Raw genomic sequence first — 57,671 nt, 5'->3', positions numbered from 1 at the left:
CAGGGTGATCATCTGGTCGCGGACCTCGGCGTCGGTCAGCTCACCACCGCCGGCGGTCAGCAGCCGGGACAGCACGTCGTCGCGGCCGGCGAGGTCGTCGGCGGTGCGCCGGTCGGCGATCTCGGCGAACAGCAGGCGGTTCACCTGCTCCAGGTTCTCCCGGTTGCGCCGCCACGGGCCGACGCGGGTCAGCCTCGGGTAGGTCCAGCCGAGGATGGTCAGCGGGCCGATGTCGGAGATCCCGCGCAGCCGGGGACGCAGCTCCGACAGCCGCGCGCCGTCGCCGAGACCGAACACCACCCGCAGGATGATCTCGAGAGTGACCGCGTTCATCCTCGGGTGCACCGCGAACGGGCGACCGATCGGCCAGGACTCGACGTCCTCGGTGGCCAGCGCGGCCATCAGCTGCCCGTAGCCGCGCAGCGCGGCGCCGTTGAACGCGGGCATCAGCAGCTTGCGGGTACGCAGGTGCTCGTCGCCGTCGGTGATCAGCACCGAGTGCTCGCCCATGACCGGCGCGAGCAGCGCGTTGCCCTCACCGGCGTGGAACACCGACGGCGAGCCGGCGAAGACCTCCCGGATGTGTTCCGGGCGGCCGAGGGTGACCACGTTCCGGGGGCCGGCGACCCTGGTGGTGAACACGTCGCCGTAGCGGCGGTGCAGGCGGATGTGCAGCTGGCGCCTGGCCAGGATGTACATCGCCGTCTGCACGATCGCGGGAAGCCGCGAACCGGGGGGCAGGGTGGGCGTGTTCGCCGCGGGCGTCGCCATGACCAGTTTTATACGCTCGTATAGATGGCCGCACAAGGTACCGTCAGCTCGTGGGCCACCGGGAACAGCTGCTCGCCGCGGCACGGCGGTTACTCGAGGACAAGGGCTACGCGCACATCACCGCACGTGACCTCGTCGCCGCGTCGGGGACCAACCTGGCCTCGATCGGGTACCACTTCGGCTCCAAGGCCGGCCTGCTCAACGCCGCCCTGGGGTCGGTCTTCGAGGAGTGGACGACCCAACTGGTCACCGCCGTGATGGCCGACCCGAACGCCACCCCGATCGAACGCGCCCACCTGACCTGGGCGGCGTGGCTGGACTCGCTGACCGGCAGGCGCGCGCTGCTGGTGTCGTTCGTCGAGGCGCTCGCCCAGGCCGACCGCGACCCCGACCTGCGCGAACAGCTCGCCGCGATGTACCGCCATGTCCGCCGCCGGGTGGCCACGTTGGTCGCCACCGAGCTCGGTGGCGACGTGCCGCCGGAGGACCCCCGCTGCACCGCGGTGGCCAGCTGGGTGATGGCCGTGTGCGACGGCCTGTCCGTGCAGTGGCTGCTCGACCCGGCCAGCAGCCCCAGCGGCGCGCAGCTCACCATCGGCCTCGCCGACCTGCGCGCCATCTCCCGGTAGTGCCTCAGCGCAGGTCCATGCCCAGGTCCAGCGCCGGGGCGGAGTGCGTCAGCGCGCCGACGGCCAGGTAGTCCACGCCGGTCTCGGCGTAGCGGCGGGCGTCGGCCAGGGTCAGGCCACCGCTGGCCTCCAGCCTGGTCGCCGCGCCCCGGTCGGCCACCCGGCGCACGGCCTCCGCGCACCGCTCGACGGTGAAGTTGTCCAGCAGCACCAGCTCGGCGCCCTCGGCCACGGCCTCGTCGAGCTGGTCGAGGGTGTCGACCTCCACCTCGCACGGCAGCGTCGGCGCGGTCGCCCTGGCGGCCGCGAGCGCCGCGGTCACCGAACCGGCGGCCAGCACGTGGTTGTCCTTGATCAGCACGGCGTCGCCGAGGCCGAGCCGGTGGTTGACCCCGCCGCCGCAGCGCACCGCGTACTTCTCCAGCAGGCGCAGGCCGGGCAGGGTCTTGCGGGAGTCGCGGACCACCGCGCCGGTGCCGGCGATCGCGTCCACCCAGGCGGCGGTCGCGGTGGCCACGCCGGACAGGTGGCACACCAGGTTCAGCGCGGTGCGTTCGGCGGTCAGCAGGCCGCGGGTCCGGCCGCGCACCACCAGGACCGGTTCGCCGCGGCGAACCCGGGCGCCGTCCTGCTGGCGGTCGAGCACCGTGACCTCGTCGAGGACCGACTCGAACACGGCCAGCGCGGCGGGGATCCCGGCCACGGTGCCGGCCGCGCGCGGCGTCAGCTCCGCGACCGCCACCGCGTCGGCCGGCACGGTCGCGGCGGAGGTGGCGTCGGGGCCGTAGCGCAGGTCCTCGGCCAACGCGGTGGCGACCACCCGGTCGAGAGCTTCGGTTTCCTCTGGACTGAACGTCGGGCTCATGCGGCGCCTCGGGTGAGTAGGGCCCGGCGGTCCAGCATGGGTTGGCCGGACGGGGTGAGGCGGACGGTCAGGCCGTTGGCAAGGCCGGGGTCCACGTCGGGGAAGTCGGTGCGCACGTGGCAGCCTCTGGACTCCGTCCTGGCGGTCGCCGAGGCAAGCAACGCCCGCGCGGCCAGCGTGAGCGCGGCGTCCTCGACCAGCTCCCGCGTCTCCAGTGGACTGTCCACAGCGGACACATCGAGCACCGAGCCGACCACGGCGAGCCCCTCGGCGTCCCGGCCGATGCCGGCGTAGCGGCTCATCACCCGCTGCAGCGTGTCGCGCGCGGCGACCGGGCGCACCGGCACCGGCTGGCACGCGGCCAGCCTGCGGTCGGCGAGCACGCCGACCGCCAGGTCCGCCGCCACCGCCTCGGCCGCCCGCGAGCCGACCACCAGACCCTCGAGCAAACTGTTGGACGCCAGGCGGTTCGCACCGTGCAGACCGGTCCTGGCGACCTCGCCGGCCGCGTACAGGCCACGCACCGGCGTCCTACCGTCCACAGTGGACACCACGCCGCCACAGGCGAAGTGCGCCGCCGGGGACACCGGGATCGGCGACACCACCGGGTCGACGCCGGCCGCCAGGCACGCGGCGAGCACCGTCGGGAACCGGCGCTGGAAGGTCGGCCGGTCCAGGTGGGTCGCGTCCAGGAACACGTGGTCCTCGCCCAGCTCGGCGACCCGCCTGCTGATCGCGGCCGACACCACGTCCCGGGGCGCCAGGTCGCCGAGCGGGTGCACGCCGGCCATCACCCGCGCGCCCCGCGAGTCCACCAGCACCGCGCCCTCCCCGCGCACCGCCTCGGTCACCAGCGGACACCGGCCGCGCGCACCGGCGCCGGTGTAGAGCACGGTCGGGTGGAACTGCACGAACTCCAGGTCCATCACCGGCGCCCCGGCCCGCAACGCGATCGCCACCCCGTCGGCGGTGGCCACCGCCGGGTTCGACGTCGCCTGGAACAGCTGACCCAACCCCCCGGTGGCCAGCAGCACGGCGGGCGCGGTCAGCATCCCCGGCACGCCGTCGGCGTCGAGCACGAGCAGCCCGGCGACCTCACCGGCCGGCGTGCGCAGCGTGTCCACCGCGACGTGGTGCTCCAGCATCGGCACCCGGCCGTCCCGCGAGGCCGCCAGCAGCGCGCGCTCCACCTCCGCCCCAGTGGCGTCCCCGCCGGCGTGCACGACGCGGAAGGCCGTGTGCCCGCCCTCGCGGGTCCGCGCCAGGCGGCCGTCGGTCTCGTCGAAGGACGCGCCCCTGGCCCGCAGCCGCGCCACCGCGGCCGGGCCGTCGGCGACGATCCTGGCGGTGACCTCCTCGTCGCACAGGCCGCCGCCGGCGCTCAGCGTGTCGGCGACGTGCCGCTCGATCGAGTCGTCCGGGGTGTCGCCGAGCACCACCGCGACCCCGCCCTGCGCCCACCGGGTGTTGCCGCCGTCGGCCGCGCCCTTGGTGACCACCAGCACCCGCAGTCCGAGCTCCCGCGCCCGCAGCGCCGCGGTCAGCCCGGCCACCCCGCTGCCGACGATCACCAGATCAGCCCGCGCCTCCCAGGGCTGTTCCGCCTCCCCGGAATTAAAAGTTGGGGTCACGTTGGGTTGATATCTGCCGGTCTTGTACGTGTCGGTGGCTGGATCGCGTTCCGTTCCCCTTAGGTGCGGTTGACAGCCACGGGGCTCAGGCTGATGGTTCACTCGGCGCCGCCCGGCTTGCCGATCTCGATCATGCGGCGGACCGCGCCCCGGGCGCGCTCGGCGATCAGCGGGTCGACGTGTACCTCGTCGGCGCCCTCGCGCAGCGAGCGCAGCAGCGCCGCCGGCGTGATCATCTTCATGTACCGGCAGGACGCCCGGTCGTTCACCGCGCGGAAGTCGATCTCCGGTGCGGCCCGCCGTAACTGGTGCAGCATGCCGATCTCGGTCGCCACCAGCACCGACTTGGCCTTGGTCGACCGCGCCTCGGTCACCATGTCGCCGGTGGACAGGATCTTGACCTGGGTCGAGGGCACCACGCCCTCCCCCGCCAGGTACAGCGCCGAGGTCGCGCAGCCGCACTCCGGGTGCACGAACAGGTCCGCGTCCGGGTTGGCCGCGGCGCGCGCGGCGAGCTCCGGGCCGTTGATCCCCGCGTGCACGTGGCACTCGCCCGCCCACACGTGCAGGTTGTCCCGCCCGGTCTCCCGCCGCACGTGCGCGCCGAGGAACTGGTCGGGCAGGAACAGCACCTCCCGGTCGGCCGGGATCGAGCGCACCACGTCCACCGCGTTCGACGACGTGCAGCAGATGTCGGTCTCCGCCTTGACCTCGGCGGTGGTGTTCACGTAGGCCACCACCACGGCACCGGGGTGCTCGGCCTTCCAGGCGCGCAGCTGGTCGGCGTCGATGGAGTCGGCCAGCGAGCAGCCCGCCCGCGCGTCCGGGATCAGCACGGTCTTGTGCGGGCTGAGGATCTTCGCGGTCTCGGCCATGAAGTGCACGCCGCAGAACACGATCGTCGACGCCTCGCTGGCGGCCGCGATCCGGCTCAGTGCCAGGGAGTCACCGGTGTGGTCGGCGATGTCCTGGATCTCCGGCAGTTGGTAGTTGTGCGCGAGCAGCACGGCGTCGCGCTCCTTGGCCAGCCTGCGCACCTCGGCTCGCCAGGCGGCGTCGGCCTCGACGCCGCCGTAGGGCGTCAGATCCTCGGTCAGGTCGCGCTCGGCGGTCACGGCCATGTCGTCCTCCTCGAGTTGGCACCGCTGCCGATTTCCCATCCAGAGGTTTTCGCCTTAGGATCGAAAACATGGCCGATGCTACCACCGCCTATGTGCCAACAGCCCATGAAGTGCTGGCCGCGGTGCTCCAGGTGCGAGCAGGCTCACTCCAGGTCCTGCTGTGGGAACGCGCACGGGAACCACACGCGCACCGCTGGTCACTGCCCGGTGGCCGCCTCGGCCCGACCGAGGACGTCGAGACCTCGATCAAGCGCCAGCTCGCGGAGAAGGTCGACGTCCGGCAGTTGTCGCACGTCGAACAACTCGCGGTGTTCAGCGCGCCGCGCCGGGTCCCCGGCGAGCGGGTGGTGGCCACCGCGTTCCTCGGCCTGGTGCCCTCCGACGTGGACCCCGACCTGCCGGCCGACACCCGCTGGCAGCGGATCGACGACCTGCCGGCCACCGCGTTCGATCACGACTCGATCGTGCTGCGAGCCAGGCACCGGCTGCGCTCCAAGCTGTCCTACACCAACATCGGCTTCGCGCTCGCCCCACCGGAGTTCACGATCTCCGCGCTGCGCGGGCTCTACTCGGCCGCCCTCGGCTACACCGTCTCGGCGACCAACCTCCAGCGCGTGCTCGCCCGCCGCGGCCTGCTGGTGGCCACCGGCCAGACCGCGCCGCCCGGCCGCGCAGGCGGCCGGCCGGCCGCGCTGTTCCGGTTCGCCGAGACCAGCATGTCGGTGACCGACCCGTTCGCGGTGCTCAGACCACCGAACCAAGCGCGCACCGGCGTGCCGACGTAGGTTGGGACGGTGCCTGAGACACTTCCGCTCTTCCCGCTACAGACGGTCTTGTTGCCGGGCACCACGCTGCCGCTGCACATCTTCGAGCCGCGCTACCGGCAGCTCACCGTCGACCTGATCACCGGCGCGTTACCGGACAAGCGGTTCGGCGTGGTCGCGATGACCCCGTCCCACGAGTCCGAGGTGACCTCCCGCGAGCAACTGTGCGAGATCGGCTGCGCGGCCCTGCTGCGCCAGGCCGAGCGGCTGCCCGACGGCCGGTTCGACATCGTCACCGCGGGCGAGCAGCGGTTCCGGCTGCTGGCGGTGGACGCGACCAGCGCGCCGTACCTGATGGGCGCGGTGGAATGGGTGCCCGACACCCCCGCGGTGATTCCCGGCCAGCGCGACGCGGCGGCCACGATCGCCTCACTGATCAACGCGGCCCGCTCGGCCTACCGCCGGTACTGCCAGGCCGCCTGGCAGCAGGGCGACTGGAACGAGCCGGCCGAGGACGTGGCGATCGAGGTGCTGTCCCACCTGCTGGCCACCGACTGCCTGCTACCGATCGAGGACCGGCAGCGGCTGTTGGAGGAGACCAGGCCGTTGCACCGGCTGCGGCTGGCCGGCCGGCTGCTCAACCGGGAGGCCGGCATCCTGGCCGCACTGCGCGCGGTCCCCGCCCCGCCGGCCGAACTCCGCCGGCACGCCAGCAAGAACTAGCACTGCCCTGAATGCCCCATTCAGGACGTTGAACGTCGCCAATGCCCCATTCAGGGCATCCGCTAGCCGAGGCGGCGGCCGAGGTCGTCCATGCCGTTCCAGGCCGCCATCACGCCGTAGGTCAGTGCCGTGGTGAGCGGCCAGGCGAGCAGCACCCAGATGTTGTCCACCACGGGCGCCATCTCGATCACGTCGAGCACCTCGACCTCGGTCGGCAGCGGGAACCGGCCCGCCGCCCAACTCTCCCCGAGCAGGGTCGCCAGCCAGCCACCGAGCGCCGAGCCGAGCACGGCGGCGATCATGATCACCGGGCCGCGGCGAGCGCGTAGGAACCAGACCGCGAGACCGGTACACAGCCCGGCGGCCAGCCCGAGCAGGATGAAGATCACCAGCGCGTCCGCCCGGTGGTAGCTCTCCGCCTGGTTCGCGGTCAGCGCCGACAGCGGCACCGGCTCGCCCTCGTTGCCGATCACCATGCGCTGCGCGGGCGCGAGCACCGACCACAGCCAGGCGAGCGCGAACCCGAGTACCGACACCGCCGACAGCACGCTGACCGCCGGCACCAGATCGGCCCTGACCACGACCTTCGGCCGCGGCGGCCGCCACTGGTAGGCGAAGTACTCCGGGTACCCGGCCGGCTCGACCGGCTGCGGCACCACGGCGTCACCGGCGGTGTTCTCCTGCCGGAGGGGCGCCGGGCCCTGCGCTCCGACCGGTTGTTCCGCCACGCCGACCTCCGCTCGACTACACCAACAGTCTGTGAGGCGAAAGACTAGTCGGTCGCTGTCGCGGCGTTCGACGAAGAGCGCTCACCGTGCCGGCTGCACCTGGCCGACCACCCGGACGGAGTCACCTGGACCACCATCCGCCGGGCGCAGTCCGGACAGAAGCGCGGCGGGTCGATCGACCCGCGCGCGCCGACACATCGGGTGTGCTCGCCCTCGCCCGGCGGTTTTCCGCAGTGCACGCAGAACATGTCAGAGGGTGTCGCTCAGCGCCTTGACCGGCATGTTCAGCTCGGTCAGCATGTCGAGGTCCTGCTGGGCCGGGCGGCCGAGGTTGGTCAGGTAGTTGCCGACGATGATCGCGTTGATGCCGCCGAGCATGCCCTGCTCCGCGCCCAGATCACCCAGCGTCAGCTCCCGGCCGCCGGCGAAGCGCAGCATCGTGCGCGGCATGGCCAGGCGGAACGCGGCGATCGTGCGCAGCGCGTCCTTGCCCTCGACGATCTCGAAGTCCTCGTACGGCGTGCCCGGCTGCGGGATGAGGAAGTTCATCGGCACCTCGTGCGGGTCCAACTCGGCGAGCTGGACGGCGAACTCGGCGCGCTGCTCGACCGACTCCCCCATGCCGATGATGCCGCCGCAGCAGACCTCCATGCCCGCGTCGTGCACCATCCGCAGGGTCTCCCAGCGCTCCTCCCACGTGTGCGTGGTGACCACCGAGGGGAAGTGCGACCTGGCCGTCTCCAGGTTGTGGTTGTACCGGTGCACGCCCATCGCGACCAGCTCGTCGACCTGCGCGGGCGTGAGCATGCCCAGCGAGCAGGCGATCTGGATGTCGTTGCCGTCCTCGCGGATCGCCGTGATGCCGTCGCGCACCTGGGACATCAGCCGCTTGTCCGGGCCGCGCACCGCGGCCACGATGCAGAACTCGCTCGCGCCGGCCGCCAGGGTCTCGCGGGCGGCCCGGACCAGGCCGGGGATGTCCAGCCACGCCGAGCGCACCGGCGAGGGGAACTGGCCGGACTGCGAACAGAAGTGACAGTCCTCCGGGCAGCCACCGGTCTTGACGCTGACGATGCCCTCGACCTCGACCTCCGGACCGCACCAGCGCATCCGCACCTGGTGGGCCAGCTCCAGCAGCTCGGGCATCCGGTCGTCGGGCAGCCGCAGGATCTCCAGCACCCGTGCCTGGTCGAGGCCGGCGCCCCGCTCGAGCACCTGCTCGCGCGCCACGGCGAGCACGTCCGCCGAGGCGTGGTTGGCGTCGGTCCGTTCGGCGGCAGCGGTCACGGATGCCTCCTCGCTCGTGATGATCGGCCTGCAGGTCAGTTTGCCGCACCAGGCCTCCCGGCGTACGCGATGTTTCTCACGCGCTACCGGGCTTCGAGCGGGATGTCATCACGCAACGTGCGCGGCGGCGAACCCGGTCGCGTCGAACTCGCCACCCAGTGCGGGCGCGAGCGCCGACCTGGCCACCGCGAGGAACCGGTCCCGGCGCAGCGTGCCGGCGTGCTCGGGGACGGCGCCGAGCAGGGGCGCGTCGGCGACCACCGGCAGGTCGTCGAGGTTGCAGCGGGCCGCGAGGTCCGGGTCGGCCGGCCACGAGCCGACGACCACGCCGAGGCACTCGACGCCCCGGCGACGCAGCACCTCCGCGGTCAGCGCGGTCGCGTTGAGGGTGCCCAGGCCGGCGTCGGCGACGATCAGCACCGGCGCGCCGATCGACCAGGCGACGTCGGCCAGCGTGCCGCCGTTGTCGTCCATCGGGACCAGCAGGCCGCCAGCGCCCTCGATCAGCACCTGGTCGTGGCCGCGGGACAGTTCGACAGCGGCGGCGGCCGCCTGGGAGGGGGTGACCGGGAGGATGCCCGCCCGGCGCGCGGCGGTGCCCGGGGCCAGCGGTTCGGTGAACCGGGCCAGCTCCCAGGTGGTGACGTCGTCGCCGACCAGCCGGCTGACGTCGTCCACGTCGCCCGGTTCGCCTGGACCGAGGCCGGTCTGCGCCGGTTTCAGCACCGCCACGCTGCGCCGTCGATCGAGCGCGAGTGCGGCGACGGCGGCCGTGACCACCGTCTTCCCGACTCCGGTTCCGGTTCCAGTGAGCACGATGACACTCACGAGGCGTGAGGCTAGTCCCACCCGTCGAAGGCGATCGCACCCGCCCCGGGGCTTTGCGTCAGCCGGCGGCGGCCGCGGCGACCACGGCGGCGGTGATCGTCGCGAGGTCCGCCGGCTCGCTGACGTAGGGCGGCATGGTGTAGATCAGGTCCCGGAACGGGCGCAGCCAGGCGCCGTGGGCGACCGCGGCGCTGGTGGCCGCCGCGAGGTCGACCTCGTGGTCGAGCTGCACCACGCCGATCGCGCCGAGCACCCGCACCTCCCGCACGCCGGGCAGGTCCCGCGCCGGGGCCAGCCCGTCGGCCAGCTCGCCCTCGATGCGTTTCACCCGCCGGCGCCAGTCCTGGCCGCGCAGCAGGTCGATCGAGGCCGAGGCGACCGCGCAGGACAGCGGGTTGCCCATGAACGTCGGGCCGTGGGCGAGCACCGGCACCTCGCCACCGGAGATCCCGGCGGCGACCCCGGCCGTGCACAGCGTGGCGGCCATGGTGAGGTATCCGCCGGTCAACGCCTTGCCGACACACAGCACGTCCGGGCTGACGCCGGCGTGGTCGGCGGCGAACATCTCCCCCGTGCGGCCGAAGCCGGTGGCGATCTCGTCGAAGATCAGCAGCACGTCGTTGGCGAGGGTCAGCTCGCGCAGGACGTGCAGGTAGCGCGGGTCGTGGAAGCGCATGCCGCCAGCGCCCTGCACGACCGGCTCCACGATCACCGCCGCCAGCTCGTCGGCGTTGGCCTCGATCAGCTCGGCGAGCTGGGCGACGTAGGCCTGGTCGAGCTCGGCCGGCGGCGGGCCGGCGAACAGCTGGTCGGGCAGCACACCGCGCCACAGGGTGTGCATGCCGCCGTCGGGGTCGCACACGCTCATCGGGTGAAAGGTGTCGCCGTGGTAACCGCCGCGCCAGGTCAGCATCCGCCGTTTGGCCGGGCGGCCGGCCGAGCGCCAGTACTGCAGGCACATCTTGATCGCGACCTCGACCGACACCGAGCCGGAGTCGCACAGGAACACGTGCCGCAGCGGGTCGGGGGTGATCTCGACCAGCGTCGTGGCCAGCCGCACGGCCGGCTCGTGGGTGAGGCCGCCGAACATGACGTGGCTCATCCGGCCGGCCTGCTCGACCAGCGCGGCGTCGAGCACCGGGTGGCGGTAGCCGTGGATGGCCGCCCACCAGGACGACATCCCGTCGACCAGTTCCCGCCCGTCGGCCAGCCGCAGCGTCACCCCGCTGGCCGACTCGACCACCAGCGGGTCCACGGTGCCCGGCATCGGGCCGTACGGGTGCCACACATGCGCCCGGTCGAGCGCGACCAGCTCAGCGACGTCCACGCCCGGAGGCTAGCGGTTGACCGACGCCCTGGTCAGGCGTCCACCGCGACGCCCGGGATGGCCTTGATCTCACCGAGGAAGGCCGGCGACACCTTGATCGGGTAGTCGTCGAGGGCCAGGGTGACGCCGTTCTCCTTGTGGGCGAACTTCAGGTGCACCGGGGTGTCGCCGCGATGGGCGGACAGGGTGTTCTTGAGCTCGCCGACGACCTCGTCGTTGAGCTTGACCGGGTTGCACAGCAGGACGAACGGGACCTCCTCGCCCGGCACGCCGAGGTCGGCGTCGGCGATGTCCAGCGGGATGAGGCCGGAGCCGAAGACCGACATCTTGTCCTCGCGCCAGTTGACCCGGCCCTTGACCGCGACCACCGAGTCCTCGATCAGGTCCTGGGACAGCACCGAGTACGACTTGGCGAAGAACAGCACCTCGATCGCCGCGTCCAGGTCCTCGATGGTGCAGATCGCCCACGGCTCGCCCTGCTTGTTCACCCGGCGCTCCATTGCGGAGATCATGCCGGCGAGCACGATCTCGCCCTCCTTGGGCGCGTCGCTGATGATCTCGGCGATCGGCTTCGGGGCCTGCTTGCGCAGCAGGCGTTCGGCGCCGTCGAGCGGGTGGGCGGAGACGTACAGGCCGAGCATCTCCCGCTCGTAGCTGAGCAGCTGCTTGCGCGGCCACTCCTCGGCGGTGAACTTCAGGTGCGCGAGCGGGCTCGCGTCCACCGCGGCCGGGGTGGTGTCGTCGCCGCCGAACAGGTCGAACTGGCCCATCGCCTCCTGGCGCTTGAGGCCGACCACGGCCTCCACGGCCTCCTCGTGCACCTGGACCAGCGACAGCCGGGTGTGCCCGAGGGAGTCGAACGCGCCGGCCTTGACCAGCGACTCGATCACCCGCTTGTTGCAGCACAACAGCTCTGCCTTGTCGAGGAAGTCGTTGAACGAGGTGTACGGGCTCTTCGCGCCCCGGGTCCTGATGATCGACTCGACGACGTTGGCGCCCACGTTGCGCACCGCGCCGAGCCCGAAGCGGATGTCGGTGCCGACCGCGGCGAAGCGCAGGCCGGACTCGTTGACATCCGGCGGCAGCACCTTGATCCCCGAGCGGCGGCACTCGGACAGGTACACCGCGGACTTGTCCTTGTTGTCGGCCACCGAGGTGAGCAGCGCGGCCATGTACTCGGCCGGGTAGTTCGCCTTGAGGTAGGCCGTCCAGTAGCCGACGAGGGCGTAACCGGCCGCGTGGGACTTGTTGAACGCGTACCCGGCGAACGGGAGCACGGTGTCCCACAGGGTCTTGATGGCCTCCGGCGAGTAGCCGTTGCCCCGCATGCCCTCCTCGAAGCCGGCGTACTCCTTCTCCAGGACGTCGGCCTTCTTCTTGCCCATGGCCTTGCGGAGCACGTCGGCTCGACCCATGGAGTACCCGGCCACCTTCTGAGCGATCTGCATGATCTGCTCCTGGTAGACGATCAGGCCGTAGGTCTCCGACAGGATGTCCTTGAGCGGCTCCTCCAGCTCCCGGTGGATCGGCACCATCCGCTGGCGCTTGTTCTTGCGGTCGGCGTAGTTGTTGTGGGTGTTCATCGCCATCGGGCCGGGGCGGTACAGCGCGTTCACGGCGGTGATGTCGTTGAACTCGGTCGGCTGCATGCGGCGCAACAGGTCGCGCATGGCGTTGCCGTCCAGTTGGAACACCCCGAGGCTGTCGCCGCGGCCGAGCAGCTGGAAGGTGGCCTTGTCGTCCAGCGGCAGGGTGTCCAGGTCGATGTCCTCGCCCCGGTTGGCCTTGATGTTGTCGATCGCGTCGCCGATGACCGTGAGGTTGCGCAGGCCGAGGAAGTCCATCTTCAGCAGGCCGATGGCCTCGCAGGACGGGTAGTCCCAGCCGGTGATGATCGAGCCGTCGTCGCGCCGCCACAGCGGGATCGACTGCATCAGCGGCTGGGAGGACAGGATCACCGCGCAGGCGTGCACGCCCGCGTTGCGGATCAGGCCCTCCAGGCCGCGCGCGGTCTCGAAGATCTTGCCGACCTCGGTGTCGGTCTCGATCAGCGTGCGGACCTCGGTGGCCTCGGCGTAGCGCTCGTGCTTGGGGTCGACGATGCCCGACAACGGGATGTCCTTGGCCATCACCGGCGGCGGCAGTGCCTTGGAGATCCGGTCGGCGATGGAGAAGCCGGGCTGGCCGTGCAGGACGCGGGCGGAGTCCTTGATCGCGGCCTTGGTCTTGATGGTGCCGAACGTGATGACCTGGGCGACCTTGTCCGCGCCGTACTTGTCGGTCGCGTAGGTGATCATCTCGCCGCGCCGGCGGTCGTCGAAGTCGATGTCGATGTCGGGCATGGCGGTGCGCTCGGGGTTGAGGAACCGCTCGAACAGCAGGCCGTGCGCGATCGGGTCGAGGTTGGTGATGCCCAGCGCGTAGGCGACCAGGGCGCCCGCGGCCGAGCCTCGGCCGGGGCCGACCCGGATGCCGACCTTGCGCGCGTAGGTCACCAGGTCGGCGACCACCAGGAAGTAGGCGGGGAAGCCCTTCTGGTTGATCACGTCGAGCTCGAACTCGGCCCGGTCGATGTAGTCCTGGGGGACGCCGTCGGGCAGCCGCCACTCGAGGCCGCGCATGACCTCCTTGTGCAACCAGCTCGGCTGGGTCTCGCCCGGCGGCACGTCGAACACCGGCATCCGGTCGACCGCGGACCAGATCTCCTCGTAGGACTCGACCCGTTCGGCGATCAGCAGCGTGGAGTCGGCGGCGCCGGGGACCTCCTTGTCCCAGTACTGCCGCATCTCCTCGGCCGACTTCAGGTAGTAGCCGTCGCCGTCGAACTTGAACCTGTTCGGGTCGGACAGGGTCTTGCCGGACTGCACGCACAGCAGGGCGGCGTGCGCCTCGGACTGGTCGCGGGTGACGTAGTGCGAGTCGTTGGTGGCCAGCGGCGGGAGCTCGAGCTTGCGGGCGATGTCGAGCAGGCCCTCGCGCACCGAGCGCTCGATCGGCAGCCCGTGGTCCATCAGCTCGAGGAAGAAGTTCTCCTTGCCGAAGATGTCCCGGTAGTCGGCCGCGGCCTGGATGGCCTCTGCCGGCTGGCCGAGCCGCAGCCTGGTCTGGACCTCCCCGGACGGACAGCCGGTGGTGGCGATGATCCCCTCGGCGAACTCGGAGATCAGCTCCCGGTCCATCCTCGGTTTTCTGTAGTAACCCTCGATGCTGGCGCGGGAGGAGAGCGTGAACAGGTTCCGCAGACCCGTCGCGTTGCCGGCGACCATGGTCATGTGGGTGTACGCGCCGCCACCGGAGATGTCGCCGCCCTCGCCGTGTTCGTCGCTGCTGCGCTGGCGGGCCTCGCCCCAGAAGATGGGTTTCTTGTGGTAGCGGCTCGCCGGCGCGACGTAGGCCTCGATGCCGATGATCGGCTTGATGCCGGTCTTCCTGGCGTTCTGGTAGAACTCGTCGGCGCCGTACATGTTGCCGTGGTCGGTCATGCCCACCGCTGGCATGCCCAACCTGGCCGCCTCGGCGAACAGCGGCGCGACCTTGGCGGCGCCGTCGAGCATCGAGTACTCGGTGTGCACATGAAGATGTACGAAGGAATCAGCCGCCACGAGGCATCACCCTACGACGCGATGAAGTCCGGACGAACTACCGGTTCGGCGAGTCGGCATGATCGGTTTCTACCGTGTGGCACCGACAATCTCGCGCGCCCTGGCATGATCGTGGGGTGCGTCTGCGGCCGGTCTCCCCCGACCTGCTGGTCGACGAGGTGGCCGAGCGGATCACCCGCCGGCCGGCACGGCGGTGGACCAGGGTCGCGGTCGACGGCGCCGGGCCCGCCGCGCCGGCGGAGTTCGCCGACGCGCTCGGTGAGGCGCTGCGGTTGCGCGGCCGGGCGGTGGTGCGCGTGGGCGCCGGGGACTTTCTTCGGCCGGCGTCGCTGCGGTTCGAGCGCGGGCACACCGACCCGGACGCCAGGTACGACGACTGGCTCGATCTCGGTGGGCTGACGCGCGAACTGCTCGCGCCGCTCGAACCGGGCGGCACCGGGCGGGTGCTGCCGTCGCTGTGGAACGCCGAGGCCGACCGGGCCAGCCGAGCTGCCTATGTCGAACTGCCGGCGGGTGGGGTGTTGGTGGTGGACGGCACGCTGCTGCTTGGCCGGGGGCTCGCGTTCGAGCACACCGTGCACCTGTGGATCTCCGCGCCCGCGCTGGCCAGGAGGATGCCGGCGGCGGACGCGTGGATGCTGCCGGCGTTCGCGCGCTATGACGCCGAGGTGCGGCCGCTGCTCGCGGCCGACACCGGGGTGCGGGTGGACGATGCCGCGCGGCCGGCGGTGTTGGACGACGCCGCGGTGTGAGGGTGTCATGCGGGGACTATATCGAACATGTGGTCGAGGCGCTGGTTGAGATCGGCACGGGAGCCGGTCGTGAGTCGACTGCGCGGCGGGGCAGCGGCGGGACACCGTGCGGGGCAGGATGGTGCACTGATCATTCCCACCCCGTTCGAGGAGGACCACACATGGCCACCACCCGCACCGCCAACGCCCACTGGGAGGGCGCGCTGCTCGACGGTTCCGGCACGGTGACGTTGGACTCGTCCGGCATCGGCACCTACCCGGTGTCCTGGCCGTCGCGCGCCGAGTCGGCCAACGGCAAGACCAGCCCGGAGGAGCTGATCGCGGCCGCGCACTCCACCTGCTACTCGATGGCGCTCTCGCACGGCCTCGCCGGTGCCGGCACCCCGCCCACCACCGTGGACACCACGGCCGACGTCACGTTCCAGCCGGGTGAGGGCATCACCGGCATCCACCTGACCGTGCGCGCGAGCATCCCCGGCATCTCCAAGGAGGACTTCGCCGCCGCCGCCGAGGACGCCAAGAAGAACTGCCCGGTGTCCCAGGCACTGGCCGGCACCACGATCACGTTGACCGCCGAGCTCCTCTGAGCCAGGCGAAAATCGCACGCCCCGGTCGGCCGGCACGGATTACGGTGCCGGCATGACCGAGGTGCTGCGGCTACGGCCGGTGACCGAGCAGGATCTGGATCCGCTCGACGGGATGTTCGCCGACCCCGACGCGATCGGCGAGTACAACTGGACCGGGTTCTCCGACCCGACCAAGTGGCGCCGGAAGTGGCAGGAGAACGGGCTGGTCGCCGACGAGCACACGGTGCTGATGATCGACCTCGGCGGCGAGCGGCTCGGGTTCGTGTCCTGGACCCAGCAGTCGCCCAGCCCACGGGCCTACGTCATCGAGTTCGGCATCAGCCTGTGGCCGCAGTGGCGGGGCAGGGGACATGGCACGGCGGCGCAGCGGTTGCTGGCGCGGTACCTGTTCGCGCACAGCCCGGTGAACCGCATCCAGGCGTGGACCGACACGGACAACGTGGCCGAGCAGCGGGCGCTGGAGCGGGCCGGCTTCGTACGGGAGGGCGTGCTGGCCGAGTTCAGCTTCCGCGACGGCAGGTGGTGCGACCAGGTGCTGTACCGGATGCTGCGCCGCGAACTGCCGGCCTGACGGGAGCGTTGGACTCGCGGGGGGTGGGTCAGCGGTCGGTGGCCAGGCGGAGGGCCAGGGTGGCGAAGATGGCGGCGGAGACGCGGTGGAGCCAGCGTTGGATGGCTGGGCGGCGGCGTAACAGGGCGGCGAGGGTGCCGGCGGCCAGGCCTACGGAACCGTCGACGGAGAAGCCGATCACGACCAGGATCGCGCCCATGACCAGGAACTGCACCGGGGTGGACCAGCCGTTCTCGGTGAGGAACTGGGGGAAGAACGCCAGGTAGAACAGGATGACCTTCGGGTTGGCCAGGTTGGTGAGCACGGCCATGGCGAAGGTGCGGCGCAGCGACCTCGGGCTGCCGCGTTCCGGGGCGGTGGGGGTGACCGCCCGGGCCGCGCGGATGGCCGAGATCGCCAGGTAGACCAGGAAGACCGCGCCGACGATCCGGATGGTGTCCAGGGCAACCGGGGCCGCGGCCAGCAGCGCGCCGAGGCCGAGCGCGGCGAGCACGGTGTGCACCGCGATCCCGGTCGACATGCCGACCGCGGCGACCACGCCGGCCGCCCGGCCGCGCGCGATCCCGTTGGCCACGATGAACATCATGTCCTGACCGGGCACGACGCTGATCACGAAGCAGGCGGCGGCGAAGGCGATCACCAGGGAGATGTCCACCCCGCCATCAGATCATCCGGTGCCAACCGAATTACCCGAGCGCCGCGCCCGTCTCGGCGTCGTAGACCAGCAGCCGGCCGGGCTGCGGTGCCACGGTCAGCTCCGCGCCGACGGCCGGCTCCTCGTGCTCGGGCACGGTCAGGCCGACCTGGATCTCACCGGGACACTCCAGGGTCACCAGCGAGGTCACCCCGAGGTTCTCCACGATGGACACCGTGCCGGTGATGCCCGCCGGCGCCACGCGCAGGTACTCGGGGCGGATGCCGACCGTGACCGGGGTGCCGTCGGCCACGGTGGCGGGGTGCGCCAGGCGCGCCCCGGCGACCTCGACCAGCGCGTCGACCGTCCGCCCTGGCAGCAGGTTCATCGGGGTCGAGCCGATGAAGTTGGCCACGAACGTGTCCGCCGGGCGCTGGAAGACCTCCTTGGGGCTGCCGAGCTGCCGGATCCGCCCGTCGGACATCACCGCGATCCGGTCGGCCATGGCCAGCGCCTCGGACTGGTCGTGGGTCACGAACACCGTCGTCATGCCGAGGTCGCGCTGCAGGCGCTTGAGGAACGTGCGCGCCTCCAGCCGCAACCGGGCGTCCAGGTTGGACAGCGGCTCGTCGAGCAGCAGCACCTTGGCCGACATCGCCATCGCCCTGGCCAGCGCCACCCGCTGCTGCTGGCCGCCGGACAGCTGCGCCGGCCGCCGGTCGAGCAGGCCGTCCAGGCCGAGCCCGCCCGCCGTCCGCGCGGCCACCTCGGCCTGCTCGGACTTCGGCGCCCGCCGGACCCGCAGCGGGTAGGCGATGTTCTGCGACACCGTCATGTGCGGGAACAGCGCGTAGTCCTGGAACACCATGGCCACCTGCCGCCGCCCCGGCTCGACCCCGGTGACCACGGCGTCCCCGATCGATACCGAGCCAGCCGACGCCCGCTCCAGGCCGGCGATCGTGCGCAGCAACGTCGTCTTCCCGCACCCCGACGGCCCGAGCAGCGCGAAGAACTCGCCGTCGGCGATGGTCAGGTCCAGGTCGTCCACCGCCCGCACCCCGTTCGGGTACACGGTGGACAGCCCAGCCAACTCGATCCCCGCCATCAGGCCTTGATCCCTCCGTGGAAGCGGAACCCGTACCGCTTGCTGACGAACAAGTACAGCGCCACCACCGGAATCGCGTACAGCAGCGAGAACACCGGGATCACCGTGAGGTTCGCGCTGCCGCCCTCGTCGCGCAACGTCCGCAGCAGCACCGCGGCCGGCTGCTGGGACACGTCCCGCAGCAGCAGGAACGGCAGCAGGAAGTTGCCCCACGCCTGGACGAACGACCACACCAGGATCGTCGCGATCCCCGGCCGCGCGACCGGCAGCACCACGTGCAGCAGCACCTGCGTCGGCGACGCGCCGAACACCCGCGCCGACTCCTCGTAGGACCTCGGCACCGAGTCGACGAAGTCCTTCAGGATGAAGATGGCCGCCGGCAGCAGCCCGCCCGCGATCACCAGGCCGGTCGCGTACTGCGAGTTGATCAGGCCGAGCTGGAACATCATCACGAAGATCGGCACCATCGCCGCGGTCCCGGTGACCACACTGGACAGCAGCAGCAACACGTACAGCAGCGCGTCCCGGCCCGGGATCCGCACCCGGGACAGCGCATACGCCGCGAGGGTGGCGAACACCGTGGTCACCGCGGTCGCCACCACGCACAGCACCAGCGAGTTCACCAGCGAGGACAGCGCGTAGGGGTGTTCGAAGGTGGTCTGCCAGTTGGCCAGCGTCCAGTCCGGCCATGCCAGCCCGAGGCCGGGATCGCTGTCGAAGGGCGCGGAGGCCAGCCACAGCATCGGCACCGCGAAGAACGCGAGCACCACCGCCATGAACGCGGTGTACCCGGTGCGCGCCAGCACCTGCCGGGCGGTCACGACCGCCGCCGCAACAACAGCAGGTACACCGCGGACACGACCAGGTTGACCAGCAACAGCAGCACCGAGATGGCCGCGGCGTAGCCGAGCCGGCCGCTGGCGATGGCCTGCTGGTAGATGAAGACCGGCAGGGTCTCCGACGCGTGGTTGGGCCCGCCGGCGGTGAGCAGGAACGGGGTGAAGTCGTTGGCCGTCCACAACGAGATCAGCAGCGTGTTGGTCAGCACGTGCCCCCGGATGTGCGGGAACACCACGTCCCGCACGGTCTGCCAGCCGCTCGCGCCCATGCCGCGCGCGGTCTCCAGCTGCGAGGGCGGCACCGCGGCCAGCGCCGAGCTGTACAACATCATCGAGAACGCGGTGCCCCGCCAGGTGTTGAACACCACCAGCGAGGCCATCGGGTACTCGACCAGCCACGCGGTCCCCGGCGAGCCGAGCAGCGCGCCGAGCGTGCCGCCGTCGCGGTCGAGCACCGCGATCCACAGGTAGGCCACCACGACGCTGGGCAGGATCCAGGACATCAGCACCAGGCCCTCGACCACCCGCCGCAGCGCCGGCCGGGCCCCGCGCATCAGCCAGGCGAGGGTGAAGCCGAGGACGTTCTGCCCGAGCACCGCGGAGCCGGCGACGAACACCAGCGTCAGCCACAGCGCGTTGCCGAACAGCGCGTCGTCGAGCGCTTCGAGGAAGTTGCCGAAGCCGACGATCCTCGGCGCCAGCGACGCGGTGCCGGTCAGCGCGTAGTCGGTGATCCCGATGTAGATCGTCCACAGCGCGGGGAAGACCAGGAACAGCCCGATCAGCAGCAGCGCGGGCGAGACGAACGCGACCGCGCGGGTGACGCCGATCCCGGCGGTGTCCCTGGTCCGCCTCGTTCGCCCCGCCGGCGCGGCCGGCGGGGCGTCAACCACCGCTGACCGCGTCCTCGCCGACGGCCTTGACCAGCGCCGTCCGGTACCCGGCGGCGGCATCGCGCGCGCTGGCGCCGGCGACGACGTCCGCGGTGGCCTGCTGCAACGCGATGGACACCTTCGGGTAGTCGGCCAGGCCGGGGCGGAACCGGGTGATCGGCAGCACCTCCTCGGCGACGAAGCTGAGCATCGGGTCGCCGCTGAGCACCTCGGCGTTGACGTCGTCGCGTTGGGTGATCTGGGCGGTGTCGCCAAGCCGCGCCGTGGTCGCCTCGGCGGAGTTCATGAACCGCAGCAGCTCCCAGGCCTGCTGGGGGTACTCGGTCCTGGGGTTGATCACCCGGATCGAGCCGCCGGACATGCTGACGAAGTCCTGGCCGTCGACCCCGGCCCCGGGCTCCCTGGCGGGGATCTTCGCCCAGCCGACGGCGGTGTCCCGGTCGGCCATCTTCGCCACACCGGTCGCCGGGTCGACCACCGAGCGCCAGAAGTAGTCGCTCTCCAGCAGCATGCCGATCTTGTTCTGCGCGAACAGCTCGAAGGACTTGTCCCGGCCCTTTGCCTCCTGCTGGAGCACCGGGTCACCCAGCCCGCCACGGAAGACCTGCTGGTAGAGGTCGAGCACGGCGGTCAGGTCCTCGGTGCCGCCCTGCCACTTGTCGTCGGCCCAGACCTCCGAGCCGGTGCCGGCCAGCAGCGGCAGCACGCCCTGCATGGTGGTCGCCTCGGTCATCGCGGTGCCGGCGTTGAGCTGGAGCGGGATGACGCCGGGCTGTGCCTTGAGCTTCTCGGCGGCGGCGATGATCTCCGCCCACGAAGTGGGCTGCCAGTCCTGGGGCAGGCCGGCCGCGGCGAACAGCTTCTTGTTGAAGAAGATCACCCGGCCGTCGGTGCCCAGGGGGATCCCGTAGCGCCGGCCGTCGAACTCGCCGAGCGCCTCGACCGCGTCGGGGATCTGCTCCCAGCCGTCCCAGGAGTCGACGTCCTCGCCGACCACGTCCGCGAGCGGGCGGACCTGGCCGCCCTGGGCGAACTCGCCGAGCCAGATGCCGTCGATCTCGACGATGTCGCCGCCGATGTCGGTGCCGAAGTCCAGCGCCACCTTGGCCTTGTAGTCCGCGTCGTCCACGCCGATGCCGTCGTGCTCGATGGAGACGTTGACGCCTTTTTCCTTCTGTTGCTTGGTGAACTCGGGGATGACCCAGTCCTCGATCCACCTGGCGTTGATCTCGTTCTTGCCGCCGGCGTCGGAGTTCGAGGTGATGGTGAGCGTGACGTCCTTCGCGTCGGCGTTGCGCCCGGCGTCGGACTCCTGCTCCTGGCCGAGGCAGCCGGTGAGCACCAGGGCCAGCGTCAGCGGAATGGCGCTGCGGGTGACCGCGCGTCGCATCATGTCTTCCACCTCTCGTCATCGAGCTGTGGCGAGGTTCTCACCAACCATGAACAGAACGTGTGGGAATCTTGTAGCACCCGCGGCCGGCTGACAAGGTCAGCCGCGCGCCGCCAGGGACAGCACGCTCCCGTCGTGGGCACCCAGCACCTGACCGCCCGCCGGCAGGGTGTCCAAATCGGACCTGACCGGACGCCGGTGGCCGTCGCCGAGCACCAGCGCGCCGGCCGCGCCGACGGCGACCACCTCCTCCCCCAGCGGCAGCAGCACCGGGCCGCCGCGCTCGCGGGAGACCGCCGTCGCGCCCGCCCGCAACCCGTCGAGCACCGCAGTGACCAGCTCGTCGGGCGTGTGCGCCGCCCGGTCCACCGCGACCCAGGTCGTCGGCGCGCCGAGGTCGACGCCGTGGCCGACCCGGTGCAGGTCGCTGCCGCCGACCGGGGTGGTGGCGCTGCCCCAGGCCTGCCACCAGGCCACCGGGCCGCCCCAGGCCGGCGCCAGCCAGCTGGAGTGCCAGACCTCCGCCAACGGCGGGCGCTCGGCCAGCGGCTGGCGCCAGGCGCAGTCGGCGGCCAGCGGATGGTTGATCGACAGCAGCCCGCCGCGCTCGGCGACCGTGCGCACCCAGGTGGTGGCCGGCGCGCGGAAGTCGACCCAGCCGATGTCGCCGAACGCGTTGGCGTGGCCAAGGTCGGTGGTCACCTCCTGGCCGGGGATCAGCGCGACGCCGTAGCGCCGGCCGACCGCGGCGAGCTCGGCGTGGTGGCTGACGGTGTTGTGGTCGGTGACCGCGAGCGCGTCCAGCCCGGCCGCGACGGCCAGCGCGGCCAGCTCGGCGATGGTCAGCTCGCCGTCGGAGTGCACGGTGTGCGCGTGCAGGTCGGCCGCCACCCACCGCAGGTCGGGCAGCGCCGGCAGCGCGCGCGGCGGCGGCCGGTCGGGCACGGGCGGTGCCGGGGGCGGTGTCGGGTGTGGTGGCTCGACGGTGCCGCCGGCGCGCACGGTCACCGTGTAGTCGACGCCCCGCGCCGGCACCCGGTGCAGCCCGAGGACCACGTGCCAGGTCCCCGGCTCCAGCTCGCCTGGCAGGTAGCCGGGCGTGGCGGCGGCCGGGGTGATCGTGTAGCGGGTGCGGGCGCCACCCGACCAGCCGCGCCAGCCCGCCGGCCCGGTACAGCCGAGGTCGATCACCGCGGCGGGATCACCGACCGCCAGTTCGACGGTGATGCCCGCGCACCCGGCCGGCACGTCGAACGGGAGCAGCGGCCACGGGTCGGCGGCGCGGTCGTCCCGGGTGAGGACACCGGTGTGGACGGTCTGCACGGCGCGATCCTGCCAGGAATGTGCCACCACGGGCGCGGCTGTGACACGGTGATCGTGGCGACCGGGTAGCGTGCGAGCCGTGACGGATCCGGTAGACGCCCGCCTGCTCGGCGCGGTCGCCGAGATGGGCAGAGCAGCCGTGCACGAGGTCGCCGCCAGGCTGGGGATGGACCCCCGGGAGGTGGCCTCGCGCCTGGTCGCGCTGTCGGCTGCCGGCCTGCCCCTGCTCGTCGGCGTCGAGTGCGACCCGGCGCGCCTGCGGGCCGTGCTCGGGGCGATGCCGCCCGTCGCCTACGGCTACCCCCCACAGCAGCCCCAGCACGTCGTGGCGCCGCCGTCCGGCCCGGTCCCGGTGCGTATGCAGTACGGCTACGCCGCGCCGGGCCAGCAACCAGGGCCGCACCAGGTTCCGTCCGGGCCCTACCAGGTGCCCTCCGGTCCCTATGCCGTCCCGTCCGGGCCGCAGCAGGTGCCGGCCGCCTACCAGCGGACCGGCCCGCCGAGCGCGCCGTTCCCCGCGCAGTCCGGGCCGCCGAGCGCGCCCGTGCCGCTGCCGCCGGTGGAGGGGTCGATCAGCACGTGGGGTCCGCCGCAGGTCGCCACCTGGGCGCGCGGGGACCAGCCGCCGCAGGACATGACCCAGCCGACCGTACGCACCGAGCGGCCGGACGCGAACGTGCGACAGGGCAAGGTCGGCACCATGCTGCAGACCGAGGGCCTGGAGGGCGAGCAGCTGGCCATCCAGCTGGTCGAGGTCGTCGACCCGGCCGACTACCTGTTCACCGCCGCCGGCTACCGGCTGCAGGAGGGCGAGCGGTCGGTGGTCGTGCACACCGAGCTGACCAACCGGGGCAAGATCGCGTTCCAGTCGCTGCCGGACATGTTCCTGGTGCTGGTGACCCCGGACGGGCAGACGATCAGCAAGGCACCGGTGTCGCTGTCCTCCCGGCCGCCGCACCGCATCGGCGTGCCGCCGGGCGAGACCGCCGGCGGGCACACCGTGTACGTGGTGCCCGAGCACACCGAGGTCAACCGCGTCCGTTGGAGCCCGCGCCCGGACGAGGAGTCCCGCACCCTGACCTGGACCGTCGAGAACTAACAGCCGCAATGCCCTGAATGAGGCATTGGCGACGCTCAACGTCCCGAATGAGGCATTCAGGGCAGGTGACTCGCGGTAGTGCTAGCTCTCCCTGGCGAGTTTGTCCAGGGCCGCGCGCAGGTCGTCGGGGTACTCGCTGACGAACTCGATCCGCCGGCCGTCGGCCGGGTGGTCGAACGCGAGCTGCCTGGCGTGCAGCCACTGGCGGGTCAGGCCGAGGCGCTTGGCGAGCACCGGGTCGGCGCCGTAGGTCAGGTCGCCGACGCACGGGTGGCGCAGCGCCGAGAAGTGCACCCGGATCTGGTGCGTGCGGCCGGTCTCCAGCCGGATGTCCACCAGGGACGCCGCGCGGAAGGCCTCGAGCACCTCGTAGTGGGTGATGCTCGGCCGGCCGCTGGCGACCACGGCGAACTTGTAGTCGTGCTTGGGGTGCCGGTCGATCGGCGCGTCGATGGTGCCCGAGGTCGGGTCGGGGTGGCCCTGCACGAGCGCGTGGTAGCCCTTGTCGACGGTGCGTTCCTTGAACGCCCGCTTCAGGACGGTGTAGGCGTGCTCGCTCTTGGCCACGACCATCACGCCGGTGGTGCCGACGTCCAGCCGGTGCACCACGCCCGTGCGCTCGGCCGCGCCGGAGGTGGACACCCGCACACCGGCGGCCGCGAGCCCGCCGACGACCGTCGGCCCGGTCCAGCCGGGGCTGGGGTGCGCGGCGACGCCGACCGGCTTGTCGACCGCGATCACGTCGTCGTCCTCGTAGAGGATCTTCATGCCGGCGACCGCGATCGGCTCGATCTCGATCGGGCGATCGGGGTCGGGCAGGGTGATCTCGAGCCAGGTGCCGGCGACGAGCCGGTCGGACTTGCCAGCCGGGCGCCCGTCCAGGCTGACCTCGCCGGACTCGGCGAGCGCGGCGACGGTCGTGCGGGACAGGCCGAGCAGCTTGGCCAGGCCGGCGTCGACCCGCATGCCGTCCAGACCGTCGGGAACCGGGAGGGTTCGCTCGGTCACGTGTCGTCCTTAGTCTTGTCGGTTGCCTTGTCGGTTGCTTTGTCTTTTGTGGACGTGCCGTCGTAGTCGCGACCGAGCAGGGCCATCAGCACGATGAGCGCGCCGCCGCAGACGATCGCGGAGTCGGCGACGTTGAAGACCGGGAAGAAGGACCCGTTGGGCTCCAGGACCGAGACGAAGTCCACCACGTGCCCACGCAACGGCCCCGGCTCGCGGAAGAACCGGTCGATGAGGTTGCCCAGCGCCCCGGCGAGCACCATCGCGAGCCCGACCGCCCAGCCGACCGACCGCAGCTTGGGCATGATCCAGATGATCGCGACCACGACCCCGAGCGCGACCAGGGTCAGCAGCCAGGTCATCCCGGTGGCCATGCCGAACGCGGCACCCGGGTTGCGCACGATCTGCAGGTAGACGAACCCGCCGAGCACCCGGACCGGCGGTTCCCCGTCGAGCGCCGAGACCGCCACGATCTTGGTGATCACGTCCGCGACCAGCAACACCGGCGCCACGACGGCGAACAGCCAGGCCCGGCGCGGGGGCCGGACGTCCGCCGGTGGCGGGGTGTCGCCTGGCCCGTCGCCGCCGGCGACCGGCGTGTTCTCGTCGGCATCCGGCACGCCGGTCTCGGCCTCGGTGCCGGTTCTGGGCTCGTCGCTCACCCGGCCATTGTCCACGTCCCCCGAACGGAGCTGTCCGGCACATCAACCACGGGTGACGAAACCGGCAACAGCGGCCACATACCGCCGGTAACCGTCCAGGGCGAGCGGCACCGCGGCGGCGACCTGCTCGACGTCGATCTCCAGGTACTCGTGCACGAGCAGGTTCCGCATCCCGACCGAGGAAGCCGCCAGGTCATCGAGCAGGTCCCGGATGCGCGCCAGTCCGGCGAACACGACGTTCGGGTCGACAGCTCGCGCACCGAACTCTCGGAACGACTCGGCGTCCAGCTCCCGGGTCTCGGTGTCACCCACCCCGATCATCCTACTGACCTGCCGGCGGCTCACCAGCCAGGAACGCGGGCAGGCCGCGCGGGTCGGGGGTCGGCGTCCAGCGGCCGTCGGCCAGCGCGTAGTCCCAGGCGGGGCCGTCGGCGACCAGGGTGTGCAGCGCCGACACCACCCGGTCGACGTGCTCGACCGTGCTGCCGAGCCCCAGGCTCGCCCGTAACGCCCGCCCGCCCGGCACACCGGCCCCCGCCAGCAGCCGTCGCGTCGCCACATGCGCGCAGAACGCCCCGTCGCGGACCCCGATGCCGTACTCGGCCGACAGCGCCGCGGCCAGCAGCCCGGGGTCGTGGCCATCGACCGCGAAGCTGACCACCGCCACCCGGTCCGCGTCGAACAGGCTCAGCTCCCGCAGGCCGGGCACTCCGGCGAGCCCGGCACGCAACCGGTCGAGCAACGCCCGCTCATGGCCGATGATCGACTCCCAGCCCCATGACTGGATCGTCCGGCACGCCACCGCGAGCGCGTGCGCGCCGACCACGTTGGGCGTGCCGGCCTCGTGCCGCTCCACCCCGGCCGACCAGGACACCGACAGGTCGTCGGCGACCAGGCTGGACGCGCCGCCGCCGGCCAGGTACGGGGCCGCCGCCCGCAGCCAGTCCGCGCGGCCGACCAGGGCACCGACGCCGAACGGCGCGTACAGCTTGTGGCCGGAGAGCACCACGTAGTCCACGTCCAGCGCGCGCACGTCCACCGGGCGGTGCGGCGCGAGCTGCGCGGCGTCGAGCACCACCCGAGCACCGTGCTCGCGCGCGGTCGCGACCACCGAGGACACCGGCCACAGCTCACCGGTCACGTTCGACGCCCCGGTCACCACCACCAGCCTCGGCCCGGTCGGACACGACCGCAACGCCTCCCCCAGCGCGGCCACCGACGAGATCCGGCGCACCAGCCGGCCGCGCCACGGCAGCAGCGCCGCGTGGTGATCGGTGTCGAACACCACCACCGACGTGCCCCGTGGCAACGTCCTGGCCAGCAGGTTCATCGCATCCGTCGTGTTGCGGGTGAACACCACCGAGTCCGTGCCACGCGCCCTGACGAACGAGCGCACCACCTCGCGGGCCTGCTCGTAGACCCTGGTCGACACCTGCGAGGCGAACCCGGCGCCCCGGTGCACGCTCGCGTACCAGGGCAGCAGCTCGTCGACCGCGTCCCGCACGGCCAGCAGGCACGGCGCGCTGGCCGCGTGGTCGAGGTTCGCGTAGGGCACCGCGCGCCCGTCGACCAGCGGCACCGTGAGCTGGGCGCCGGCCACCGGCGGCACCGCGTCGAGGACCGGTCGAGCGTGCGGAATGGCGAGGGTCATCGGAGTTCACTCCCGGGTCGGGGACCCCGCCCACGGGGACCCGCGCTTGCCCGCCCGCACCGCGCGGAGGGCCAGGTCCTCACCCGGGGCACCCCACCGCGGTTGGAGGGTTGCCGGTCAGCAAGCCGGGGCTTCGCGCTGACACTCATGACCTTCGAGGGACCAGAGTAGCCGACCGTCCTCGAGCATTGCCAGACTGACGGCATGAGTGAGCTTGCGAGCGACTACGACCTGCTGGTGCTCGGCTCGGGTCCCGGCGGGCAGAAGGCGGCCATCGCGGCCGCCAAGCTCGGCGCCAACGTCGGGCTGGTCGAGCGCCGCAACATGATCGGCGGCGTGTGCATCAACACCGGCACCATCCCGTCCAAGACCCTGCGTGAGGCCGTCCTCTACCTGACCGGCATGTCCCAGCGCGACCTGTACGGGCAGAGCTACCGGGTCAAGGACGAGATCACCATCGCCGACCTGACCGCCCGCACGAGCCACGTGGTCGGCCGCGAGGTCGACGTGATCCGCGCGCAGCTGGCCCGCAACGGCATCGACGTGCTGCCCGGCATGGGCCGGTTCCTCGACCGCAACACCGTGCAGGTCACCGACGGCACCGGGCAGGAACGCTCGGTCACCGCCACCAAGATCGTGATCGCCACCGGCACCACCCCCGCCCGACCGTCCACAGTGGACTTCGACGAGCAGACGATCATCGACTCCGACGGCATTCTCGGGCTCGACCGGATCCCGCGCTCGATGATCGTCGTCGGCGCCGGGGTGATCGGCATCGAGTACGCGTCGATGTTCGCCGCGCTGGGCACCAAGGTCACGGTGATCGAGCAGCGGATGCGGATGCTCGACTTCTGCGACACCGAGGTCGTCGAGGCGCTCAAGTACCAGCTGCGCGACCTCGCGGTCACCTTCCGGTTCGGTGAGACGGTCACCGCCGTCGAGCGCTACGCCAAGGGCACGGTCACCATCCTGGAGAGCGGCAAGAAGATCCCCGCCGACATGGTGATGTACTCGGCCGGCCGCCAGGGCATGACCGAGCACCTCGACCTGCCGGCCGCCGGCCTGCAGGCGGACAAGCGCGGCCGCATCGAGGTGGACGCCGAGTTCCGCACGCCGGTGGACAACATCTACGCGGTCGGCGACGTGATCGGCTTCCCCGCGCTGGCCGCGACCTCGATGGAGCAGGGCCGCCTGGCCGCCCACCACGCGTGCGGCGAACCGGCCCACCCCATGCACGAGCTGCAGCCGATCGGCATCTACACCATCCCCGAGATCAGCTACATCGGCCGCACCGAGGACGAGCTGACCGAGAAGCGCATCCCGTTCGAGGTCGGCGTCTCCCGCTACCGCGAGCTGGCACGGGGCCAGATCATCGGCGACTCCTACGGCGTGTTGAAACTGCTGGTGTCCCCAGTGGACCGGTCGCTGCTCGGGGTGCACGTCTTCGGCACCAACGCCACCGAGCTGGTCCACATCGGACAGGCGGTGATGGGCCTCGGCGGCACGGTGGACTACCTGGTGGACACCGTGTTCAACTACCCGACCCTGGCCGAGTCCTACAAGGTGGCCGCGCTGGACGCGACGAACAAGATGCGCCTGATCGACCAGCTGACCGACTGACGCTACTGCTCCTCGCCGGTCTCGCCCTTCCACTTGGCGAACCGGCCTGCCCGGTCGACCGCGCGGATCCGGTGCTCGGTGCGCGACCTGACCTGCTCGGTGGCCACCACCAGCAGCTGGTCCTCCTCCTGCAACCGCGTGGTCGAGTCCGGCGTGTGGCCGACGCCGGCGCGGACCAGCAGGCTGACCGTCGCGCCCTCCGGCAGCCGCAGCTCGCTCAGGTACACACCGTGCAGCTTGGACCCTGACGGGATCCGCACCTGCAACAGCACCGCGCCGAGCTCGTCGAGCGGCGCGGCGTCCACGGAGACCTCCATGGAATGCGCGCCACCACCGAGCCCGAGGAACTTGGCGAGCAGCTGCAACGTGCTGCCCTGGACCAGGGTGAGCACGATGACCAGCACGAACACCGCGTCGACCAGTTGTTGGGCGCCGGGCATCCCCTCGGTAAGCGGGATCATCGCGAGCACGATCGGCACCGCGCCACGCAGCCCGGCCCACGACAGGAACACCTGTTCTCGCCAGGGCATCCGGAACCCCGCCACCGACAGGCTCACCGAGATCGGCCGGGCGACCAACGTCACCACCGCGCCGGCGACCAACCCCGGCACGACCGCGTGCAGCACCCGGTCGGGTGACATGAACAGCCCGAGCAACACGAACAGGCCGATCTGGGACAGGATGCCCAGCCCTTCGGCGAAGGAGACCGTGTCGCTGCGGTGGGGCAGCCGCGAGTTGCCGAGCACCAGCGCGGAGACGTAGGCCGCCAACAGTCCCGAGGCGTGGATCGCCGACCCGCCGGCGAACGCGAGCACCGACACCGCGACCGCCGCGAGTGGGTACAGACCGGTGGCCGGCAGCGCCGCGCGGCGCAACGCGAGCGCCGCGACCCAGCCGAGCCCGACGCCGATGAGCGCGCCGACGACCAGCTCGTAGATCACCAGCAGCGGCAGGTCCCAGGTGACCACCCCGCCGGAGGCCAGCAGCACCACCGCGATGTAGGCGGCGGCGTCGTTCATCCCGGACTCCAGCTCGAGCGCGCCGACCAGCCGCCGGCTCACCGAGACGTTGCGCAGCACGCTGAACACCGCGGCGGCGTCGGTCGGCGCGAGCACCGCGCCCCACAGCAACGCCATCCGCCAGTCGAGGCCGAGCAGCAGGTGCAGCGCGACGCCGGTGACCACGATGCTCACCCCGACGGCCAGGGTGGACAGCACGATCCCCGGCCACAGTGAGGTCTTCACCTGTGGCCAGCGGGTCGTCAGCCCGCCCTCGGTGAGGATCAGCACCAACGCGGCCAACCCGAGCGACTCGGTGAGCTCCGCGTTCTCGAACTCGATGCCGACGCCGCCCTCGCCGAGCAGCATGCCGATGGCGAGGAACAGCAGCAGGGACGGGAACCCGAGCCGCACCGAGACCCGCACCGCGAGCACCGCCACCAGCAGCACGGCGGCTACCACCCCGAGCACGAGGGCGAGGTCGGTAGCCACACACACCTCCCCTGACGGGACTCGAGATGAACTTTCCGACGAATGAACCTAGCGTGCGAAACACACCGTTGACACGCTGACGAGAGATCGGCAACTCCCCGGAGGGACGACCATGAGGCTCATCCGCTCGCTCGCCGCGCTCGGCATCACCGCGGTCACCCTCGGCGCGGCGTGCGCGGCGACCACGCCGACGGAGGCGAGCGAGCCGTCAGCCCCGACGTTCGCCACCGAGCGGTTCGCCGCGGCGCCGGACATCCCGGTGGCCGACGTGCAGGCGCATCTGGCCCAGCTGCAACAGATCGCGGAGGCCAACGGCGGCAACCGGGCGCACGGGCAGCCGGGGTACCTGGCCGGGCTGGAGTACCTGCGGGCCAAGCTGGACGCCGCCGGGTTCGTCACCACGCTGCAGGAGTTCGACGCGGGCGGCACCGGGTACAACCTGATCGCCGACTGGCCGGGCGGGGACGAGAACGCGGTGCTGATGGTGGGCGGGCACGCCGACAGCGTGCGGTCCGGGCCGGGGATCAACGACAACGGCTCCGGCTCGGCGGCCCTGTTGGAGGTCGCGCTGACCGCCGCCGAGCAGAACCTCCAGCCGACCAAGCACCTGCGGTTCGCGTGGTGGGGTGCCGAGGAGCTCGGGCTGGTTGGCTCGACGCACTACGTGCAGAGCCTGCCGGCCGAGGAGGTCGCGAAGATCTCCGGATACCTGAACTTCGACATGGTCGGCTCGCCGAACGCGGGCTACTTCGTCTACTCGTCGGACGGTCAGCCCGATGGCTCGGCGGCGTTCGAGGAGATGCTCAACGGCCACTACGCGGCGGCGGGCGTGCCGACCGAGCCGGTGGCCATCGGCGGCCGCTCCGACCACGCGGCGTTCGCCGAGGCCGGCATCCCGACCGGTGGGGTGTTCACCGGCGCGGAGGACACCAAGACCCCGGAGCAGGCGCAGAAGTGGGGCGGCACCGCGGGCGAGGCGTTCGACCCCTGCTACCACTCCGCGTGCGACACGACCGCCAACATCGACGAGACCGCCCTTGACCGCAACTCCGACGCCATCGCCGCCGCCGTCTGGACCCTGGGAGCCTGACCGCGAGCAACGCCCTGAATGCCTCATTCGGGACGTTGAACGTCCCGAATGAGGCATTCAGGGCATCCGCGGGTGGTCAGCCGAGGAGGGCGGCCAGGCGGGTGGGGGCTTCGGGGGCGGTGAGTTCGATGATCTTGTCGCGGGCGCGGTCGCCGGTGACGATCGTGACGTCCTGGCGGCGGATGCCGAACGCGGTGGCCAGCGCTCGGCGGACGGCCTCGTTGGCCTTGCCGTCGACGGCCGGGGCGGCGACCGCGACGATCAGCGCGTCGCCGGCGGGCGCGGGCCAGCGCCCGCCGACCGAGGTGCGGCGGGCGCCCGGCTTGACCCGCACGGCGAAGCGGATCACCGGGAGAGCGTGGCCAGTGCCGAGGTGAGGTGGTCCAACGCGGCGGCCACCCAGGGCAGGGTGAGCGGATCGTCGGCCGCCAGGACGGCCCGGCGCTGGTCGTCGGTCCGGCCGGTCAGCTGGCCGGTCGCCACCCGGAAGGACAGCGAGGACGCCGGCTCACCGAACTCGACCCCGGGCAGCAGCGCCACCCCGTGGTCGGCGAGCAGCCGGTCGGCGACCTCCCAGGCCGTCACCCCGGACAGCAGCGGCGACAGGTCCGGATAGCAGTAGAACGCCGCCTGTGGCGCCGCGACCTCGGCCCCGGCGTCGGCGAACCGCTCGGCCACCGCCGTGGTGATCCGTCGGTACACCGCCCGCGCGTTGTCCACATAGGACTTGATGGCCGGCGGCTCGGCGAAGGCGAGCGCGGCGGCGGCCTCCACCGGACGCGCCGGGCAGGACCACAGCTCGCTGGCCACCGTCAGCACCGCCGCGCGCAACGGCCCGTCGGGGAACCTCGCCACCCCGAGACGCCAGCCGCCCAGCGCCAGGTTCTTGCTCAACCCGGTGGTGACCACCGTGCGCTCCGGCGCGACCTCGGCCGGGCTCAGCACGGTGGTCCCGGGGTAGACCAGGTCCCGGTAGATCTCGTCGGACACGATCGTGAGGTCGTGCTCGCGGGCCACCGCGCACACCGCGCGCACGGTCTCCGGCCCGGCCAGCCGGCCCGTCGGGTTGTCCGGCAACGTCAGCACCACCGCCCGCACCGGCCGCTGCGCCGCGCGCACCGCCTCGGCCAGCAGGTCGGGATCGGGCACCCCGCCCTCCCCCGGCCTGGTCGGCACGTGCACCGCCGCGCCGCCGGTGAGCCGGACCTGCGGGGCGTAGGACACCCAGCTCGGCCGCGGCAGCACCACGTCGCCGCCGACGGCGAGCAGCGTCGCGTACAGCAGCGCCTTGCTCCCCGGCCCGCACACCACCTGGCCGGCCTCGGTCGGCACCCCGCGCCGGGACCACCAGCCGGCGGCCGCGTCCCGCAGCGCGGGATCGCCGGCCACCGGGCCGTAGTCGTTGCGGCCCGCGGCCCCGGTGAGCGCCTCGACCAGCAGCGGGTGCACCGGCACCCCGGCCTGCCCGAACGACAGCGGCAGCACCGGCAACCCGGCCCGCCGCCGCTCCTCGGCCACCTCGTGGGCCACCAGCGTCGCGGACACCCCGGTCACGGTCATCGGCCAGCCTCCCCGGTTGACCGCAGGTGTCTCATGCCTTCACGACCATGACCGTCACCGCGATGCCGTCGCCGACCGAGCCGGTGAAGCCCTCGGTGGTGGCCACGGCGGCGACCGCCTCGTAGGTGACCGACTCGGCGAGCGTCTCGCGCGCGATGAACGGCTCGTGCGCCCTGGCCGCCGCGGTGACCCCCTCCGGGGCCTGCACGGTCAGCGCGATCCGGTCGGCCACATCCAGGCCGGCCTCGCGCCGAGCCTGCTGCACGACCCGCACCAGGTCCCGCGCCACGCCCTCGGCCTCCAGCTCCGGGGTCAGGGTCGGGTCGAGCACGACGATGCCCGAACCGCCGGGCAGCTCCGCGGTCGCCCCGCCGGCCGCGGCCACCAGCCTGCGCTGGTACTCCCCGGCCAGCAGCTCGATCCCGGCGGCCACCACGGTGTCGCCCGAGGTGGTCCACTCCCCCGCCTTGACCGCGCGGATCACCTTCTGGGTGTCCCCGCCGAGCCGGGGGCCGCAGGCGCGCGCGTTCACCACCAGTTCGAAGTGCCCGTGCGCGGCCACGTCCGTGGTCAGCGTCACCTGCTTGACGTTCACCTCCTCGGCGATCAGCGCGGTGAACGGCTCGAGCACCTCGGCGTCGGCGGCCGCCACGGTCAGCGACGCCAGCGGCAGCCGCACCCGCAAACGGTTGGCCTTGCGCAGCGCCAGCGCGGCCGAGCAGACCTGCCGGACCCGGTCCATCGCGGTCACCAGGCCGTCGTCGGCCGGCAGCGCGTCGGCCGCCGGCCAGTCGGCGAGGTGCACCGAGCGCTCGCCGGTCAGCCCCCGCCACACGGCCTCGGTGGTCAGCGGCAGCAGCGGCGCGGTCAGCCGCGACACCACCTCGAGCACGGTGTGCAGGGTGTCGATCGCGTCCTGGTCGCCGGTCCAGAACCGGTCCCGGGAGCGGCGGACGTACCAGTTGGTCAGCGCCTCCAGGTAGTCCCGCACCCCGGCGCAGGCGCCGGACAGGTCGTAGCGGTCGAGTGCCTCGGTGGTCGCCACCACCAGCGAGTGGGTCTTGGCCAGCACGTACTGGTCGAGCACGTGCCGGGAGTCGGTCCGCCAGGTGCCGGTGACGCCCTCCGCGTTGGCGTACAGCGCGAGGAAGTACCAGCAGTTCCACAGCGGCAGCACCGCCTGGCGCACGGCGTCGCGGATGCCGCGCTCGGTCACCACCAGGTCGCCGCCGCGCAGGATCGGCGAGGCCATCAGGAACCAGCGCATCGCGTCCGAGCCGTCGCGGCTGAAGACCTCGTTGACGTCCGGGTAGTTCTTGCGCGACTTGGACATCTTCTGCCCGTCGTCGCCGAGCACGATGCCGTGGGCCACGCAGTTGCGGAACGCCGGCCGGTCGAACAGCGCGGTGGCCAGCACGTGCATGGTGTAGAACCAGCCCCTGGTCTGGCCGTTGTACTCGACGATGAAGTCGCCGGGGTAGTGGTGCTCGAACCACTCGCGGTTCTCGAACGGGTAATGCACCTGGGCATAGGGCATCGAGCCGGACTCGAACCAGCAGTCGAGCACCTCCGGCACCCGCCGCATGGTCGAGTTGCCCGTCGGGTCGTCCGGGTTGGGCCTGGTCAGCTCGTCGACGTGCGGGCGGTGCAGGTCGGTCGGCCGCACGCCGAAGTCGCGGGCCAGGTCGTCGAGCGAGCCGTACACGTCGACCCGGGGATAGGCCGGATCGTCGGACACCCACACCGGGATCGGCGAGCCCCAGTACCGGTTGCGGGAGATCGACCAGTCGCGCGCGTTCTCCAGCCACTTGCCGAACTGGCCGTCCCGCACGTGCCCGGGGACCCAGTTGATCTCCTGGTTCAGCTCGACCATCCGGTCGCGGAACTTGGTCACCGCGACGAACCACGAGGACACCGCGCGCTGGATCAGCGGCTCGTTGCAGCGCCAGCAGTGCGGGTAGGGGTGGTCGTAGGTCTCGTGCCGCAGCAGCAGGCCGGCGGCCCGCAGGTCGCGGATGATCGGCCCGTTGGCGTCGAACACGTGCATGCCCTGGTACGGCGGCACGGTCGCGTCGAACAGCCCCGCGGCGTCGACCGGCGTGACCGGGGTGATCCCGGCCGCGTCGGTGACGACCTTGTCCTCCTCACCGTAGGCCGGCGCGATGTGCACGATGCCGGTGCCGTCCTCGGTGGTCACGTAGTCGGCGGCGAGCACCTGATGGGCGTTCTCGGTGCCGGCGAAGAAGTCGAACGGCGGGGTGTAGCGGCGGCCGAGCAGCTCCGCGCCGGTGAACCTGGCCACCACCGGCGGGTTCTCCCCGAGCTCCCTGGCGTAGGCGGCGACCCTGGCCTCGGCCAGCACGTACCGCTCGCCGTCGTGCTCGACGGTCACGTAGTCGACGTCGGGGTGCACGGCGGCCGCGAGGTTGGACGGCAGCGTCCACGGGGTCGTGGTCCACACCAGCGCCAGCTCACCGGTCTCCAGCCGCAGGCCGACGGTCACCGCCGGGTCCTGCCGGTCGCGGTAGGTGTCGTCCATCCGGGTCTCGGTGTTGGACAGCGGAGTGCCGCACCGCCAGCAGTACCACAGGACCCGGTAGCCCTCGTAGATCAGGCCCTTGTCCCACAGGGACTTGAACGCCCACATGACGCTTTCCATGAAGTCCAGGTCAAGCGTCTTGTAGTCGTTGTCGAAGTCGACCCAGCGGGCCTGGCGGGTCACGTAGTCGCGCCACTGGTCGGTGTAGCGCAGGACCGAGGTGCGGCAGGCGTCGTTGAACGCGGCGACGCCGAGCTCCTCGATCTCGTCCTTGGTCTTGATGCCGAGCTGCTGCTCGGCCTCGAACTCGGCCGGCAGCCCGTGACAGTCCCAGCCGAACCGGCGCTCGACGTGCTTGCCGCGCATGGTCTGGTAGCGGGGCACCACGTCCTTGACGTAGCCGGTCAGCAGGTGCCCGTAGTGCGGCAGGCCGTTGGCGAAGGGCGGGCCGTCGTAGAAGACGAACTCGTTGTCCCCGTGCGTGCCCGCCGGGCGGGCGTCGACGGACGCGGTGAACGTGCGGTCGGTGTCCCAGTAGTCGAGCACGGCCAGCTCGAGCGTCGGGAAGGACGGCTGGGACGCGACGTCCTCGCCGCCACCAAGCTGCGCCTTGGGGTATGCCATCGGTTCCTCGCGGTAGATCGTTCCGGTGTGTGCACTGCTGCCACACGGGGACGACTCACGCCGCGGTACCACCCCGCTTGCCACCGTGAACTGCGATGGCCGCTCATTCGCCGGCTGTCACGGGCCGTCCCGTCCGGGTCTAGTGGGGTGCCTGGTCAGCACCCGTTCTTCCGGAAGCTCCCCGGTGATGGCCGGATCAACGCCGCTAACCACAGGGTAACCACCCCGGCAACCGAGTTCGCTAGCGGGCGGCCCGGTGCCGGGCGGCCAGCACGGCGTCCGGTCCGCAGTACGCGCACGGGGTGAAGCCGAGTTGGCGGGCCTCGTTGACCGGCAACGGCAGGGTCGGCCTGTCGGCCAGCCAACCGCAGGTGCCGAGGTGGTACCGGGGGTGTTCGTCCACCACCTTCACCTCGACCGTCAGCTCCGAGACCACCAACAGGTCCGCGGCGTCGGTCGGCTCCTCCGCCGGATCCTCAGGAGGCGGGGGTGGCGCCGCGACCGGCGCCTGCCGCACGGTCTGCTCGACCAGCCGCTCGGGCTCCGGAGCACGATCCGGCGCACGCTCCGGCTCTGGCTCGAAGATCGGCTCGACGTCCACGTCCCGGACCGGTTCGTTGAACGCGGTGGACGATGCGGTGGACGGCGTGGTGGCCGCCGCCGCGGCCGGCGCGATGGACTCGGTGAGCGGTGCGGCGGCTCGCGTCGTTGCGGCCACCGCGGGCGCACGGGTCGTGCTCGGCTTACGCCGGGCGCTGACCCAGTCGGCGATCAGCAGTGCGGCCGCGACCACACTGATCGACACCGAGATCCACGCCCAGATCGTGTTGGCGGTGGTGAGTGCGGCGATCAGGAGGCCGAACGCACCCAGCACCAGGGCCAGGACGATGTACAGCACGGATACCTAAAGTTGTCGGACGCGGACAGGTCAGCCGGCCTCGGCGGCACGAGGACCGAACGCATAGCCCTGCTGACTGCCCGACCTGCCGCCTTCCGACGGGTTGGACGGAGCGGCCGGGCCTCGGTCGCCGAGCTCGCGGAGACTGGACTCGAGCAGCATCTTCAACCTGGTGCGGTACTCGCGTTCGAACGTGCGCAGCTCGTCGATCTTCTTCTCGAGTGCGGTCCGCTCGGTCTGCACCTGGCCGAGTACCTCGGTGTGCTGGCGCTGTGCGTCGCGTTCCAGTGCGGTCGCCTTGTCGCGGGCCTGGCGCTCGAGCGACTCCGCACGGGTGCGGGCGTCGTTGAGCATCGTCTCGGCCCGGGTCCTGGCCTCGTTGACCATGGTGTCCGACTTGGCGCGTGCCTCGGACAACAGTTGCTCGGACTTCGTCCGCGCCTCCGACAGCATCCCGTCGGACTCGGCCTTCGCCTCGCCGGTGAGCCGGTCGGCCATCTCCTGGGCCAACCCGAGCACCTTCGCGGCCTGCACGTGGTGGTCGCCACCCGACTGGCCGGGCGAGGTCTGCTCGAGCGCGCTCGGCGGCGGCACCGGAGTCAGCCTGCGCGGCTCCGGCGCTGGTGCGGAGGCGGCGTTGCGACTCGCGTCCTCGAGGTCGGCACGGGCCGTCTCGAGTTGCTGGTCGAGCTGCTCGACCTGCGCACGCAGGTCGTTGTTCTCCTCAAGCAGGCGGGAAAGCTCAACCTCGACCAGGTCAAGGAAAGCGTCCACCTCGTCCTCGTTGTAGCCCCGCTTGCCAATGGGAGGCTTGCTGAACGCGACGTTATGCACGTCAGCGGGGGTCAACGACATCTGATCACCTCACGCACTCATCGGCTGCGGTACACCCAGGCGGTCCCCATCACCCGGGATAGGCCAGTCGCATCAGTATGAACACGACCAACAGCAGCACCATAATCGATAGGTCCAGCCCTACACCCCCGATCCGCACCATCGGGATCAACCGACGGACTAGACGAACCGGGGGATCGGTCACTGTGTAGATGGTCTCCAGTGTTACCGCAACCCCGCCAGCCGGGCGCCACTCCCTCGCGAACGCACGGACGAGCTCCACCACGACACGCGCGGTCAGGAACAGCCAGAAGACGAACAGTACCCAATACAAGACAAGCCGCACGGGATCCACGTTGTCAACTCTGCCATCACTCAGCTTCGGTTGAGTAACCCGCCCTCGGCAATCCTCCTCTTGTCCTCCGCGGTGGGGTCCAGATTGGGCGGTGAGATCAAGAACACCTTGTTCGTGACCTTGTCCATCGCCCCGCGCAGCGCGAACACCAGCCCGGCCGAGAAGTCGACCAGCCGCTTGGCGTCCGCGTCGGCCATCTCGGTCAGGTTGATGATCACCGGGGTGCCCTCCCGGTAGTGCTCGCCGATGGTTCGGGCCTCGGCGAAACTGGTCGGGTGCAGGGTGACGATCCGGCCCATGGGGTATCCGCTCGACGACGGTTGGGCGGCCGGTTCCGGCCGTGGACGCGGCGACGGCGCGCGGTTCGGCTCGACCGCGAGCGCGCCATGGACTGGCGTTTCCGACCAGGTCGGACGGGGCCTGGCGGCCGGACGCTTCGGAAACTCGGCTCTTCCGTTCACCTCAGAGTCCAACCGCTCATCGAACCGCTCGTCGCTCATTTCACCCCGGTGGCCGCGCCGTGCCGGGACACGGCGGTCATCCGGGTACGTGTCGTAGTCCTCGTCGTCGGCCGGATAGTCCGCCCGCCGATAGCCCCCGCGGTAGTCCATGGCACCATCGTCGAGGTCATCCAGGTCGTAGCCGTCGTACTCGTCGGCGGGGACCATCCCGAAATAGGCCTTCAGCTTCTGCAGCGTGCCCATACCCCTGCCCTCGATTACCTCACGGCTCCCGAACGTGTTAGGGCGAGGCTAGCCCCCGGGTACCGAGCAGCGCGGTTCCGACACGCACGCAGGTGGAACCGTGAGTGATCGCGACTTCGAGATCATTCGTCATTCCGGCGGAGAGTTCGGTGGCCTCCGGATGATCTTCACGCAGCCGTTCCGCCGCCGCCGCGAGGCGCGCGAAGGCCTCGTCGGGAGTCAGCGAAAGCGGTGCCACGGCCATGATTCCGCGCAGCCGTAGTTCACTCCATCGAGCTATCTCGGCGGCCAGCGTGTCGAGCGTGTCGAGCGGGTGGCCGCCGCGCGCCAGGTCGCCGTCGATGCTCGCCTGCACCAGCACGTCGAGCCGGCCGGCGCGCTCACCAGCCGCGATGGCGTTGCCGACGGCACGGGCGAGCGCCTCGGCCAGGCGCGCGGAGTCGACCGACTGGACCTCATCGGCCCAGCGCACGACCGAGCGCGCCTTGTTCCGCTGCAGGCGGCCGACCATGTGCCAGCGAACGGGTGTCCCCGGGCGGAGTTCACGCAGTTCAGCCGCCTTCACGACGGCCTCCTGCTCCCGGTTCTCGGCGAGGTCGACCAGGCCGAGATCGGCCAGCAGGGCGGCGTCGGTCGCCGGGAACTTTTTGGTCACCGCGAGTAACCGAACGTCGGCCGGCGACCGGCCGGCGGACCGGCACGCGGCCGCGATCCGGGCGCGGACCTCGGCTAACGCGGCGGCGAGCTCGGCTTGTCTGCTCTCGGTCATGCCTCGTCGGTCCGCTCGAGCCAGGTGAGCGCGGCCAATCGCCCAGTGGTCCCTTCCCTGCGGTGACTGAACAGTGTCTTGTCCTCGACCGTGCATCGCGGATCGACGCCGATCTTGGCCACGCCCGCGTCCGCGAGTTGGCGCCACAGCCCGGCGCGCAGGTCGAGGCCCGGCGTCCCGGTCCTGGTCCTGGAGGCGCTGCCCGGCAGATGGGTCTCGACATCGCGCTGCATGGCGGCCGGCACCTCGTAGCACTCGCCGCAGGCCGACGGGCCGAGCAGCACCTCGATCCGCTCGACCGCGGCACCCGCCCGCACCATCGCGGCGAGCGCGGCCGGCAGCACGCCGACCCGGGCGCCGACCCGGCCGGCGTGGGCCGCGCCGACGACCCCGGCCTCGGGGTCGGCGAGCAGCACCGGGACACAGTCGGCGCACAGGGCGACCAGCGCGAGACCTGGCTCGGCGGTCACCAGCGCGTCGGTGGCCTCGAGCGCGGCCGGCACCGGACCGGTGACCACCTCGGCGTTGCGGCCGTGCACCTGTTCCATCCAGACCAGGCGGTCACGGCCGAGACCGAGGTCGTCGGCCAGGCGGTGCCGGTTGGCGGTCACCGCGGCCGGGTCGTCGCCGACTCCGGTGCCGAGGTTGAAGGTGTCGTACGGCGACGTCGACCGTCCGCCGGCGCGGGTGGTCACGACCCGTCTGATGCGGACGGTTGATCCGTTGGCAGGCTCACTCACGGGGTGAGGCTACCGGCGCATGAAGGGCGGAACATCCACTTCGTCGTCGGGATCGTCGGCCACCGGGACGGGTCGGGCGGGCAGGCTGCCGCTGGTGGCGCCGGGAGTGGGCCGGCGCGGCGCGGCCGATGGCGGCACGGTGCCGCCCATGGGGTTGGCCCCCATCGGGTTACCCGCCGGGTAGCCGCCGACCGCCTGCCGCGGCGTCGGCGCGATCTGCTCCTGGGAAACCGGAGCCTCCTGCTGATAGGGCTGCTGCGCGGTGAAGGTCTGCGCGGGCTGTGGTTCGGGCGCGGGCGCCGGCTCCGGCGGCGGTTGCGCGGCGGGCGGTGGCGGCGCCATCTGCCCGGACTGCGCGGTGGCCACCGGGGTGCGCGAGCTGACCATGGTCGGGTCGAGCTTCTTGTGGGTCGGGGTCCCGCTGTCGAACCCGGCGGCGATCACGGTCACCCGGACCTCGTCGCCGAGGGAGTCGTCGATGACCGTACCGAAGATGATGTTGGCCTCGGGGTGGGCGGACTCCTGCACGAGCGACGCGGACTCGTTGATCTCGAACAACCCGAGATCCGAGCCACCGGCGATGGCCAGCAGGACGCCGTGCGCGCCGTCCATCGAGGCCTCGAGCAGGGGCGAGTTGATCGCCTTCTGCGCCGCCTGCACGGCCCGGCCCTCGCCGCGCGCGGAGCCGATGCCCATCAGCGCGCTGCCCGCGCCCGACATGACGCTCTTCACGTCGGCGAAGTCCAGGTTGATCAGCCCCGGGGTGGTGATCAGGTCGGTGATGCCCTGGACACCGGACAGCAGCACCTCGTCGGCGGAGCGGAAGGCGTCCATCAGCGAGACGCCGACGTCGCCGAGCTGGAGCAGCCGGTCGTTCGGGATGACGATCAGCGTGTCGCACTCGTTGCGCAGCTCGGTGATGCCGTCCTCGGCCTGCTTGGCCCGCCGCTTGCCCTCGAAGGCGAACGGCCGGGTGACCACGCCGATGGTCAGCGCGCCCAGCTTGCGCGCGATGGAGGCGACGACCGGCGCGCCACCGGTGCCGGTGCCACCGCCCTCGCCGGCGGTGACGAAGACCATGTCGGCGCCCTTGAGGACTTCCTCGATCTCCTCGCGGTGGTCCTCGGCGGCCTTGTGGCCGACCTCGGGGTTGGCGCCAGCGCCGAGACCCCGGGTGAGTTCGCGGCCGATGTCGAGTTTGACGTCGGCATCGGACATCAGCAGTGCCTGTGCGTCGGTGTTCACCGCGATGAACTCGACGCCCTTCAGCCCGACCTCGATCATGCGGTTGACGGCGTTGACCCCACCGCCGCCGATGCCGACGACTTTGATCACCGCCAGGTAGTTGTGCGGGGGCGTCATCGGATCCGCCTTCCTGATCAAGCTCGTGTTGCCGCCTTACATACCCCGACCCGTCGCGGGTCAACCAGAACCCTGAACCTCAACAAGAGACTTAGAGTTATGTCAAGCCCTGACGTCGAATACAGGACGGTATGCATCGACGGACCCCGATTCCAGCCGCCACGCCGAACGGTTGCGGTGTTGTGCGTCCAATCGCGCCACACCACCCGATTGTCGTGTCACGAGCGTTGGACTCGCGCGTCGGGAGCGTTGGACTCGCGAGGTTACTCGCCGGTGGAGCCGTCGAGGGATTCTCGGAGTAGGTCGAGGTGGCCGGCGTGGCGCGCGGTCTCCTCGATCATGTGGATCAGCACCCAGCGGAGGTTGACCTGGCCGGTGCGGTGGGTGCCCTCGTCGGACAGCGCCATCGCGGCGGCGATCTCGCGGCTGATCGCGCACTGGCGTTCGTAGCGCGCGATCACCTCGGTCAGCGCGATCTCGTGGCCGACGCGGAACTCGGCGTCGGGGTCGACCGCGAACCTGGCCGCCCACTCGTCCGGCTGACCGTCGAGCGTGCGGCAGAACCAGGCCTGTTCGACGTAGACCAGGTGGGCGACCACGCCGGCGACAGTGGTCAGCGGTGAGGACTCGAGCAACGGGCGCCGGGCCTGGTCGTCGGTCAGCCCGCCGGCCTTGAGCACCACGGTGGCCCGCAGGTAGTCGAGGAAACCGGTGAGCTGGTCCCGCTCGCCCCCGGTCGTTGGCGGTTCGGTCCTGGTCATGACGGCCTGGTCAGGACACGGTCGGGAACTCGGGGGTCACGACATCGTAGGTCCGGCCCGGCCGGGTGAGCAGCGGCGCGAGCACCGCCGCCTTGCGTTCGTTGTCCTCGGCGTTGCCCCACTTGACCACTCTCTTGTCCCCCAGCACGAGCTGCACACTACCCGCCGTCGCCGCGGACACCTCAACCACTTTTTTCCGCAGCTGCTCGGGAATCGCCCGCAGCACGGTGACCGCCGCCCTGGTCGCCGGGTCGTCCGGACCCACCTGCTCGACCCGCAACAGCGGCAGCCCGGCCGGCCGGTCCCTGACCGTCGTGTAGTCCAGCCCGGTCCGGTCCACCAGGTGCACTCCGTCGGGGAGCACGGTGACGGCGACCGGATCCCGCTCGGTCACCACGATCTCCACGGTGCTCGGCCACGACCGGGACACCTCCACCGCGAACACCCGCGCCAGCCCGGCCACCCGCTGGCGGACCTCGTCGGTGTCCAGGCGCACCATCGGCATGCCGGGCTCGATCGCCGCGGCGGCGCGCACCTCTTCGGGCGACAGGTCCCGGGTGCCGGTCACGTCCACCGACCGCACGCCGAGCGCCGAGGTGAACCAGATCAGGTAGCCGAGCCCGAGCACGCCGAGCACCACCAGCAACGCCGTCCACCGGCGAGCCAGGTACCGCCGCCGGGTCGGCCGCGCCCGCTCGCTTGGCCGCCGCCGGCCCCGGACGGTGCTGGTCATGCCAGCTTGACCCGCCGGTCCAACTCGTTGATCACCTCGGGGCCGAGCATGGTCACGTCGCCCGCCCCCATGGTGAGCACCAGGTCTCCCGACTCGACCAGGTCGGCGACCAGCGTCGGCACCCGGTCGAAGGACGGCTCGTAGTGCACCCGCTCCCCCGGCAGCGCCACCGCGTCGGCCACCAGCTTGCCGGTAACGCCCGGCTCCGGCTGCTCGCGCGCGCCGTACACGTCGAGCACGATCACCTGGTCGGCCAACGTGAGCGCCGCGCCGAACTCGGTGGCGAACAGCTTGGTCCGCGAGTACAGGTGCGGCTGGAAGATCACCACCAGCCGGCCGCCGTTGGCCGCCGGCCGGGCCGCGCGCAGCTGCGCGTCGACCTCGGTCGGGTGATGGGCGTAGTCGTCGTAGACCCGCACGTCGCCGGAGCGGCCCTTGAACTCGAACCGGCGGCGCACGCCACCGAAGCCGGCGACGCCCTCGACCAGACCGGAAAGCGGTGCGCCCAGCTCCCGGCCGGCGACCAGCGCGGCGAGCGCGTTGGCCGCCATGTGCTCGCCGGGCACCGCCACCCGCACCGCGAACTCCGTGCCGTCGAGCCGGATCCGCGCGATCCCGCCGCCGTCGGCCGGCCGGTAGTCGAGCATCGTGGCGTCCTCGGTGTCCCGGCCGTAACGGCGCACCCGCACGCCCCGCCGCTGCGCGACGGTCGCGAGTGCGGCCGAACCGGGATCGTCGTCGCAGGCGATCAACACCCCACCCGGCACGATTCGGTCCACAAAGGACTCGAAGACCGCGGTGTACGCCTCGGCCGTGCCGTGGTGGTCGAGGTGGTCCGGCTCGACGTTGGTGACCACCGCGACCGACGGCGAGAAGGCGAGGAACGAGCCGTCGCTCTCGTCGGCCTCGGCGACGAAGATGCCGCCGACCCCGTGGTGGGCGTTGGCCCCGGAGTCGTTGAGGTCCCCGCCGATCGCGAACGACGGGTCCAGCCGGCAGTGCTGCAGCGCCACGGTCAACATCGAGGTGGTGGAGGTCTTGCCGTGCGTCCCGGCCACACAGGCGACCCGGTGCTCGGCCATCAGCGCGGCCAGCGCGGCGGAGCGGTGCAGCACGGTCAGCCCGCGCGCCCGCGCCGCCGCCAGTTCCGGGTTGTCCTCCTTGATCGCGCTGGACACCACGACCGCACTCGGCCCGTCCGGACCGAGCAGGTCCAGGTTCGCCGGCGACTGGCCGATGGCGATCTCCGCGCCCTGCGCGCGCAGGGTGAGCAGCGTCGGGGACTCCTTGGCGTCCGAGCCGGACACCGCGAGCCCCCGGTCGAGCAGGATCCGCGCGATCCCGCTCATCCCGGCCCCGCCGATGCCGACCAGGTGCACCCGCGCCAGTACCGCGCTCATTTGCGAACCGAGTCCAGCACCATGCGGGCGAGGACGTCCGCCGCCGCGCGGTGGCCGGTGCCCTGGGCGGCGTTGCTCATCGCGATCAGCCGCTGGCGGTCGCGCAGCAGCGGGATCGCCAGGCCGGCCACGGCCTCCGGGGTCAGCTCCGCGTCCGGCACGAGCAGCCCGCCGCCCGCGTCGACCACCGGTTTCGCGTTGAGCGCCTGCTCGCCGTTGCCGTGCGGCAGCGGCACGTAGATCGCCGGCAGGCCGACCGCGGACACCTCGGCGACGGTCATCGCGCCGCTGCGGCACAGCACGGCGTCGGCCGCCGCGTAGGCCAGGTCCATCCGGTCCAGGTAGGGCACCCCGGCGTAGCGCGGCGCGCCGGGCACGGCCTGCACGGCCAGCGAGTTCTTCGGCCCGTGCGCGTGCAGCACGCCGATCCCGGCGTCGGCGAACCGGCGCGCGCACGCCGACACCGCCTCGTTGATCGAGCGGGCGCCCTGCGAGCCACCGAACACCAGCAGGGTCGGCGCCTGCGGGTGCAGGCCGAAGTAGTGCCGGGCCTGGGCGCGCAGCGCGTACCGGTCCAGCCGGATGATCGACTCCCGCAGCGGGATGCCGATGACCTCGGCCTTGGGCAGCCCCGAGTCCGGCACCGCGACCGCGACCCTGGCGGCGAACCGGGCGCCGACCTTGTTGGCCAGGCCGACCCGCGCGTTGGAGTCGTGCACGACGATCGGCGTGCGGCCGCGGGCGGCGAGGTAGGCGGGCAGCGCGACGTAGCCGCCGAAGCCGACCACCACGTCCGCGCCGATCCGGTCGAGCACCGCGCGCGTGGTCTTCACCGCCGCGCGGACCCGCAGCGGCAGCTTGAGCAGGTCGACGTTCGGCTTCCTCGGCATCGGCACCGGCGGGATCATCTCCAGCTGGTAGCCCCTGGCCGGGATGATCGTCTTCTCCAGGCCGCGCTCGGTGCCGAGCGCGACCACCCGCGCGTCTGGTCGCAGGCGCAACACCGCGTCGGCGAGCGCGAGCGCCGGCTCGATGTGCCCGGCGGTGCCGCCACCGGCGACCACGATGCAGGGCCCACGGCGAGTGGGATGGTCGGTCAAGACGTTCCTCCTCGGGAACTGCGCGGATACCGCCGTCGATCGGCGGGGCCACGCGGACGTGCGGGGATGCGCGCCGGCCGGCGTTTGGCTGGCGGCTGGTACGGGTCCGGCGCGGGGAGCCGCATCAGCCTGCCGAACCGGCCAGGCCCCTGAGAGCGTAGTGCGGCCACCGACTCGGGTTCATGGCGCGCACAGTTCGCGAGGATGCCGAACACCAGCAGCGTGATCACCACCGACGTGCCGCCGGAGGAGATGAGCGGCAACGTGATGCCGGTGACCGGCAGCAGGTTCACCACGTACCCGATGTTGATCGCCGCCTGCGCCACCAGCCACACGGTCAGCGTGGCGGCCACGATCCGGATCCACGGGTCGATGTTGCGGGTCGCCACCCGCATGCCGACCACCGCGAGCATCGCGAACAGGCCGAGCACCAACGCACAGCCGAGGAAGCCGAGCTCCTCGCCGATGAGCGCGAAGATGAAGTCGTTGTGCACGTTGGGCAGGTACTCGTACTTCGACGGCCCCTGCCCGAGCCCCTTGCCGAACAGCCCGCCGTCGGCGAGCGCGTAGAGCGCCTGGGTCGGCTGGAAGTTGGCACCGTCCGGATCGGCGTCCGGGTTGAGGAAGGCCAGCACTCTGGAGAGCCGGTACTCGGCACCGATGGCCAGCACGGCGACCCCGGCCAGCGCGCCGAGCGCGAGCGCGCCGAACAGCCGCAACTGCGCGCCGGCGAACCAGAGCAGCGCGATCAGCACCACGCCGAGGGTGATCGTGCCGCCGAGGTCGGGCTGCAGCATGATCAGCGCGAACATCACCAGCGCGACCGGCACCACGGGCACCAGCAGGTGCCGGTACTGGTGCAGCACGCCCCGCTTGACCACCAGGATGTGCGCGCCCCACAGCGCGAGCACCACCTTGGCCACCTCGACCGGCTGGAAGCCGATCGGGCCGAAGGTGAACCAGCTGCGGGTGCCGTTGACCTCGGTGCCCAGCCCGGGAACCAGCACCAGGACCAGCATCAGCATGCTGCCCCACAGCATCGCCGGGCTGGCCGCGCGGATGCGATGCAGCGGCACCCGCAGCCCGATCCAGAACAGCACCAGCCCGACGAGCACGAACGCGACCTGCTTGCCGAACACGGTGTAGGCCGAGGAGCCCTGGTTCAGCGAGATGACCGAGGACGCGGAGAGCACCATCACCAGCCCGAGCACCACGAGCAGCGCGCAGATCGCGAGCACCAGGTGGAACGAGGCCAGCGGGCGGCCGAGCCAGGCGGTCAGCGCGACCCTGGCGGCGTGCACCCGGCCGGTGCGTGCCGGGCGTTCGGATGTCCGGCCGGGCTCGGTTCCTGTCGGGTCGAGCGCGGTCATCCTCGGCGCCCGGGCTCGGCGGCCGCCACCGTGGCCAGCACGGCCTCGGTGAACGCCGTGCCCCGGTGCGCGTAGCTGGTGAACTGGTCATGGGACTTGGCCGCCGGCGCGAGGAGTACCACATCGCCATGACCCGCCATCGCGCCCGCCGCCCGCACCGCCGAGATCATGGGCTCATCGTCTCCCGAGCCGACCCACTTGACCGGCACATCCGGCGCGTGTCGCGCCAGCGCGGCGGCGAAGGCGTCCTGATCGGCGCCGAGCAGCACGACCGCGCGCAGCCGCGGCGCCACCTCGGCGACCAGCGCGTCCACCGGGGCGCCGTGCAGCAGGCCGCCGGCGATCCACACCACCGAGTCGAACGAGCACAGCGAGCCGAGCGCGGCGTGGGTGTTGGTGGCCTTCGAGTCGTTGATCCACGCCACCCCGCCGGTCCGCGCGACCAGCTCGACCCGGTGCGCCGGCGGGACGAACGCGGCGAGCCCGGCACGGATGTGCTCCGGCAGCACGCCGGCGGCCCTGGCCAGCGCCGCGGCGGCGAGCGCGTTGGCCACGTTGTGCCGGCCGGCCGGGCGGACCTCGGCGGCGGGCAGCAGCCACAGGTCGCCGTGCACCAGCCAGCCGTCGGCCACGCCGTACTGGCCGGGCGCCGGCTCGGCGAGGGTGAACCCGACCCGGTCGGCGTTGCCGGCCGCGAGCCGGGTGGTGACCTCGTCGTCGGCGTTGAAGATCGCGAGCCGGGCGCCGTGGTAGATCCGGCCCTTCGCCTCGACGTAGTGCCCGACCGAGCCGTGCCACTCCAGGTGGTCGTCGGCGACGTTGAGCACCACCGCCGCGTCCGCGCGCAGCGAGGACTGCCAGTACAGCTGGTAGCTGGACAGCTCGACGGCCAGCACCCGATGCCCGGAGCGCACCGCGTCGATCACCGGCAGGCCGACGTTCCCGCAGGCCACCGCGTCCACCCCGGCCGCGTGCAGGATCGCCTCGAGCATGCCGACGGTGGTGGTCTTGCCGTCGGTGCCGGTGACCGCGAGCCAGGTGACCGGCTCCGGCCGCGCGGCGGCGACCCGCCAGGCCAGCTCGACCTCGCCGATCACCTCGACGCGCTGCGCCGCGGCGGCCACCAGCAACGGGTTGGCCGGCGGGATGCCGGGACTGGTGACCACCAGGTCGGTGCCCGGCGGCGGCTCGGTCAGCCCGACGGCGGTCTCGACCCCGGCCGGCAGCCCGGTGAACCGGTCCGCGCCGCCGTCGGTGACGGTGACCGTGACCAGCGCGCCGAGATCGAGCAGCGCCTCGGCCGCCGACCGCCCGGTGACCCCGGCGCCCACGACCAGTACCCGCTTACCGGCGTACATCCGTCCTCCCCGTTCCCGACGCGGCGAAGGCGGCCGTCAACGCGCGAGGCCCCCGCTCACGGTCAGCCACTCGCTGTAGAACAGGCCGAGGCCGAACATCGCGCAGATCCCGGCCAGCAGCCAGAATCTGATGATCACCGTGGTTTCCGCCCACCCGGCGAGCTCGAAATGATGGTGGAAGGGCGCCATCCGGAACAGTCTTCGCCTGGTGGTCCGGAAGACCGCGATCTGCAGCACCACCGACAGCATCTCGACCACGAACAGGCCGCCGACGATCACCATCAGCAGCTCGGTCTGGGTGGTGATCGACAGGCCGGCGACCAGGCCGCCGAGCGCGAGCGACCCGGTGTCGCCCATGAAGATCCGCGCCGGTGGCGCGTTCCACCACAGGAAGCCGATACACGCGCCCATCGCGGCGGCCGCGACCACCGCGAGGTCGAGCGGGTCGCGCACGTCGTAGCAGCCAGGCGTCGGCGTGTCGTCGCCGCAGTTGTAGCGGAACTGCCAGAACGTGATGACCACGTAGGTGCCGAACACCATCGCCGACGCGCCGCCGGCCAACCCGTCAAGGCCGTCGGTGAAGTTCACCGCGTTCGACCAGCCGGACACCGCGATGTAGCAGAAGACGACGAAGCCGATGGTGCCGAACGAGATGACCGTCAGGTCGCGCACGAACGACATGTGCACCGACGCCGGGGTGAAGTTGGCCTCGTCGGCGAAGTTCATCGCGAGGATGGCGAACACCACCGCGACGACCAGCTGGCCGACCAGCTTCGCGGTCTTGTTCAGGCCGAGGTTGCGCTGCTTGCGGATCTTGATGAAGTCGTCGAGGAAGCCGACCAGGCCAAGGCCCGTGGTCAGGAACATGACCAGCAGGCCGGACACGGTCGGGGTCTCGCCCGACGGGCTGGACAGCGCGTTGAACAGGTGCGCGACCAGGTAGCCGGCCCACATGGCGATGAGGATCGCGACGCCGCCCATGGTCGGGGTGCCGCGCTTGGACTTGTGCCCCTCCGGGCCCTCCTCACGGATCTCCTGGCCGAAGCCCTGCCGGGAGAACACCCTGATCAGGTACGGGGTGAACAGGATCGAGAAGATGAGCGCGATCGCGGCCGCGATCAGGATGCCGATCACTCGTCGGCCCCCAGCAGTGTCTCCGCGACCCGCCACAGCGCGGCCACCTTGGAGGCCTTCACCAGGACCACGTCACCGGGCCGCAACTGCGCGTTCAGCAACGCGATCGCGGCATGGACATCCGGCACCAGCACCGGCTCCTCTCCGTCAGACCCCTCGAGCCGGGCGCCGCGCTGGATGCCTTCGGCCTGCTCGTCCACTGTGACCAGCCGGTCGATGCCGAGCCGCACCGCCAGCCTGCCGATCTCCTCGTGTTCCGCCGAGCCCGTCTCGCCCAGCTCCCCCATCACGCCGAGCACCGCCCAGGTCCGGCGCCGCCCACCGTCGGCCATCCGCGCCAGCGTGCGCAGCGCGGCGGCCACCGACTCCGGGTTGGCGTTGTAGCTGTCGTTGACGACGGTGACCCCGTCGCCTGCGCGGGTGGTGACGTCCATCCGGCGGTCGGAGCGGCGCGCGGCGGCACCGAGCCGCTCGGCGACCTCGTCGAGGCTCGCGCCGAGCTCGATGGCCACGGCGGCGGCCGACAGCGCGTTGCCGACGTGGTGAGCGCCGTGCAGGCCGAGGCGCACCCGCCGCTGCCCGTGCGCGGTGACCAGGGTGAAGGTGGCGCGCGCGTGGTCGTCCAGCTCGATGTCGCTCGCCCGGATGTCGGCGTGCGCGCTCTCCCCGACCAGCACCACCCTGGCCGCTGTGCGCTCGGCCATGGCCGCGACCAGCGGGTCGTCGGCGTTGAGCACGGCAACGCCGTCGGCCGGCAGGGCCTGCGCCAGCTCGCCCTTGGTCCGCGCGATGCCCTCGCGGGAGCCGAACTCGCCAAGGTGCGCGGTGCCGACGTTGAGCACGACGCCGATCCTCGGCGGGGCGGTCTCGCACAGCGCGCGGATGTGTCCCTGGCCGCGCGCGGACAGCTCCAGCACCAGGTGCCTGGTCGCGGCGTCGGCCCGCAGCACGGTCCACGGATGGCCGAGCTCGTTGTTGAACGAGCCGGGTGGGGCCACCGTCTGGCCCATCGGCTCGAGTACCTGGGCGATCAGGTCCTTGGTCGAGGTCTTGCCGGAGGACCCGGTGACCCCGACGACCGTGAGCCCGCGCTCGGCCAGCCGGTCGACGACCGCACGGGCGATCCGGGCCAGCGCGGCGAGCACCGCCGCGCCGGAGCCGTCGGTGTCGCCGGCGAGCGCGACCGCCCGCACGTGCGCGTCGGTGGCGCCGGGCACGATCACCGCCGGCGCGTCGACCTCGCGGTCGGCGAGCACGCCGACCGCGCCGCGCGCCACCGCACCCTCGGCGAACGCGTGTCCGTCGACCAGCTCTCCCGGCAGCGCGACGAACAGGCCGCCGGGCCCGACGCGGCGGGAGTCGAACTCGACCGAGCCGGTGACCACCTCGGTGCCCTCGGCGCGGTGGATCCGGCCGCCGGTGATCGCCGCGATCTCGGCCAGGGTCAGGGGGATCATGCGTCCCCCCGGTCGAGCCTGGCCCAGATCGCCGCGCGCAGTTCGTCGCGGTCGGAGAACGGGTGCACCACGCCGTCGATCTCCTGTCCGGTCTCGTGTCCCTTGCCGGCGATGACGACCACGTCGCCCGCCCTGGCCAGCGCCACCGCGGTCTCGATCGCCGCGCGCCGGTCGCCGACCTCGGTGATCTCGCCGCGCTCGGCGGCCGGGACCTGGTCCGCGCCGGCCAGCATGGCCGCGCGGATGGCGGCCGGGTCCTCGGTGCGCGGGTTGTCGTCGGTGACCACCAGCAGGTCGGCGCGCCGGGCGGCCGCCTCGCCCATCATCGGCCGCTTGCCCTCGTCCCGGTCGCCGCCGCAGCCGAGCACGACGATCAGCCGGCCGTCGGTGCGCCCGCGCATGGCCTCCAGCGCGAGCGCGACGGCCGCCGGCTTGTGCGCGTAGTCGACGACCGCGGTGAAGTCCTGCCCGAGCGCCACCCGCTCCATCCGGCCGGGGACCTCGACGGCCGCGAGCCCGGCGGCGATCTCGGCGGGCGGCACGCCGACCGCGTGGGTGCAGGCGGCCGCGAGCAGCGCGTTGGCGATGTTGAAGCTGCCCGGGATCGGCAGCGTGACCGGCAGCGCCAGCCCGTCCGGGCCGTGCATGGTGAAGGTCTGCTCACCGGTGCGCGAGGTGGCGATGCCCGACGCGGTCCAGTCGGCGCCCTCGCCGGTGGCCACGGTGATCGTGTGCGCGGTGACCAGCCGCTTGCCCCACTCGCCGTCGACGCAGACCACCTCGCTGGTGGAGCGCCCGTCGAACAGCAGGGCCTTGGCCTGGAAGTAGTCCTCCATGTCCGGGTGGAAGTCCAGGTGGTCCTGGGAGAGGTTGGTGAACGCGCCGACGGCGAACCGGGTGCCGTTGACCCGGCCGAGCGCGAGCGCGTGGCTGGAGACCTCCATCGGCACGTGGGTCACGCCGCGCTCGACCATCACCGCGAACAACGCCTGTAGGTCGGGAGCCTCCGGGGTGGTGAACGCCGAGGCCAGCCGTTCGCCGGCGATCCTGGTCTCCACGGTGCCGACCAGGCCGGTGCGGTGGCCGGCGGCGCGCAGCGCGGCCTCGATCATGTACGCCGTGGTGGTCTTGCCGGAGGTGCCGGTGACGCCGATGACCGACAGCCCGAGGGACGGCTCGCCGTAGATCCACGCGGCGATCGAGCCGATCAGCGCGCGCGGGTCCTCGTGCACCACGACCGGGATGTCGGCGGCGACCGCGTCGCGCACGGCGGGCCTCACGGCCCCGGCCTCGTCGGTGAGCACCGCGACCGCGCCGGCGGCGACGGCCGAGTCGACGAAGTCGGCGCCGTGCACGCGGGCACCGGGCAGCGCGGCGAACAGGTCACCGGGAAGTACGTGTTGGGCACGCAGCGTGATGCCGGTGACCGCCCTGGTGGGCGGCACCGTGGGCGTGACGAGACGCGCGTCCGCCCGCGCCACCAACATGGTGAGCGGGACGGGCGTGATCCTGGTGGGGCGAGGCGGTGCCGTGACGGCCTTGCCAACGAGCTTGGCGGGCACGTCGCGGAAGATTACCTGCGCACGGAGGGCGATCAAGGACACCCTGGTGCACCCGGCCGTGTCAGCCCACGTTAGGGAGCGGTCAACGGGCCGGTGACCGGCTGGGTCGATGGCTTGGCCGATGCCCTCGGCGCCCGCCCGCGGCGCAGCAGGATCGCCGCGAGCATCCCGCCGACGAGCCCGCTGAGGTGCCCCTGCCAGGAGATGTTGGTGACCCCGAAACCGATGGAGTGCCACATCAGGTACCCGTAGGCGAGCGCGACGCCGATCGAGACCACCACGTCCACCGGCCGCCGGTCGACGATCCCGCGCAGCAGCAGGTAGCCGAAGTAGCCGAACACCAGCCCGCTGGCGCCGACCGAGATCGAGTTGGCCGGCGAGAACAGCCAGATGCCGAGCCCGCCGACCACGATGACGATGAGGTTCATCCGCAGGAACCGGCGGAGGTCGGGCACCGCGGCGATGAAGCCGAGGCTGAACAGCGGCAGCGCGTTGCCCGCGAGGTGCTCCAGGTTGCCGTGCACGAACGGGGAGAACACGATGTCCACGAGGCTGGCCGGGTCGCGGGCGCGGATGCCGCCGAGGGTGGTCAGCCACCGGTCGCTGATCACGTTGAACAGCTCGACCAGCCACAGCAGCGCGAGGATGGCCACCATCAGGGTGGCCGCGCGGCCGAGCGGGCTGGCCAGCGAGCCGTCGTCGGCCCGTGCCGACGGCGGCTCGGCCGGACCGAACGGCTGCACGCTCATCACTGGCGATTATGGCTCAGCGGCGGGCGTGCCGCGCGGAACCGATACCCATGCGCGACCTGCCGGCCGGCTCACAGCCCCCGGCGGTCCAGCTCGGCGAGCAGGCCGCGGCGGCGCGGGTTGCGGGCGCGCAGGTCGGCCACCACGGTGGTGAAGGCGGCGTCGGTCGCGCCGAGGGCGGCCAGCTCGCGCAGTTCCTCGAGCAACATGGCGACCTCGCGGTAGGCGTCCCGGCCGGTGCGCCGCGCGCGGTTCTCGATCACCCGCCGGTAGCCGGCGAGCACGTCGGCCGGGTGGTCGCGGCCGTGGATGCGGGCCACCTCCAGCCAGACGCGGTCGCCGCAGCCGTGTTTGTCCGCCGCCTGCCAGGCCTCCTCCGGCTCGCCGTCGTCCAGCAGGGCGCCGACCAGCTCGTCCGCGTCGCCGTCGGTTTCACCGCCTGTGTCACCGCCTGTGTCACCGCGCTCGGCGGCGGCGCGCAGCACGTCCAGCGCGCCCTCGCGGGCCGCCGGCCATTCCCCGACCAGCTCCGCGGTCGCGCGCAGGTTGGCGTAGGTCTGGCGGGTGGGCGCCGCGCGCAGCGCCTGCTCGCGCACCGCGACCGCCGCCGACGGCCGCCCATCGTCCACATAGGACCGGATGAGCACGTCGGCCAGTCTGGGGTCACCGGTCTCCTCGAGGCCGCGCTCCGCCCAGCGGATCGCGCCGACGAGCTGACCCTTGTCCCGCAACAGGTTCGCGATGCCAAGGAACGCCGTGGGGTTGGGCACGCCCTCGGCCAGGATGTCGACGTGCGCGTCCAGGTCGCCGTCGACCTCGGCCAGCTGCGCCCGCATGGCGCGCACCACCAACGTCCTGTCCGCGCCTGCCTCCTCGGCCACCCGCGCCACCAGCGTCCGGTACTCGGCGAGGCCGGCCGCGCCGAGCGCGTCGACGAACTCGGCCAGCTCCAGCGTCGGCCAGCCGGGGCCGTCCACCTTGAACCGGACCAGCCAGCCGGCGAGCTTGCCGGGGTTGGGCCTGGCCGCAGTGCATGCCTTGGCGTACAAGGAGAACGCGCGCCGGCACACGCCGACCACCGCACCGGTCAGATCGTCCATTGTGGACATCGCGGCGGTGATCGCCTCGACCGCGCCCCTGGCCAGCGGCCGCGCCTCGGCGGCGTGCCCGGCGTCGAGCAGCTCGACGATCGTGGTCAGCGCGTCGGTGGCCCGCCGCGCGTAGTCGAGCGTGGCCTGGTGGTCGAGATAGCCGCGCACCGCCAGCGCGTCGTCGAGCTGCCGGCGCAGCACCGCGACCTGCGGCGCCCCGGCCGTGCCCGCCGCGCGGAGGCTGAGTTTGCGGTACAGCACCGGATCGCGCGCCGCCTGGGCCAGCACCAGGTCGACCAGCTCGCGCCGGTCGAGCGCGCCGAGGTAGCCCGTGATGTCGGGCTCGGCCGACTCGTCGCGGCCCTCCTCGATCAGCACCAGACCGACGGCCACACAGTGTTTGCAGAAGTTGCCGTCCGCGCCGAACGGGCAGTCGCACTCGCCGACCAGCCGTTCGCCGTCGCGGCCGAGCCACACCTCGTAGGTGTCGGTGCCACTGACCCGGGCCCGGACCCCCAACGCGGTCGGCTGCATGTCCCCCACCGCGGCGACGTACTCGCGCCCCCGCCGGAACGACGCCTCGCCCGCGGCAGCGTGCAGGTCCTCCTCGCTGAACCAGGCCGTCATTCGGGCAAGCCTATTCGGCCACCAGGGTCACCACGGGACTCGCCTTCTTCGACAACGGGATGCGGTAGCGCTGGGCCAGGTAGGAGGCCACGTCGTGGAACAGCGGCGCGGCCGAATGACCCTCGACGAAGCCGCCGTAGTAGTCCGGGCGGTCGATCATGATGCCCACGACGAACCGGGGATCGTCGGCCGGCAGGACGCCCGCGAAGGTGATCCAGTACAGCGAGTTGGAGTACCCGCCGGTCTCCGGGTCGATCTGTTGGCCGGTGCCGGTCTTGCCGGAGATCTGGTAGCCGGTGAGCGCGGCGGTGGTGCCGGTGCCGTCGTTGAGCCCGTCGCCGTCCTGCACGATCGCGCGGAACATGTCGCGCACGGTCCGCGCGGTCTGCTCGCTGACCACCCGCACGCTGTCCGGCTTCGGCTCGGGAATCCGCTCGCCGTCGGGGGTGATCCGGGCGCGGACGATCCTCGGCGGCACGCGCACGCCGTCGTTGGCGACCGCCTGGTACATCGCGGCCATCTGCAGCACGGTCATCGACAGGCCCTGCCCGATCGGCAGGTTGCCGAACGTCGAGCCGGACCACTGACCACGCGGGGGCACCCGGCCGGGGCTCTCCCCCGGCAGGCCGACCTCGGTGCGCTGGCCGAGGCCGAGGCGTTCGAGCAGTTCGGCGAACCGCTCCTCGCCGCACTGCTCGGCGAGCATCAGCGTGCCGACGTTGGAGGACTTGGCGAAGATGCCGGTGGTGGTGAACGGCAGCACGCCGTGGGGCCAGGCGTCGCGCACGGTCTGGTCGGCGACCTCCCGGACTCCGTCGACCTGGTGCACGTCCTGCGGTTCGGCGAGGTCGTCCTCGATCGTGCACAGCGCGGTGACGATCTTGTTCACCGAGCCGGGCTCGTAGGGGTTGCTCACCGCCGGGTTGCCCATGGTGTTCAGGTCGAAGTTGCCGGCGGTCGGGTCGAAGCTGCGGTCGTTGGCCAGCGCGTACACCTCACCGGTGTGCGCGTCCATGATCACCGCGCTGCCGCCCTTGGCCTTGGCGACCTTCACGTAGTCGGCGAGCGCCTGCTGCAGGAAGTACTGCAGGTCCGCGGCGATGGTCAGCTCGATGTCCGAGCCGTCGGTCGCCGGCTGCAGGTCGCGCGGGGCGCCCGGGATGATGAGGCTCTCGCTGCCTTCCTTGGTGTCCACGACCTGCCGGCCCGGCTTGCCGGACAGCTCGAGGTCGCGCAGGTTCTCCAGGCCGGACAGGCCGTGCAGGTTGTGCTTCTTGACGTCCTTGTCGTCCATCCGCCAGTTGGCGACGCCGACGATGTTGGACGCCAGGTTGCCGCCGGGGTACTCCCGCTCGGCCCGTGGCTCGACGATGATCTCCTGGAACTCGGACTGGATCGCCCGCGCGTCCGCCGGCTCGACCTTGTCGATCAGCTGGACGTAGGTGACGTCGGACCGCAGCTTCGCCAGCAGGTCGACCTCGACCGCGCGCGGGCCGATCAGCTCGTGCAACTTCGCGGCGATGGCGGCGGTGCGCTCGTCGAAGCTGATCCGGTCGGCCGCGTCGTCCTCGGCGATCTTCTCGAGTTGGGCGCGGATCGCCCGGGGCTGGAAGGCGAGCATCCGCGACTCGACGCTGAACGCCAGCTGCACCCCGTTGCGGTCCACAATGGACCCACGGGTGGCCGGGATGTCGATCTCGGTCGACCGCTGCTGGGCTGCCTTGGCGGCCAGCGCCTCGGCCTCGAACCCCTGGACCTGGACGAGTTTGAGCAGCGCCGCGACCAGTGCGGCGATCAGCAGGAACCGCACGGTGGCCACGCGCAGGTGGTGGTTGCCGGTGTTCGGGCGGACGATCTTGCGTGGTCCGGTGGACACCCGCCGGACCGTGCCGGTGCTGTGCCGGGGCGCGTGCGTGCTGCGGCGCGCGCTGGCCGAGCCCGGCCGGGGGCCTCGGCCGGTCGCGCCCTGCGGAGCCCGTCGCCGTGGTTCGCGGTACGGGTCCGGGTCGGGGTCATGTTCGGGGTCACGCCATGGCGGCCCGGCGGCGGGCTCGGCGCGTGCCCGGCGGCGCAACGCCTCCCGCCACGGCGGCAGCTGGTCACGGGTGTTGGCGGCCCGCCGGTCGCGCGGCGCGCGGTTGCCGGGGGGACGGCGTGCTGGCTCGTCGAAGGACTCGTCGAGGAGGGGGTCGTCGGGGACCTCGGGGTACGGGTCGTCGTCCTCGCGCCAGGGCGGGATGCCCCGCGCCGGTTGGCCGGATCTCGGCAGCCGGGCGCGGGGCTGGCCCACGCCCGGCGTGCCGCGGCCGGGTAGTTCTGGCCAGCCCCGTTCGGGCCGGCGGCCTTCTGGCGACCGGCCCGACGGTGGCGGCATCAGCCGTCTCCCGGTGTCGTCTCGGTGTCCTGGCCGGCCGGGGGCTTCGGCTTGGCCGCCGGGGTCGGCTCGCCGACGACGACCACCCGGCCGTCGGGCAGCACGACCAGCCTGGCCGGGTCGCCTGCGGGCACCATGCCCATCTCCTTGGCCCGCTTGGCCAGCTCGGAGGGCGACTCCGCCCTGGTCACGTCGCGCTGCAGCTCCGCGGCCCGCTCGGCCAGCTCGCCCGCGGTCGTCTTGGCCTTCTCCAGCCGGTAGGAGTCGGCGATCGCCTGGGTGGACAGCCACAGCGTGGCCGCCACCCCGACCGTCAGCAGCGCGATGATCAGGATGACGAACGAGGCCCGGCCGGCGTTGCGCTCGTCGCCGGCGACCTCCTCCGGCTGGTAGCCCTCGCGGTGGGCGCGGCGGGCGAAGGCCCGCTGCGCCGCGGCCGAGCTGGCTTTGCGCTGCCGGTCCGGCAGCTCCCTGACCGGCTTGGGGGTGGTGCGTGCCGGTGCGGGCGTGGTGCGCGCCGGCGCCTCGACCGAGGCCCGCGCCGTGCGGGCGGTGGTGCGCCGCTCGGTGACCCTGGCCCGGG

At 72.1% G+C, this 57,671-nt stretch carries 53 protein-coding genes and 1 riboswitch (1 of these 54 running past the window's edge); of the genes, 9 read left to right on the top strand and 44 right to left on the bottom strand.

Annotated features, from left to right (window positions below; translation table 11 throughout):
* Nucleotides 1-771 carry the 5' portion of a cytochrome P450 gene (locus ACYVIP_RS40450; protein ID WP_460406381.1) on the bottom strand. 540 nt of this gene lie to the left of the window's left edge, so only the first 771 of its 1,311 coding nucleotides appear in the window; its start codon is at nt 769-771; the stop codon falls past the left edge of the window.
* A gap of 50 nt (nt 772-821) precedes the next feature.
* Here ACYVIP_RS40450 and ACYVIP_RS40445 point away from each other — a divergent pair, with 50 nt between their 5' ends.
* The gene (locus ACYVIP_RS40445) at nt 822-1,400 is read left to right on the top strand and encodes a TetR/AcrR family transcriptional regulator (protein ID WP_460406380.1); all 579 of its coding nucleotides are present in this window, start codon (nt 822-824) and stop codon (nt 1,398-1,400) included.
* 4 nt (nt 1,401-1,404) lie between these two features.
* Here the strand turns inward: ACYVIP_RS40445 and nadC are convergent, their stop codons facing one another.
* The 3 genes from nadC to nadA form a co-directional block, all read right to left on the bottom strand.
* Nucleotides 1,405-2,265 carry a carboxylating nicotinate-nucleotide diphosphorylase gene (gene nadC, locus ACYVIP_RS40440; RefSeq protein ID WP_460406379.1) on the bottom strand — a complete coding sequence of 287 codons (861 nt, stop codon included), beginning with the start codon at nt 2,263-2,265 and terminating at the stop codon, nt 1,405-1,407.
* Nucleotides 2,262-3,896, bottom strand: coding sequence for an L-aspartate oxidase (locus ACYVIP_RS40435; protein ID WP_460406378.1), 1,635 nt, complete (start codon nt 3,894-3,896; stop codon nt 2,262-2,264). Before ACYVIP_RS40435 ends, nadC begins: the two co-directional genes overlap by 4 nt.
* Before the next feature lie 98 nt (nt 3,897-3,994).
* Nucleotides 3,995-5,017 (bottom strand): quinolinate synthase NadA, encoded by a 1,023-nt coding sequence (nadA, locus tag ACYVIP_RS40430; RefSeq protein WP_460406377.1) that lies wholly within the window; start codon nt 5,015-5,017, stop codon nt 3,995-3,997.
* A 68-nt stretch (nt 5,018-5,085) separates the two neighbouring features.
* On the opposite strand from nadA, the gene ACYVIP_RS40425 reads away from it, so the two are divergent.
* Nucleotides 5,086-5,802, top strand: coding sequence for an NUDIX hydrolase (locus tag ACYVIP_RS40425; RefSeq protein ID WP_460406376.1), 717 nt, complete (start codon nt 5,086-5,088; stop codon nt 5,800-5,802).
* A gap of 9 nt (nt 5,803-5,811) precedes the next feature.
* Nucleotides 5,812-6,504, top strand: coding sequence for an LON peptidase substrate-binding domain-containing protein (locus tag ACYVIP_RS40420; RefSeq protein ID WP_460406375.1), 693 nt, complete (start codon nt 5,812-5,814; stop codon nt 6,502-6,504).
* Nucleotides 6,505-6,566: 62 nt separating this feature from the next.
* Here the strand turns inward: ACYVIP_RS40420 and ACYVIP_RS40415 are convergent, their stop codons facing one another.
* The 6 genes from ACYVIP_RS40415 to dnaE form a co-directional block, all read right to left on the bottom strand.
* Complete coding sequence (locus ACYVIP_RS40415; RefSeq protein WP_460406373.1) at nt 6,567-7,232, bottom strand: DUF2567 domain-containing protein; 666 nt, start codon at nt 7,230-7,232, stop codon at nt 6,567-6,569.
* A 44-nt stretch (nt 7,233-7,276) separates the two neighbouring features.
* Entirely contained in the window at nt 7,277-7,480 is a 204-nt protein-coding gene (gene bsaP / locus ACYVIP_RS40410; protein ID WP_460406372.1) for a biotin synthase auxiliary protein BsaP, read from the bottom strand.
* 1 nt (nt 7,481) lies between these two features.
* Nucleotides 7,482-8,519 carry a biotin synthase BioB gene (gene bioB / locus ACYVIP_RS40405; RefSeq protein ID WP_460406371.1) on the bottom strand — a complete coding sequence of 346 codons (1,038 nt, stop codon included), beginning with the start codon at nt 8,517-8,519 and terminating at the stop codon, nt 7,482-7,484.
* A 108-nt stretch (nt 8,520-8,627) separates the two neighbouring features.
* Nucleotides 8,628-9,347, bottom strand: coding sequence for a dethiobiotin synthase (gene bioD / locus ACYVIP_RS40400; protein WP_460406370.1), 720 nt, complete (start codon nt 9,345-9,347; stop codon nt 8,628-8,630).
* A gap of 58 nt (nt 9,348-9,405) precedes the next feature.
* Entirely contained in the window at nt 9,406-10,674 is a 1,269-nt protein-coding gene (locus ACYVIP_RS40395; protein WP_460406369.1) for an adenosylmethionine--8-amino-7-oxononanoate transaminase, read from the bottom strand.
* A gap of 32 nt (nt 10,675-10,706) precedes the next feature.
* Nucleotides 10,707-14,276 carry a DNA polymerase III subunit alpha gene (gene dnaE, locus ACYVIP_RS40390; protein ID WP_460406367.1) on the bottom strand — a complete coding sequence of 1,190 codons (3,570 nt, stop codon included), beginning with the start codon at nt 14,274-14,276 and terminating at the stop codon, nt 10,707-10,709.
* Nucleotides 14,277-14,392: 116 nt separating this feature from the next.
* Between dnaE and ACYVIP_RS40385 the strand changes: the two genes are divergently transcribed.
* From ACYVIP_RS40385 to ACYVIP_RS40375, 3 genes are all read left to right on the top strand, one after another.
* Nucleotides 14,393-15,028: a nucleoside/nucleotide kinase family protein gene (locus tag ACYVIP_RS40385; RefSeq protein ID WP_460406366.1), complete on the top strand. Its 636-nt coding sequence runs from the start codon at nt 14,393-14,395 to the stop codon at nt 15,026-15,028.
* Between the two features lie 161 nt (nt 15,029-15,189).
* Entirely contained in the window at nt 15,190-15,615 is a 426-nt protein-coding gene (locus ACYVIP_RS40380) for an OsmC family peroxiredoxin (RefSeq protein WP_460406365.1), read from the top strand.
* A gap of 52 nt (nt 15,616-15,667) precedes the next feature.
* Entirely contained in the window at nt 15,668-16,186 is a 519-nt protein-coding gene (locus tag ACYVIP_RS40375) for a GNAT family N-acetyltransferase (RefSeq protein WP_460406364.1), read from the top strand.
* 28 nt (nt 16,187-16,214) lie between these two features.
* Here ACYVIP_RS40375 and ACYVIP_RS40370 read toward each other — a convergent pair whose 3' ends face one another.
* The 6 genes from ACYVIP_RS40370 to ACYVIP_RS40345 all read right to left on the bottom strand — a co-directional run bounded on the left by ACYVIP_RS40370 (nt 16,215) and on the right by ACYVIP_RS40345 (nt 22,370).
* A complete protein-coding gene (locus ACYVIP_RS40370; RefSeq protein WP_460406363.1) occupies nt 16,215-16,841 on the bottom strand; it encodes a LysE family translocator in 627 nt (208 codons plus the stop codon).
* Nucleotides 16,842-16,872: 31 nt separating this feature from the next.
* Nucleotides 16,873-17,925, bottom strand: a complete 1,053-nt coding sequence (locus tag ACYVIP_RS40365) for an ABC transporter ATP-binding protein (RefSeq protein WP_460406362.1) — start codon at nt 17,923-17,925, stop codon at nt 16,873-16,875.
* Nucleotides 17,925-18,746, bottom strand: a complete 822-nt coding sequence (locus tag ACYVIP_RS40360) for a carbohydrate ABC transporter permease (RefSeq protein ID WP_460406361.1) — start codon at nt 18,744-18,746, stop codon at nt 17,925-17,927. Before ACYVIP_RS40360 ends, ACYVIP_RS40365 begins: the two co-directional genes overlap by 1 nt.
* Nucleotides 18,743-19,657, bottom strand: coding sequence for a carbohydrate ABC transporter permease (locus ACYVIP_RS40355; protein WP_460406360.1), 915 nt, complete (start codon nt 19,655-19,657; stop codon nt 18,743-18,745). The genes ACYVIP_RS40360 and ACYVIP_RS40355 overlap by 4 nt, the downstream gene beginning before the upstream one ends.
* Complete coding sequence (locus tag ACYVIP_RS40350) at nt 19,650-21,050, bottom strand: extracellular solute-binding protein (protein WP_460406359.1); 1,401 nt, start codon at nt 21,048-21,050, stop codon at nt 19,650-19,652. The genes ACYVIP_RS40355 and ACYVIP_RS40350 overlap by 8 nt, the downstream gene beginning before the upstream one ends.
* Nucleotides 21,051-21,146: 96 nt before the next feature.
* Entirely contained in the window at nt 21,147-22,370 is a 1,224-nt protein-coding gene (locus ACYVIP_RS40345; protein WP_460406358.1) for a CehA/McbA family metallohydrolase, read from the bottom strand.
* A gap of 124 nt (nt 22,371-22,494) precedes the next feature.
* On the opposite strand from ACYVIP_RS40345, the gene ACYVIP_RS40340 reads away from it, so the two are divergent.
* Complete coding sequence (locus ACYVIP_RS40340; RefSeq protein WP_460406434.1) at nt 22,495-23,469, top strand: AsnC family protein; 975 nt, start codon at nt 22,495-22,497, stop codon at nt 23,467-23,469.
* An 81-nt stretch (nt 23,470-23,550) separates the two neighbouring features.
* Here ACYVIP_RS40340 and ACYVIP_RS40335 read toward each other — a convergent pair whose 3' ends face one another.
* The 4 genes from ACYVIP_RS40335 to ACYVIP_RS40320 are packed head-to-tail and all read right to left on the bottom strand — an operon-like array spanning nt 23,551 to nt 26,787.
* Nucleotides 23,551-24,477 carry an RluA family pseudouridine synthase gene (locus ACYVIP_RS40335; protein ID WP_460406357.1) on the bottom strand — a complete coding sequence of 309 codons (927 nt, stop codon included), beginning with the start codon at nt 24,475-24,477 and terminating at the stop codon, nt 23,551-23,553.
* The gene (lspA, locus tag ACYVIP_RS40330; RefSeq protein ID WP_460406356.1) at nt 24,474-25,136 is read right to left on the bottom strand and encodes a signal peptidase II; all 663 of its coding nucleotides are present in this window, start codon (nt 25,134-25,136) and stop codon (nt 24,474-24,476) included. The genes ACYVIP_RS40335 and lspA overlap by 4 nt, the downstream gene beginning before the upstream one ends.
* 42 nt (nt 25,137-25,178) lie before the next feature.
* On the bottom strand, nt 25,179-25,448 hold the full coding sequence (locus tag ACYVIP_RS40325) for a HepT-like ribonuclease domain-containing protein (protein WP_460406355.1): 270 nt from the start codon (nt 25,446-25,448) through the stop codon (nt 25,179-25,181).
* A 10-nt stretch (nt 25,449-25,458) separates the two neighbouring features.
* Nucleotides 25,459-26,787 (bottom strand): aminotransferase class V-fold PLP-dependent enzyme, encoded by a 1,329-nt coding sequence (locus ACYVIP_RS40320; RefSeq protein ID WP_460406354.1) that lies wholly within the window; start codon nt 26,785-26,787, stop codon nt 25,459-25,461.
* 37 nt (nt 26,788-26,824) lie between these two features.
* Nucleotides 26,825-26,940, bottom strand: a riboswitch (SAM riboswitch).
* 51 nt (nt 26,941-26,991) lie between these two features.
* Between ACYVIP_RS40320 and sthA the strand changes: the two genes are divergently transcribed.
* Nucleotides 26,992-28,407, top strand: a complete 1,416-nt coding sequence (sthA, locus tag ACYVIP_RS40315) for a Si-specific NAD(P)(+) transhydrogenase (protein ID WP_460406353.1) — start codon at nt 26,992-26,994, stop codon at nt 28,405-28,407.
* Between the two features lie 2 nt (nt 28,408-28,409).
* Here the strand turns inward: sthA and ACYVIP_RS40310 are convergent, their stop codons facing one another.
* Nucleotides 28,410-29,897 (bottom strand): potassium/proton antiporter, encoded by a 1,488-nt coding sequence (locus ACYVIP_RS40310; protein ID WP_460406352.1) that lies wholly within the window; start codon nt 29,895-29,897, stop codon nt 28,410-28,412.
* Nucleotides 29,898-30,009: 112 nt separating this feature from the next.
* On the opposite strand from ACYVIP_RS40310, the gene ACYVIP_RS40305 reads away from it, so the two are divergent.
* Nucleotides 30,010-30,987: a M28 family metallopeptidase gene (locus ACYVIP_RS40305; RefSeq protein ID WP_460406351.1), complete on the top strand. Its 978-nt coding sequence runs from the start codon at nt 30,010-30,012 to the stop codon at nt 30,985-30,987.
* A gap of 76 nt (nt 30,988-31,063) precedes the next feature.
* On the opposite strand, the gene ACYVIP_RS40300 is transcribed toward ACYVIP_RS40305, so the two are convergent.
* The 23 genes from ACYVIP_RS40300 to ACYVIP_RS40190 form a co-directional block, all read right to left on the bottom strand.
* A complete protein-coding gene (locus tag ACYVIP_RS40300) occupies nt 31,064-31,336 on the bottom strand; it encodes a DUF167 domain-containing protein (RefSeq protein ID WP_460406350.1) in 273 nt (90 codons plus the stop codon).
* Nucleotides 31,333-32,547 carry a pyridoxal phosphate-dependent aminotransferase gene (locus ACYVIP_RS40295; protein WP_460406349.1) on the bottom strand — a complete coding sequence of 405 codons (1,215 nt, stop codon included), beginning with the start codon at nt 32,545-32,547 and terminating at the stop codon, nt 31,333-31,335. The genes ACYVIP_RS40300 and ACYVIP_RS40295 overlap by 4 nt, the downstream gene beginning before the upstream one ends.
* Before the next feature lie 31 nt (nt 32,548-32,578).
* Nucleotides 32,579-35,710 (bottom strand): isoleucine--tRNA ligase, encoded by a 3,132-nt coding sequence (ileS, locus tag ACYVIP_RS40290; RefSeq protein WP_460406348.1) that lies wholly within the window; start codon nt 35,708-35,710, stop codon nt 32,579-32,581.
* A gap of 241 nt (nt 35,711-35,951) precedes the next feature.
* Nucleotides 35,952-36,608 (bottom strand): hypothetical protein, encoded by a 657-nt coding sequence (locus tag ACYVIP_RS40285; RefSeq protein ID WP_460406347.1) that lies wholly within the window; start codon nt 36,606-36,608, stop codon nt 35,952-35,954.
* A 30-nt stretch (nt 36,609-36,638) separates the two neighbouring features.
* On the bottom strand, nt 36,639-37,463 hold the full coding sequence (wag31, locus tag ACYVIP_RS40280; RefSeq protein ID WP_460406346.1) for a DivIVA-like cell division protein Wag31: 825 nt from the start codon (nt 37,461-37,463) through the stop codon (nt 36,639-36,641).
* 49 nt (nt 37,464-37,512) lie between these two features.
* Entirely contained in the window at nt 37,513-37,797 is a 285-nt protein-coding gene (locus ACYVIP_RS40275; protein WP_460406345.1) for a YggT family protein, read from the bottom strand.
* A 20-nt stretch (nt 37,798-37,817) separates the two neighbouring features.
* Nucleotides 37,818-38,501: a cell division protein SepF gene (locus ACYVIP_RS40270; protein ID WP_460406344.1), complete on the bottom strand. Its 684-nt coding sequence runs from the start codon at nt 38,499-38,501 to the stop codon at nt 37,818-37,820.
* A gap of 37 nt (nt 38,502-38,538) precedes the next feature.
* Nucleotides 38,539-39,270 (bottom strand): YggS family pyridoxal phosphate-dependent enzyme, encoded by a 732-nt coding sequence (locus ACYVIP_RS40265; RefSeq protein WP_460406343.1) that lies wholly within the window; start codon nt 39,268-39,270, stop codon nt 38,539-38,541.
* Entirely contained in the window at nt 39,267-40,010 is a 744-nt protein-coding gene (pgeF, locus tag ACYVIP_RS40260; protein ID WP_460406342.1) for a peptidoglycan editing factor PgeF, read from the bottom strand. The genes ACYVIP_RS40265 and pgeF overlap by 4 nt, the downstream gene beginning before the upstream one ends.
* Nucleotides 40,011-40,019: 9 nt before the next feature.
* Nucleotides 40,020-41,372, bottom strand: a complete 1,353-nt coding sequence (gene ftsZ / locus ACYVIP_RS40255; RefSeq protein ID WP_460406341.1) for a cell division protein FtsZ — start codon at nt 41,370-41,372, stop codon at nt 40,020-40,022.
* A 263-nt stretch (nt 41,373-41,635) separates the two neighbouring features.
* Nucleotides 41,636-42,133 carry a DinB family protein gene (locus ACYVIP_RS40250; protein WP_460406340.1) on the bottom strand — a complete coding sequence of 166 codons (498 nt, stop codon included), beginning with the start codon at nt 42,131-42,133 and terminating at the stop codon, nt 41,636-41,638.
* Between the two features lie 10 nt (nt 42,134-42,143).
* A complete protein-coding gene (locus tag ACYVIP_RS40245) occupies nt 42,144-42,866 on the bottom strand; it encodes a cell division protein FtsQ/DivIB (protein WP_460406339.1) in 723 nt (240 codons plus the stop codon).
* Complete coding sequence (murC, locus tag ACYVIP_RS40240) at nt 42,863-44,266, bottom strand: UDP-N-acetylmuramate--L-alanine ligase (protein ID WP_460406338.1); 1,404 nt, start codon at nt 44,264-44,266, stop codon at nt 42,863-42,865. The genes ACYVIP_RS40245 and murC overlap by 4 nt, the downstream gene beginning before the upstream one ends.
* Nucleotides 44,263-45,366 (bottom strand): undecaprenyldiphospho-muramoylpentapeptide beta-N-acetylglucosaminyltransferase, encoded by a 1,104-nt coding sequence (murG, locus tag ACYVIP_RS40235; RefSeq protein ID WP_460406337.1) that lies wholly within the window; start codon nt 45,364-45,366, stop codon nt 44,263-44,265. Before murG ends, murC begins: the two co-directional genes overlap by 4 nt.
* Nucleotides 45,363-46,736 carry a putative lipid II flippase FtsW gene (ftsW, locus tag ACYVIP_RS40230; RefSeq protein ID WP_460406336.1) on the bottom strand — a complete coding sequence of 458 codons (1,374 nt, stop codon included), beginning with the start codon at nt 46,734-46,736 and terminating at the stop codon, nt 45,363-45,365. The genes murG and ftsW overlap by 4 nt, the downstream gene beginning before the upstream one ends.
* Complete coding sequence (gene murD, locus ACYVIP_RS40225) at nt 46,733-48,094, bottom strand: UDP-N-acetylmuramoyl-L-alanine--D-glutamate ligase (RefSeq protein ID WP_460406335.1); 1,362 nt, start codon at nt 48,092-48,094, stop codon at nt 46,733-46,735. The genes ftsW and murD overlap by 4 nt, the downstream gene beginning before the upstream one ends.
* Nucleotides 48,095-48,130: 36 nt before the next feature.
* Nucleotides 48,131-49,228: a phospho-N-acetylmuramoyl-pentapeptide-transferase gene (gene mraY, locus ACYVIP_RS40220; RefSeq protein WP_460406334.1), complete on the bottom strand. Its 1,098-nt coding sequence runs from the start codon at nt 49,226-49,228 to the stop codon at nt 48,131-48,133.
* Nucleotides 49,225-50,685, bottom strand: coding sequence for a UDP-N-acetylmuramoyl-tripeptide--D-alanyl-D-alanine ligase (locus tag ACYVIP_RS40215; RefSeq protein WP_460406333.1), 1,461 nt, complete (start codon nt 50,683-50,685; stop codon nt 49,225-49,227). Before ACYVIP_RS40215 ends, mraY begins: the two co-directional genes overlap by 4 nt.
* Nucleotides 50,682-52,172, bottom strand: a complete 1,491-nt coding sequence (locus ACYVIP_RS40210; RefSeq protein ID WP_460406433.1) for a UDP-N-acetylmuramoyl-L-alanyl-D-glutamate--2,6-diaminopimelate ligase — start codon at nt 52,170-52,172, stop codon at nt 50,682-50,684. The genes ACYVIP_RS40215 and ACYVIP_RS40210 overlap by 4 nt, the downstream gene beginning before the upstream one ends.
* Before the next feature lie 146 nt (nt 52,173-52,318).
* Entirely contained in the window at nt 52,319-52,996 is a 678-nt protein-coding gene (locus tag ACYVIP_RS40205) for a rhomboid family intramembrane serine protease (RefSeq protein ID WP_460406332.1), read from the bottom strand.
* A 71-nt stretch (nt 52,997-53,067) separates the two neighbouring features.
* Nucleotides 53,068-54,714 carry an SWIM zinc finger family protein gene (locus ACYVIP_RS40200; protein ID WP_460406331.1) on the bottom strand — a complete coding sequence of 549 codons (1,647 nt, stop codon included), beginning with the start codon at nt 54,712-54,714 and terminating at the stop codon, nt 53,068-53,070.
* Nucleotides 54,715-54,724: 10 nt separating this feature from the next.
* Nucleotides 54,725-57,088, bottom strand: coding sequence for a peptidoglycan D,D-transpeptidase FtsI family protein (locus ACYVIP_RS40195; RefSeq protein ID WP_460406330.1), 2,364 nt, complete (start codon nt 57,086-57,088; stop codon nt 54,725-54,727).
* Nucleotides 57,088-57,671 (bottom strand): hypothetical protein (locus tag ACYVIP_RS40190; protein WP_460406329.1); only part of this gene is annotated, 584 nt, incomplete at its 5' end. The genes ACYVIP_RS40190 and ACYVIP_RS40195, both read right to left, overlap by 1 nt.

Source organism: Actinophytocola sediminis, from assembly GCF_054779715.1.
Note: the sequence above shows the minus strand (reverse complement) of the source record. Positions and strands in the feature narration are given on the sequence as shown.

Coding starts and splice junctions, on each gene's coding strand:
- ACYVIP_RS40195 (WP_460406330.1), bottom strand. CDS start 57,088: ATGCCGCCACCGTCGGGCCGGTCGCCAGAAGGCCGCCGGCCCGAACGG.
- nadA (WP_460406377.1), bottom strand. CDS start 5,017: ATGGCCGTGACCGCCGAGCGCGACCTGACCGAGGATCTGACGCCCTAC.
- sthA (WP_460406353.1), top strand. CDS start 26,992: ATGAGTGAGCTTGCGAGCGACTACGACCTGCTGGTGCTCGGCTCGGGT.
- ACYVIP_RS40350 (WP_460406359.1), bottom strand. CDS start 21,050: ATGATGCGACGCGCGGTCACCCGCAGCGCCATTCCGCTGACGCTGGCC.
- ACYVIP_RS40375 (WP_460406364.1), top strand. CDS start 15,668: ATGACCGAGGTGCTGCGGCTACGGCCGGTGACCGAGCAGGATCTGGAT.
- ACYVIP_RS40245 (WP_460406339.1), bottom strand. CDS start 42,866: ATGACCAGCACCGTCCGGGGCCGGCGGCGGCCAAGCGAGCGGGCGCGG.
- ACYVIP_RS40380 (WP_460406365.1), top strand. CDS start 15,190: ATGGCCACCACCCGCACCGCCAACGCCCACTGGGAGGGCGCGCTGCTC.
- bsaP (WP_460406372.1), bottom strand. CDS start 7,480: ATGTTCTGCGTGCACTGCGGAAAACCGCCGGGCGAGGGCGAGCACACC.
- nadC (WP_460406379.1), bottom strand. CDS start 2,265: ATGAGCCCGACGTTCAGTCCAGAGGAAACCGAAGCTCTCGACCGGGTG.
- ACYVIP_RS40210 (WP_460406433.1), bottom strand. CDS start 52,172: ATGTTGGTGGCGCGGGCGGACGCGCGTCTCGTCACGCCCACGGTGCCG.
- ACYVIP_RS40305 (WP_460406351.1), top strand. CDS start 30,010: ATGAGGCTCATCCGCTCGCTCGCCGCGCTCGGCATCACCGCGGTCACC.
- ACYVIP_RS40265 (WP_460406343.1), bottom strand. CDS start 39,270: ATGACCGAGAGCAGACAAGCCGAGCTCGCCGCCGCGTTAGCCGAGGTC.
- ACYVIP_RS40320 (WP_460406354.1), bottom strand. CDS start 26,787: ATGACCCTCGCCATTCCGCACGCTCGACCGGTCCTCGACGCGGTGCCG.
- murC (WP_460406338.1), bottom strand. CDS start 44,266: ATGAGCGCGGTACTGGCGCGGGTGCACCTGGTCGGCATCGGCGGGGCC.
- ACYVIP_RS40425 (WP_460406376.1), top strand. CDS start 5,086: ATGGCCGATGCTACCACCGCCTATGTGCCAACAGCCCATGAAGTGCTG.
- murD (WP_460406335.1), bottom strand. CDS start 48,094: ATGTACGCCGGTAAGCGGGTACTGGTCGTGGGCGCCGGGGTCACCGGG.
- ACYVIP_RS40340 (WP_460406434.1), top strand. CDS start 22,495: ATGGGCAGAGCAGCCGTGCACGAGGTCGCCGCCAGGCTGGGGATGGAC.
- ACYVIP_RS40270 (WP_460406344.1), bottom strand. CDS start 38,501: ATGGGCACGCTGCAGAAGCTGAAGGCCTATTTCGGGATGGTCCCCGCC.
- ACYVIP_RS40365 (WP_460406362.1), bottom strand. CDS start 17,925: ATGGCGGGGATCGAGTTGGCTGGGCTGTCCACCGTGTACCCGAACGGG.
- ftsW (WP_460406336.1), bottom strand. CDS start 46,736: ATGACCGCGCTCGACCCGACAGGAACCGAGCCCGGCCGGACATCCGAA.
- ACYVIP_RS40295 (WP_460406349.1), bottom strand. CDS start 32,547: ATGACCGTGACCGGGGTGTCCGCGACGCTGGTGGCCCACGAGGTGGCC.
- ftsZ (WP_460406341.1), bottom strand. CDS start 41,372: ATGACGCCCCCGCACAACTACCTGGCGGTGATCAAAGTCGTCGGCATC.
- ileS (WP_460406348.1), bottom strand. CDS start 35,710: ATGGCATACCCCAAGGCGCAGCTTGGTGGCGGCGAGGACGTCGCGTCC.
- wag31 (WP_460406346.1), bottom strand. CDS start 37,463: ATGTCGTTGACCCCCGCTGACGTGCATAACGTCGCGTTCAGCAAGCCT.
- ACYVIP_RS40215 (WP_460406333.1), bottom strand. CDS start 50,685: ATGATCCCCCTGACCCTGGCCGAGATCGCGGCGATCACCGGCGGCCGG.
- ACYVIP_RS40250 (WP_460406340.1), bottom strand. CDS start 42,133: ATGACCAGGACCGAACCGCCAACGACCGGGGGCGAGCGGGACCAGCTC.
- ACYVIP_RS40200 (WP_460406331.1), bottom strand. CDS start 54,714: ATGACGGCCTGGTTCAGCGAGGAGGACCTGCACGCTGCCGCGGGCGAG.
- ACYVIP_RS40205 (WP_460406332.1), bottom strand. CDS start 52,996: ATGAGCGTGCAGCCGTTCGGTCCGGCCGAGCCGCCGTCGGCACGGGCC.